This is a genomic window from Kineococcus sp. R86509 (genome assembly GCF_042466365.1).
Taxonomy (GTDB): Bacteria; Actinomycetota; Actinomycetes; order Actinomycetales; family Kineococcaceae; genus Kineococcus.
The window spans coordinates 1,889,638-1,946,995 of record NZ_JAXHCE010000001.1 but is presented as its reverse complement, the minus strand read 5'-3'; the positions used below and the strand labels follow the sequence as shown (position 1 = coordinate 1,946,995).

General features: G+C 73.7%; 57 protein-coding genes (2 of these 57 running past the window's edge). 42 read left to right on the top strand and 15 right to left on the bottom strand.

Going from position 1 to position 57,358, the window contains the following annotated elements; all coding sequences use genetic code 11:
* Nucleotides 1–1,103, top strand: partial view of a gluconate:H+ symporter gene (locus SJY07_RS09360; protein ID WP_328294527.1) — the 3' portion only. The gene continues 319 nt to the left of window position 1, outside the view; only the last 1,103 of its 1,422 coding nucleotides appear in the window; its start codon lies off the left edge, out of view; it ends in the stop codon at nt 1,101–1,103.
* Between the two features lie 125 nt (nt 1,104–1,228).
* Complete coding sequence (gene arfB / locus SJY07_RS09355; protein ID WP_328294528.1) at nt 1,229–1,654, top strand: alternative ribosome rescue aminoacyl-tRNA hydrolase ArfB; 426 nt, start codon at nt 1,229–1,231, stop codon at nt 1,652–1,654.
* A 7-nt stretch (nt 1,655–1,661) separates the two neighbouring features.
* On the opposite strand, the gene SJY07_RS09350 is transcribed toward arfB, so the two are convergent.
* Nucleotides 1,662–2,558 carry an A/G-specific adenine glycosylase gene (locus tag SJY07_RS09350; protein WP_380158600.1) on the bottom strand — a complete coding sequence of 299 codons (897 nt, stop codon included), beginning with the start codon at nt 2,556–2,558 and terminating at the stop codon, nt 1,662–1,664.
* A gap of 64 nt (nt 2,559–2,622) precedes the next feature.
* Here SJY07_RS09350 and SJY07_RS09345 point away from each other — a divergent pair, with 64 nt between their 5' ends.
* Nucleotides 2,623–3,273: a hypothetical protein gene (locus tag SJY07_RS09345; RefSeq protein ID WP_380158598.1), complete on the top strand. Its 651-nt coding sequence runs from the start codon at nt 2,623–2,625 to the stop codon at nt 3,271–3,273.
* Between the two features lie 89 nt (nt 3,274–3,362).
* On the opposite strand, the gene disA is transcribed toward SJY07_RS09345, so the two are convergent.
* The 3 genes from disA to SJY07_RS09330 form a co-directional block, all read right to left on the bottom strand.
* The gene (gene disA / locus SJY07_RS09340; protein ID WP_328294531.1) at nt 3,363–4,442 is read right to left on the bottom strand and encodes a DNA integrity scanning diadenylate cyclase DisA; all 1,080 of its coding nucleotides are present in this window, start codon (nt 4,440–4,442) and stop codon (nt 3,363–3,365) included.
* Between the two features lie 100 nt (nt 4,443–4,542).
* Nucleotides 4,543–5,961, bottom strand: a complete 1,419-nt coding sequence (gene radA, locus SJY07_RS09335; RefSeq protein ID WP_328294532.1) for a DNA repair protein RadA — start codon at nt 5,959–5,961, stop codon at nt 4,543–4,545.
* Nucleotides 5,962–6,056: 95 nt separating this feature from the next.
* Nucleotides 6,057–6,422, bottom strand: coding sequence for a hypothetical protein (locus SJY07_RS09330; RefSeq protein WP_328294533.1), 366 nt, complete (start codon nt 6,420–6,422; stop codon nt 6,057–6,059).
* A 191-nt stretch (nt 6,423–6,613) separates the two neighbouring features.
* On the opposite strand from SJY07_RS09330, the gene SJY07_RS09325 reads away from it, so the two are divergent.
* On the top strand, nt 6,614–7,732 hold the full coding sequence (locus SJY07_RS09325; RefSeq protein ID WP_380158595.1) for a diguanylate cyclase domain-containing protein: 1,119 nt from the start codon (nt 6,614–6,616) through the stop codon (nt 7,730–7,732).
* Nucleotides 7,729–9,525 (top strand): EAL domain-containing protein, encoded by a 1,797-nt coding sequence (locus SJY07_RS09320; RefSeq protein WP_328294535.1) that lies wholly within the window; start codon nt 7,729–7,731, stop codon nt 9,523–9,525. The genes SJY07_RS09325 and SJY07_RS09320 overlap by 4 nt, the downstream gene beginning before the upstream one ends.
* Here the strand turns inward: SJY07_RS09320 and SJY07_RS09315 are convergent.
* Both SJY07_RS09315 and SJY07_RS09310 read right to left on the bottom strand, forming a co-directional pair.
* Nucleotides 9,492–10,181: a class I SAM-dependent methyltransferase gene (locus tag SJY07_RS09315; protein WP_328294536.1), complete on the bottom strand. Its 690-nt coding sequence runs from the start codon at nt 10,179–10,181 to the stop codon at nt 9,492–9,494. The genes SJY07_RS09320 and SJY07_RS09315 overlap by 34 nt on opposite strands.
* Nucleotides 10,178–10,996 carry a hypothetical protein gene (locus SJY07_RS09310; protein WP_328294537.1) on the bottom strand — a complete coding sequence of 273 codons (819 nt, stop codon included), beginning with the start codon at nt 10,994–10,996 and terminating at the stop codon, nt 10,178–10,180. The genes SJY07_RS09315 and SJY07_RS09310 overlap by 4 nt, the downstream gene beginning before the upstream one ends.
* A 54-nt stretch (nt 10,997–11,050) precedes the next feature.
* Here SJY07_RS09310 and SJY07_RS09305 point away from each other — a divergent pair, with 54 nt between their 5' ends.
* The 13 genes from SJY07_RS09305 to SJY07_RS09245 all read left to right on the top strand — a co-directional run bounded on the left by SJY07_RS09305 (nt 11,051) and on the right by SJY07_RS09245 (nt 26,086).
* Nucleotides 11,051–12,019 (top strand): Ppx/GppA phosphatase family protein, encoded by a 969-nt coding sequence (locus SJY07_RS09305; RefSeq protein WP_328294538.1) that lies wholly within the window; start codon nt 11,051–11,053, stop codon nt 12,017–12,019.
* A gap of 1 nt (nt 12,020) precedes the next feature.
* Entirely contained in the window at nt 12,021–12,848 is an 828-nt protein-coding gene (locus SJY07_RS09300; protein WP_380158591.1) for a sugar phosphate isomerase/epimerase family protein, read from the top strand.
* A gap of 26 nt (nt 12,849–12,874) precedes the next feature.
* Nucleotides 12,875–13,642 carry a pyrroline-5-carboxylate reductase gene (gene proC, locus SJY07_RS09295; RefSeq protein WP_380162249.1) on the top strand — a complete coding sequence of 256 codons (768 nt, stop codon included), beginning with the start codon at nt 12,875–12,877 and terminating at the stop codon, nt 13,640–13,642.
* Nucleotides 13,639–14,841 carry an acetoin utilization protein AcuC gene (locus SJY07_RS09290; RefSeq protein WP_380158589.1) on the top strand — a complete coding sequence of 401 codons (1,203 nt, stop codon included), beginning with the start codon at nt 13,639–13,641 and terminating at the stop codon, nt 14,839–14,841. The genes proC and SJY07_RS09290 overlap by 4 nt, the downstream gene beginning before the upstream one ends.
* Nucleotides 14,842–15,031: 190 nt before the next feature.
* Complete coding sequence (locus SJY07_RS09285; RefSeq protein WP_380158587.1) at nt 15,032–15,232, top strand: helix-turn-helix domain-containing protein; 201 nt, start codon at nt 15,032–15,034, stop codon at nt 15,230–15,232.
* A 175-nt stretch (nt 15,233–15,407) separates the two neighbouring features.
* Nucleotides 15,408–15,506, top strand: coding sequence for a 30S ribosomal protein bS22 (locus tag SJY07_RS09280; protein ID WP_012085056.1), 99 nt, complete (start codon nt 15,408–15,410; stop codon nt 15,504–15,506).
* A gap of 240 nt (nt 15,507–15,746) precedes the next feature.
* Nucleotides 15,747–19,037 carry a hypothetical protein gene (locus SJY07_RS09275; protein ID WP_380158585.1) on the top strand — a complete coding sequence of 1,097 codons (3,291 nt, stop codon included), beginning with the start codon at nt 15,747–15,749 and terminating at the stop codon, nt 19,035–19,037.
* Nucleotides 19,034–19,798, top strand: coding sequence for a hypothetical protein (locus tag SJY07_RS09270; RefSeq protein ID WP_380158583.1), 765 nt, complete (start codon nt 19,034–19,036; stop codon nt 19,796–19,798). Before SJY07_RS09275 ends, SJY07_RS09270 begins: the two co-directional genes overlap by 4 nt.
* On the top strand, nt 19,795–20,934 hold the full coding sequence (locus tag SJY07_RS09265; RefSeq protein WP_380158581.1) for a glycosyltransferase family 4 protein: 1,140 nt from the start codon (nt 19,795–19,797) through the stop codon (nt 20,932–20,934). The genes SJY07_RS09270 and SJY07_RS09265 overlap by 4 nt, the downstream gene beginning before the upstream one ends.
* Nucleotides 20,931–22,067 (top strand): glycosyltransferase, encoded by a 1,137-nt coding sequence (locus SJY07_RS09260; RefSeq protein ID WP_380158579.1) that lies wholly within the window; start codon nt 20,931–20,933, stop codon nt 22,065–22,067. Before SJY07_RS09265 ends, SJY07_RS09260 begins: the two co-directional genes overlap by 4 nt.
* A gap of 55 nt (nt 22,068–22,122) precedes the next feature.
* Entirely contained in the window at nt 22,123–23,622 is a 1,500-nt protein-coding gene (locus tag SJY07_RS09255; RefSeq protein WP_380158577.1) for a hypothetical protein, read from the top strand.
* 179 nt (nt 23,623–23,801) lie between these two features.
* A complete protein-coding gene (locus SJY07_RS09250; RefSeq protein ID WP_328294548.1) occupies nt 23,802–24,968 on the top strand; it encodes a glycosyltransferase family 4 protein in 1,167 nt (388 codons plus the stop codon).
* Nucleotides 24,878–26,086: a cellulase family glycosylhydrolase gene (locus SJY07_RS09245; RefSeq protein ID WP_380158574.1), complete on the top strand. Its 1,209-nt coding sequence runs from the start codon at nt 24,878–24,880 to the stop codon at nt 26,084–26,086. The genes SJY07_RS09250 and SJY07_RS09245 overlap by 91 nt, the downstream gene beginning before the upstream one ends.
* 98 nt (nt 26,087–26,184) lie before the next feature.
* Here SJY07_RS09245 and SJY07_RS09240 read toward each other — a convergent pair whose 3' ends face one another.
* On the bottom strand, nt 26,185–27,453 hold the full coding sequence (locus SJY07_RS09240; protein ID WP_328294550.1) for a glycosyltransferase: 1,269 nt from the start codon (nt 27,451–27,453) through the stop codon (nt 26,185–26,187).
* Entirely contained in the window at nt 27,450–28,406 is a 957-nt protein-coding gene (locus tag SJY07_RS09235) for a glycosyltransferase family 2 protein (protein WP_380158572.1), read from the bottom strand. Before SJY07_RS09235 ends, SJY07_RS09240 begins: the two co-directional genes overlap by 4 nt.
* A 391-nt stretch (nt 28,407–28,797) precedes the next feature.
* Here SJY07_RS09235 and SJY07_RS09230 point away from each other — a divergent pair, with 391 nt between their 5' ends.
* A complete protein-coding gene (locus SJY07_RS09230; protein WP_328294552.1) occupies nt 28,798–29,676 on the top strand; it encodes a DUF4397 domain-containing protein in 879 nt (292 codons plus the stop codon).
* Nucleotides 29,673–30,329: a class F sortase gene (locus SJY07_RS09225; protein WP_380158570.1), complete on the top strand. Its 657-nt coding sequence runs from the start codon at nt 29,673–29,675 to the stop codon at nt 30,327–30,329. Before SJY07_RS09230 ends, SJY07_RS09225 begins: the two co-directional genes overlap by 4 nt.
* Nucleotides 30,330–30,347: 18 nt before the next feature.
* On the opposite strand, the gene SJY07_RS09220 is transcribed toward SJY07_RS09225, so the two are convergent.
* Both SJY07_RS09220 and SJY07_RS09215 read right to left on the bottom strand, forming a co-directional pair.
* Nucleotides 30,348–31,529 (bottom strand): cellulose binding domain-containing protein, encoded by a 1,182-nt coding sequence (locus SJY07_RS09220; protein ID WP_380158568.1) that lies wholly within the window; start codon nt 31,527–31,529, stop codon nt 30,348–30,350.
* A 75-nt stretch (nt 31,530–31,604) separates the two neighbouring features.
* The gene (locus tag SJY07_RS09215; RefSeq protein ID WP_380158566.1) at nt 31,605–32,405 is read right to left on the bottom strand and encodes an HAD family hydrolase; all 801 of its coding nucleotides are present in this window, start codon (nt 32,403–32,405) and stop codon (nt 31,605–31,607) included.
* Nucleotides 32,406–32,494: 89 nt separating this feature from the next.
* Here SJY07_RS09215 and SJY07_RS09210 point away from each other — a divergent pair, with 89 nt between their 5' ends.
* From SJY07_RS09210 to SJY07_RS09115, 20 genes are all read left to right on the top strand, one after another.
* The gene (locus SJY07_RS09210; RefSeq protein ID WP_380158564.1) at nt 32,495–32,743 is read left to right on the top strand and encodes a glutaredoxin family protein; all 249 of its coding nucleotides are present in this window, start codon (nt 32,495–32,497) and stop codon (nt 32,741–32,743) included.
* 216 nt (nt 32,744–32,959) lie between these two features.
* Entirely contained in the window at nt 32,960–33,670 is a 711-nt protein-coding gene (locus SJY07_RS09205; RefSeq protein WP_328294557.1) for a redox-sensing transcriptional repressor Rex, read from the top strand.
* The gene (locus SJY07_RS09200) at nt 33,671–34,999 is read left to right on the top strand and encodes a glutamyl-tRNA reductase (RefSeq protein ID WP_380158562.1); all 1,329 of its coding nucleotides are present in this window, start codon (nt 33,671–33,673) and stop codon (nt 34,997–34,999) included. It abuts the gene before it with no gap.
* Complete coding sequence (hemC, locus tag SJY07_RS09195; RefSeq protein WP_328294558.1) at nt 34,996–35,991, top strand: hydroxymethylbilane synthase; 996 nt, start codon at nt 34,996–34,998, stop codon at nt 35,989–35,991. The genes SJY07_RS09200 and hemC overlap by 4 nt, the downstream gene beginning before the upstream one ends.
* Nucleotides 35,992–35,996: 5 nt before the next feature.
* Nucleotides 35,997–37,790, top strand: a complete 1,794-nt coding sequence (locus SJY07_RS09190) for a uroporphyrinogen-III synthase (RefSeq protein WP_380162247.1) — start codon at nt 35,997–35,999, stop codon at nt 37,788–37,790.
* Nucleotides 37,791–37,808: 18 nt separating this feature from the next.
* On the top strand, nt 37,809–38,786 hold the full coding sequence (gene hemB, locus SJY07_RS09185) for a porphobilinogen synthase (RefSeq protein WP_328294559.1): 978 nt from the start codon (nt 37,809–37,811) through the stop codon (nt 38,784–38,786).
* A 413-nt stretch (nt 38,787–39,199) separates the two neighbouring features.
* Entirely contained in the window at nt 39,200–39,427 is a 228-nt protein-coding gene (locus SJY07_RS09180) for a hypothetical protein (protein ID WP_380158559.1), read from the top strand.
* Complete coding sequence (locus tag SJY07_RS09175; protein ID WP_328294561.1) at nt 39,424–39,762, top strand: hypothetical protein; 339 nt, start codon at nt 39,424–39,426, stop codon at nt 39,760–39,762. Before SJY07_RS09180 ends, SJY07_RS09175 begins: the two co-directional genes overlap by 4 nt.
* A complete protein-coding gene (locus tag SJY07_RS09170) occupies nt 39,759–40,406 on the top strand; it encodes a nucleotidyl transferase AbiEii/AbiGii toxin family protein (protein ID WP_380158557.1) in 648 nt (215 codons plus the stop codon). The genes SJY07_RS09175 and SJY07_RS09170 overlap by 4 nt, the downstream gene beginning before the upstream one ends.
* Before the next feature lie 147 nt (nt 40,407–40,553).
* A complete protein-coding gene (locus SJY07_RS09165; protein WP_380158555.1) occupies nt 40,554–41,204 on the top strand; it encodes a restriction endonuclease in 651 nt (216 codons plus the stop codon).
* Between the two features lie 66 nt (nt 41,205–41,270).
* A complete protein-coding gene (locus tag SJY07_RS09160) occupies nt 41,271–41,681 on the top strand; it encodes a helix-turn-helix transcriptional regulator (RefSeq protein WP_328296258.1) in 411 nt (136 codons plus the stop codon).
* Nucleotides 41,682–41,701: 20 nt separating this feature from the next.
* Nucleotides 41,702–42,130, top strand: a complete 429-nt coding sequence (locus tag SJY07_RS09155; RefSeq protein WP_380158553.1) for a VOC family protein — start codon at nt 41,702–41,704, stop codon at nt 42,128–42,130.
* 95 nt (nt 42,131–42,225) lie between these two features.
* Nucleotides 42,226–42,822 (top strand): hypothetical protein, encoded by a 597-nt coding sequence (locus SJY07_RS09150; protein WP_380158551.1) that lies wholly within the window; start codon nt 42,226–42,228, stop codon nt 42,820–42,822.
* Nucleotides 42,823–42,964: 142 nt separating this feature from the next.
* The gene (hemL, locus tag SJY07_RS09145) at nt 42,965–44,311 is read left to right on the top strand and encodes a glutamate-1-semialdehyde 2,1-aminomutase (protein ID WP_328294566.1); all 1,347 of its coding nucleotides are present in this window, start codon (nt 42,965–42,967) and stop codon (nt 44,309–44,311) included.
* Nucleotides 44,308–44,958, top strand: coding sequence for a histidine phosphatase family protein (locus SJY07_RS09140; RefSeq protein ID WP_380158549.1), 651 nt, complete (start codon nt 44,308–44,310; stop codon nt 44,956–44,958). The genes hemL and SJY07_RS09140 overlap by 4 nt, the downstream gene beginning before the upstream one ends.
* Nucleotides 44,958–45,578: a TlpA family protein disulfide reductase gene (locus SJY07_RS09135; protein ID WP_380162244.1), complete on the top strand. Its 621-nt coding sequence runs from the start codon at nt 44,958–44,960 to the stop codon at nt 45,576–45,578. Before SJY07_RS09140 ends, SJY07_RS09135 begins: the two co-directional genes overlap by 1 nt.
* Nucleotides 45,575–46,324, top strand: a complete 750-nt coding sequence (locus SJY07_RS09130; RefSeq protein ID WP_380158547.1) for a cytochrome c biogenesis CcdA family protein — start codon at nt 45,575–45,577, stop codon at nt 46,322–46,324. Before SJY07_RS09135 ends, SJY07_RS09130 begins: the two co-directional genes overlap by 4 nt.
* Entirely contained in the window at nt 46,324–48,063 is a 1,740-nt protein-coding gene (locus tag SJY07_RS09125; protein WP_380158544.1) for a cytochrome c biogenesis protein ResB, read from the top strand. Before SJY07_RS09130 ends, SJY07_RS09125 begins: the two co-directional genes overlap by 1 nt.
* Entirely contained in the window at nt 48,060–49,061 is a 1,002-nt protein-coding gene (gene ccsB / locus SJY07_RS09120) for a c-type cytochrome biogenesis protein CcsB (protein WP_380158542.1), read from the top strand. Before SJY07_RS09125 ends, ccsB begins: the two co-directional genes overlap by 4 nt.
* A 3-nt stretch (nt 49,062–49,064) precedes the next feature.
* Nucleotides 49,065–49,346 carry a DUF4229 domain-containing protein gene (locus SJY07_RS09115; protein ID WP_328294571.1) on the top strand — a complete coding sequence of 94 codons (282 nt, stop codon included), beginning with the start codon at nt 49,065–49,067 and terminating at the stop codon, nt 49,344–49,346.
* 63 nt (nt 49,347–49,409) lie between these two features.
* Here the strand turns inward: SJY07_RS09115 and SJY07_RS09110 are convergent, their stop codons facing one another.
* From SJY07_RS09110 to menE, 5 genes are read right to left on the bottom strand one after another with little or no spacing between them, the layout of a single operon-like run.
* On the bottom strand, nt 49,410–50,516 hold the full coding sequence (locus SJY07_RS09110) for an alcohol dehydrogenase catalytic domain-containing protein (protein WP_380158540.1): 1,107 nt from the start codon (nt 50,514–50,516) through the stop codon (nt 49,410–49,412).
* 5 nt (nt 50,517–50,521) lie between these two features.
* Nucleotides 50,522–50,827, bottom strand: a complete 306-nt coding sequence (locus SJY07_RS09105; protein WP_328294573.1) for a hypothetical protein — start codon at nt 50,825–50,827, stop codon at nt 50,522–50,524.
* Nucleotides 50,828–50,851: 24 nt separating this feature from the next.
* Nucleotides 50,852–51,772 (bottom strand): 1,4-dihydroxy-2-naphthoate polyprenyltransferase, encoded by a 921-nt coding sequence (locus tag SJY07_RS09100; protein ID WP_380158537.1) that lies wholly within the window; start codon nt 51,770–51,772, stop codon nt 50,852–50,854.
* A gap of 58 nt (nt 51,773–51,830) precedes the next feature.
* Nucleotides 51,831–52,082 (bottom strand): PLD nuclease N-terminal domain-containing protein, encoded by a 252-nt coding sequence (locus SJY07_RS09095; RefSeq protein WP_380158535.1) that lies wholly within the window; start codon nt 52,080–52,082, stop codon nt 51,831–51,833.
* A gap of 48 nt (nt 52,083–52,130) precedes the next feature.
* Entirely contained in the window at nt 52,131–53,294 is a 1,164-nt protein-coding gene (menE, locus tag SJY07_RS09090) for an o-succinylbenzoate--CoA ligase (protein ID WP_380158533.1), read from the bottom strand.
* Nucleotides 53,295–53,500: 206 nt separating this feature from the next.
* On the opposite strand from menE, the gene SJY07_RS09085 reads away from it, so the two are divergent.
* Together SJY07_RS09085 and SJY07_RS09080 are read left to right on the top strand one after the other, a co-directional pair.
* Nucleotides 53,501–55,906 (top strand): putative bifunctional diguanylate cyclase/phosphodiesterase, encoded by a 2,406-nt coding sequence (locus tag SJY07_RS09085; protein ID WP_380158531.1) that lies wholly within the window; start codon nt 53,501–53,503, stop codon nt 55,904–55,906.
* Nucleotides 55,907–56,021: 115 nt separating this feature from the next.
* Nucleotides 56,022–57,358: the 5' portion of a putative bifunctional diguanylate cyclase/phosphodiesterase gene (locus tag SJY07_RS09080; protein ID WP_380158529.1), read on the top strand. The gene runs 175 nt beyond the window's last position; only the first 1,337 of its 1,512 coding nucleotides appear in the window; the start codon lies at nt 56,022–56,024; the stop codon falls past the right edge of the window.

Here is a 57,358-nt window from a genome sequence, read left to right as displayed (position 1 = left end):
CCGGCGGGGCCAACGAGCTCGTCGACCGCGTGGTGGACCGCGTCCACGGCAAGGCGCTGCCGTGGGCCCTGGCCGGTGCGGCCGTCGTCGTGGGTCTGCCGATGTTCTTCGAGATCGGGCTGGTGCTGCTCGTCCCGATCGTCGTGCTCGTCGCCAAGCGCACCGGCCGTCCGGTCCTGAGCCTCGGGATCCCCGCCGTGGCCGGGTTGTCCGTGCTGCACGGGTTCGTGCCACCGCACCCGGGACCGCTGGTCGCGATCGACAACCTGCACGCCGACCTCGGCCGGACCCTCGCCTTCGGTCTGGTTCTCGCGATCCCGACCGTGGTGATCGCCGGTCCGCTGCTCGCGCCGCTGGTCTCGCGCTTCGGCCCCCAGGACGCCGAGCACCTGCCCACGACGGGCGGTGATCTCGGGGGTGCTGATCCGGACGCTCGCCGACCCTCCCTGCCGGGCATCCTCACCGTCGTCCTGCTCCCGGTCGCACTGATGCTCGCCCGCGCCGTCGCCGAGATCGCCCTGCCCGAGGAGAACGGCGCCCGGACGCTGCTGGTGGCTCTCGGCACCCCGCTGGTGGCCCTGCTCATCGGGGTCCTCGCCGCGATCCCGCTGCTGGGGCTCAGCGTCGGGATGGATCGGCGCAGGATCGGCTCGACCATCGACGCGTCCCTGCCGCCGATCGCCTCGACGCTGCTGATCATCGCCGCCGGCGGCGGGTTCAAGCAGGTCCTCATCGACGCCGGGGTCGGGAAGCTGGTGGGGGAGCAGGCGTCCGTGCTGAGCCTGTCGCCGCTGATCCTGGGTTGGATCGTCGCCGTGCTCATCCGGCTCGCGACGGGGTCCGCGACGGTGGCGACCATCACCGCGGCGAGCATCGTCGCCCCGTTGGCGGGTGACCTCTCCGCCAACCACCTCGCCCTGCTGGCCCTCTCGGTCGGGGCCGGCTCGCTGTTCTTCTCCCACGTCAACGACGTCGGGTTCTGGCTGGTCAAGCAGTACTTCGGCCTCACCGTGGGGCAGACGCTGAAGAGCTGGTCGGTCATGGAGACCGTCATCTCGGTGTGCGGTCTCGGCGGTGTCCTGCTCCTCAGCCTGGCCTTCTGACCCGCGGAAACAACACTTTCCGCCCCCACGAGCGCGCCGTCGGGGCGGAAAGTGTTGTTTCCGCCGGGAAGGGGCGGGGTGGCAGGGCGGAAAGTGTTGTTTCCGCGAGGTGGGAGGGTGGGGGTGTGGACGGCGACCTCGTGGTGAACCGCCGGGTGACGATCCCGGAGGCGGAACTCCGCGAACGGTTCTCCCGCTCCAGCGGGCCCGGCGGGCAGGGCGTCAACACCACCGATTCCCGCGTCGAGCTGACCTTCGACCTCGAGCGGTCACCGTCGGTGCCCGAGGACCTGCGCGAACGTGCGCTGGGGCGCCTCGAGGGCAGGCTCGTCGACGGCACCCTCACCGTCGCGGCCCAGGAGCACCGCGCTCAGCTGCGCAACCGGGCGGCCGCCGCGGAACGGCTGCGCAGCCAGCTCGCGGCGGCGTTCGCCCCCGAGCCGGCGAAGCGGCGGCCCACGAAGCCCACCCGGGGTTCGCAGCGTCGCCGGCTGGAGACGAAGCGTCAGCGCAGCGACACCAAACGCCTCCGCCGCTCCACCGACGACTGACCCGTGCTCAGGAGCGGGGGAGGGTGAAGCGGCCGTCGGGGAGGGGTTCGACGAGACCGTCGGACACCAGCCCGTCGAGACAGCGCTCGCGTTGGGCCGCGTCCAACCAGCAGGCAGCGAGCTCCTCCGCGGTGACCGGCTCCGAGGACGCGCGGAGGACCGCGAGCAGCTTCCCGCGCACCTGGCGGTCGGTCCCGGCCCAGGCCTGCCCGCGGCGGGGCGGGCCGGTGGGGGCGGGGCGACCCGCCAGCACCCACGCGCACCGCGACACCAACGGGCACCGTCCGCACGAGGGGGAGCGCGCCGTGCAGACCAGCGCCCCCAGCTCCATGACGGCGACGGCCCAGCGGGCGGCGGTGGCCGCGTCGTCGGGCAGCAGGTCCACGGCCAGCCGGTTCTCGGCCGCGGTGAGCGAGGCGGCCGGTTCCGCCGTCCCGGTCACCGCGCGGGCGTGCACCCGGCGGACGTTGGTGTCGACGACGGCGTGCCGCTGCCCGAACGCGAACGAGGCCACGGCCGCCGCGGTGTAGGCGCCGATCCCCGGCAGCGACAGCAGCTGCGCGTGCTCGGAGGGGACGAGACCACCGTGCTCGTCGCGGATCGCGACGGCCGCCGCGTGCAGGCGCAGCGCCCGGCGCGGGTAGCCGAGCCGGTTCCACATCCGCACGGCCTCGCCGGGCGGGTCGGCGGCCAGGTCGGTGGGCGTCGGCCAGCGCTGCATCCACGCCTCCCACTGCGGCAGCACCCGGGCGACGGGGGTCTGCTGCAGCATCACCTCGCTGACCAGGACCCCCCAGGGCGAGCGGTCGGGCGCGCGCCACGGCAGGTTGCGGGCGTGGTCGGCGTACCAGCCCAGGACCGTGTCGTGCAGGTCCAGGACGTGGTCCGGCGTGGTGGGAGTCATCGCGGGGGATCGTCGCACGGCGCGCCTCCCGGCGCCCGACACGCCGGACACCTACCTTTCCCCGGTGAGCAGCGTCCTGCACCCCGTCGGACCTGAGGACAAGGGCATCTACTGGCGACGACGCCTGGTGACCATCGTCGTACTGCTCGTGGTCATCGTGCTCGCCGTCGTCGGGATCCGCGCTCTCACCGCCACCGACGACGCCGCGGCCCAGGGCCAGAAGCTCGACCCCAGTCACGTCGCCTCCACCCTCACCGCCGCCCCCGGTCCCAGCACCTCGCCCGGTGCCACCCCCACAGACAGCCCCACGGACAGCCCGACGGACAGCCCCACGGGCAGCGCGACCGGGTCGCCGACGGCGACCGGCACCGGGGCGGTCGCCCCGTGCGAACCCGCCGCGCTGACCGTCGCCCTCACCTCCGACGCCACCACCTACGGCCCCGGCAAGGCCCCGCGGTTCGTGGTCACCGTCACCAACACCTCCCAGACCGCCTGCACCGCCGAGATCGGCAGCGGCGTGCGGGGCCTCGTGGCGACCGACGCGTCGGGGGCCCAGGTGTGGTCCACAGCCGACTGCGAGGCCTCCACGGCGTCGCAGGTCTACACGATCCAGCCGTCCAAGAACCGCGCGATGACGACGGTCTGGTCGCGGCTGCACTCCGCCGCCGGCTGCCCCCCGACCAGCAGGCCGTCGCCGACGGCAACTACACGGTGACGGCGACGTGGGACCAGATCGTCACCGCACCCCTGACGATCGCCCTCACGAGCTGACCGTCCCCGCGACCCACCCCGTGGGGCGCGGCCTCAGACGTAGCGTTCGAGGATCGAGCTCTCGGCCAGGCGCGAGAGCCCCTCGCGCACCGCGCGGGCACGCTGCTCGCCGACACCGTCGACGGTCATGAGGTCGTCGATGCTCGCCGCGAGCAGCTTCTGCAGGTCGCCGAACTGGTCGACGAGACGTTCCACGATGGCGCCGGGCAACCGCGGGACCCGGTTGAGCAGGCGGAAACCCTTGGGGCTCACCGCGGAATCGAGGGAGTCGCCGCCGACGGAGAACCCGAGGACGCGCGCGACCTGCGCGAGGTCCACGAGGTCGGACTGGTGCAACCCGGCGAGGTTCTCGAGGACCTGCTCCAGCGGACCCTCGTAGCGGCTCGCCTCGAGGTAGTCGCGGACGACGAGTTCACGGTCGGGACCGACCCCGCCGACGAGTTCGTCGAGCTGCAGCGAGAGCAGACGGCCGTCGACCCCGAGTTCGACGACGTAACCGGAGATCTCGTCGGCGATCCGGGAGACCATCTCGATGCGCTGCACGACCGAGCAGACGTCGCGGACGGTCACGAGGTCCTCGATCTCGAGGGCCGACAGCGTGCCCGTGACCTCGTCGAGGCGGGCGCGGTAGCGCTCGAGGGTCTGCAGCGCCTGGTTCGCGCGGCCGAGGATCGCGTCGGAACCCTCGAGGACGTAGCGGCGGTTCCCGGTGTAGACGGCGACGATCCGCATCGACTGCGACACGGAGATGACGGGGAAACCCGTCTGCTTCGCGACGCGTTCGGCGGTGCGGTGCCGAGTCCCGGACTCGCTGGTCTCGATCGCGGAGTCGGGGACGAGTTGCACTGCCGCGCGCACGATCCGGGACACGTCGCGGTCCAGGACGATCGCACCGTCCATCTTGGCCAGTTCCCGCAACCGGGTGGCCGAGAACTCGACGTCCAGGGTGAAACCCCCGGTGCACAACGAGTCCACGACGCGGTCCAGACCGAGCACGATGAGGGCGCCCGTCCGACCGCGCAGGATGCGCTCGAGACCGTCGCGCAGTTCCGTCCCGGGCGCGATGATCGCCAGGGTCTGCCGCAGGACCTCGTCCGGCGTCCGGTCGACCACGGGTCACCCTCCGAAAACGATCGTCTCGCGCACATCCGAACCTGGTCGGAGTCTAACCGCGGTGCGGGTGGGACGGGTGGGTCGCCCTCGCCGAACCGGCTCAGGCGTCCTCCGGGCGCAGCGCGCGGAGCGCTTCGAGGGCCTCGCGGATGGTCGCGACCTCGATGATCGCCGCCTTCACCTTGGTCGCGCTGACGGCCTCCTTGGCCCCCGGCGGCGCGAGGATCCTGCGGTGGCCGAGCCGCGCGGCCTCGGCGATGCGCGGCCCGAGCATCGTGACCCGGCGGATGTCGCCGGAGAGGGAGACCTCACCGATGGCCGCGACGTCCAGCGGCAGCGCGAACTCCTGGGCCGCGGAGGTGATCGCCAGGCAGATCGCCAGGTCGCTGCCCGGGTCGCTGGAGCGCATCCCGCCGACGGTCGCGGCGTAGACGTCCTTGTCGTAGAGGCGGACCTTCGCGATCCGGTCGGTGACGGCGATGAGCATCCCCACCCGGGAGACGTCGAGGCCGCTGACCCCGCGGCGGGGGTTGGGGGCGTTCGTCGGCGAGACCAGCGCCTGGATCTCGGCGATCAGCGGGCGCCGGCCCTCGACCGTCACCGTGATGCAGGTCCCCGGGACGGGCTGCTCGCGGGAGGCGCGGAACAGGCCGCTGGGGTCGGGCACCTCGACCATCCCGGCGTCGGTCTGCTCGAAGCAGGCGATCTCGTCGGCCGCGCCGTAGCGGTTCTTGACGGCCCGCAGCAGCCGCAGCGTGGTCTGGCGGTCGCCCTCCAGCGCCAGCGTCGTGTCGACGACGTGCTCGAGGGCCCGGGGCCCGGCGACCGTGGACTCCTTGGTCACCTGGCCGACGAGGCAGTGCGCGATGCCGCGGGACTTGGCGAGTCGCGTGAGGGTGCTCGCGACCTCCATCACCTGCGTCACCCCGCCGGCACGCCCCTCGACGTCACCCGAGGCCATCGTCTGCACGGAGTCCACGATGACCAGGGCGACGTCGGGGCCGAGGGCGTCGAGGTGGCCGATCGCCTCGGCGAGGTCGTTGGTGTCGGCCAGGTAGAGGTGCTCCGACGTCGCGCCGATGCGGCGGGCCCGCACCGCGATCTGCTCGACCGACTCCTCGCCCGAGACGTAGAGGACGGGACGTCCCGTCGACTTCGCCACGCTGTCCGCCGTGGTCAGCAGCAGGGTGCTCTTGCCGGCCCCCGGCTCACCCGAGAGCAGCAGCACCTGCCCCGGGACGAGCCCGCCCCCGAGGACCCGGTCGAACTCCGTCAGCCCCGTGCTGAGCCGGTTCTTCACCTCGGCGCTGCTGATCTCGGAGATGCGCCGCGCGGGCCGGACCGGTGCGCTGCCCGTGGCGGAGGCCCGCAGACCCACGACCCGCGTCGACCCGACCTCCTCGACGGTGCTCCAGGCCTGGCACTCCCCGCAGCGCCCGACCCACTTCGCCGTGCTCCAGCCGCACTCGGTGCAGCGGTAGGAGGGTCGGGCGGTCTTGCTGGTGGTCTTCACGGGCACGTCAGGAACCGTAGACGGCGGCTCCGACAGAGGGGACACGACACGGCCCGCCCTCCCCGGGGGGAGGGCGGGCCGTGTCGGAGCGGAGTGGCGGGTCAGACCCCGTAGAGGACCTTCATCGTGGTCATCAGGATGCCCAGCGTGGCGAAGACGAAGCTCGGCACGAACGCGAGGATCGCGGCGCCGATGCTGCCGCTCTTGCGGTAGAGCAGGTAGGCCGAGAAGACCATGACGAGCGCACCGGCGAGGGTGAAGGCCAACCCGACGACGATCCGGGCGCCCGGCGCCGCCTCGTAGGGGTTCGCCCCCAGCAGGAGCAGCGGGACGACCCCCGCCAGGACCAGACCCACGACCCAGATGCCCAGGGCCAGGACCGTCCCGGGCGTGGGCCTGGTCCACTTCATGGGGGCCAGCGCCCGCTGTTCCTCGTGCTGGACCGGCGGGGTGGCGTGCGCGCTCATGCCTCCATCATCCACCGTCGGGACCCTCCGTGACGACCCAGGTCGGCAACGGCTTCCCCCCGACTCCTGCGCCGACTCCTGCGCCGACTCCTGCACCGACTCCTGCACCGACTCCTACGCCGCGTGGGTGAGACCCCCTGCTGCCACCGCCCGCAGCGGTCGACACCCACTGGGTGCCGGGGGAACGCGTCGTGAGGTGGCAACTGTTCGAGGGAGACCTCGAGCGGGACTTCCAGCGTGCCCGCAACCGGGCCCGCTCGCGGTACTTCGTCCCGACGGCCCTGCTGGGGCTGCTCATGTTCGACGCCTACGTCCTCGTCGACCTCGCCCTCGCCCCGCAGGTCCTGGCCTTCTCGTTGCTGCTGCGACTGGGGGTCGTGACCCCCCTGGTGCTGGGCGGTCTGGTCCTCCGCCGCCGGCGGCTCCGCGCGAAACCGGCCTCGGGCATCGACGGCCCGCTCGTCGCCGCGGCCGCCGTGCTCGTGGTGCTCGCGATCGCCGCGATCCAGTACAGCGCCCCGGCGGCCCTGGGGGGCGCCTACTTCGGGGGCTCCTTCATCGTCGTCGTGTTCTTCGTGACGTTGCTGCGCTCCGACGTCCGGCGCGCCGCCGCCTCCCTCGTCGCCATGCTCGCCGCCGTCGCCTGGGGGCAGGCCCTCATCGGGGCCGACGCCGCGGCGACCCAGGTCGCGGCGCTGCTCGCGGTCGCCGTCAGCGGGATGTTCGGCCTCGTGATGGCCGGCAGCGTGGAGAGCAGCGAACGGGCCCGCTTCCTCGCCGAGCGTCGTGAGCGCGCGCTGGGCGCGGAGCGCGAGGACCTCATCGCGGCGCTCGACGAGGCCGCCCACCGCGACGAGATGACGGGCCTGCTGAACCGGCGCGGGCTGCAGCAGCGGCTGCCCGCCGAGGGCACCCCCGTCGGGGTCCTCGTGGTCGACGTCGACCACTTCAAGGCCTACAACGACGCGTTCGGACACCTCGAGGGCGACCGGTGCCTCACGCTGGTGGCGGAGACCCTCGCCGCCCACTCGCGGCCGGGTGACGTCGTGGCCCGCTTCGGTGGGGAGGAGTTCGCCGTGCTGCTCGAAGGCGCCGACCGTGAGGACGTCCTCGCCGCGGGTGAGCGGCTGTGCGCCGCCGTGCGCGACCTCGCCCGCCCGCACCCCTCCCGCCCCGACGGCGGCGACGTCGTGACCATCAGCGTCGGGGTGGCCGTGGGGACCTGGGAGAGCGCGCTGGCCGCCGCGGACGGCGCCGTGTACGCGGCGAAGTCCGCCGGCCGCGACCGCGTGCTGGCGGCGACCCGGTGAGGCGCGCCCCGTTCCTGCGGCTGGGGGAGACGCTGCGCGCGCTCGGCCTGCCCGCCGTCTCACCCAGCTACGAGGCGCTCGCCCGGGAGGCCAGCGACGAGGTCCTGGTCACCGACCCGACCGGGTGGGTGTCCTTCACCTCGCCCACCTTCAGCCGGCGCTGGAACCTCGAGCGGTGGGCGCTGGTCGGCAGCGACGCCTTCGACTGGGTCGTGCCGGAGGACCGTGAGGCAGCTCGCGCGCGCCTGCTCGCCGCGTGCGTCCCGGGGGCCGGGCCCGTCGACAGCGAGCACCGCTTCGTCGTGCGCGCCACGGGCGAGGTCCGCTGGTGCCGGGTCCGCTTCAGCGACGCCCGCCACGTCCGCGGGGTCGGCGGGGTCATCTGGAACGCCCAGGACATCACCGAGGACAAGCGCAACGTCGAGGCGCTGCGCCACCTCGCCGCCCACGACCCGCTGACCGGACTGCCCAACCGGCGTGAGCTCTTCGACGGGTTCCGCGCCGCCCTGCACGCCGGGGACGACACCGCGTTGCTGGTGCTGAGCCTCGACGGGCTGAAGCTCGTCAACGACCGGTACGGCCACGCCGTCGGCGACGAGGTCGTCTGCCGGATCGCCGAGCGCCTGACCGACGTCGTCGGGAACGCGAGCGGCGGGGGTGGGCGGCTCTGCCGCCTCGACGGCGACGAGTTCGCCGTGCTGCTGCGCGGGGCCGAACCCGAGGTCCACCGGGCCCTGCCCGTCCTGGCCGAGCGCGCCGTCGAGGCGGTCCGCGAGCCCCTGTCCGTCCTCGGCCGGACGGTGGCGATCACCACCAGCGTCGGGACGGCCGTGCTGTCGGTGGCCGACGCGCCCGCCGACGCGGACGAGGCCGGGCGGCAGGTGTTCCAGCAGGCCGGGGTCGCGGTGACGGCCGCGAAGTCCGGCGGCCGCGACCGCTGGATCCCGTTCTCGCGCAGCCTGCTCGACAGCGCCCACGACCGGGCCGAGCTGGCGGCGGACCTGCGGCGGGCGCTCGACGCCGACGGGGAGGGACTGCGGGTGCTCTACCAGCCGCTGGTCGACCTCGAGCGGTCCGCGACGGTCGGCTTCGAGGCCCTCGTGCGCTGGGACCACCCCACCCGCGGGTCCGTCCCGCCCTCGGTGTTCGTCGCGATCGCCGAGGAGTCGGACACGATCATCGCGCTCGGGGCGTTCGTCCTGGACACCGCGCTCGCCGCCGCGGTGGAGCTGCAGCGTTCCTCCGGACGCGACGACCTCGAGATCAGCGTCAACCTCTCCGGGCACCAGCTGCGCCGGCCGGGGATCGTCGACGACGTCGCGCAGGCGTTGCTGCGCCACGGGGTGGAACCCTCCAGCCTCTGCCTCGAGGTCACCGAGAGCGTCGCCGTCGCCGACCTCTCCGCGGCCGGGAACACGTTGCAGGAGCTGCGGGCCCTCGGCGTGCGCATCGCCCTCGACGACTTCGGGACGGGGTACTCCTCGCTGTCCTACCTGCGCCGGCTGCCCGTCGACATCCTCAAGATCGACAAGTCGTTCGTGGACGACGTGAGCGACTCGGCCGACGCCGTCGGGGCCGCGGTGCTCTCCGGCATCGTCACGCTGAGCTCGGCGCTGGGTCTGGTGACCGTGGCCGAGGGGATCGAGACCGACCAGTCCCACGCCGTCGTCCGGGGGGCGGGGTGCACGTGGGGACAGGGCTACCTCTTCGCCCGGCCGCTGGCGCTCGCGGACGCGCTGAAGCACCTCGCGGTGGAGGCTCAGAACTCCCGGGACCGCAGCACGACGGCGTAGTCCACGCGGGTCCCGGCGTGCTCGGCGAGGATCTCCTGCGCCTGGCGCGGGGTGAACTCGATGCCGACGACCGCCTCGAGGTCCTCGCGGCGCTCGAACTCCCAGGCGACGTCGAGGCGTTGCACGGACCACCCGCGCCGCGCGAAGAACCGGTCCACCGCGACGGCGTCGTAGCGCGGCAGCGACCGCTGGAACCAGCGCCCGAAGGTGGAGCGGGTCGCGTCGTTGTCGACGACGAACGCCGTCCCGCCGCGGCGCACGACCCGGTCGAGCTCGGCGAGGCCGGGTTCGCAGCCCGGGCCGAAGAAGTAGGCCCAGCGCGCGTGCACGACGTCGACGCTCGCGTCCGGCAGCGGCAGCGCGCCGGCCTCGCCGTGCAGGACGCGGACCCCGTCGATCCCGCGGACCCGGTGCAGCGCACGGCGCAGCAGCGGGGGGTGGGGTTCGACGCCGGTGACCGAGCGGGCCCGCTCCGCGAACCGCGGGAGGTGGAACCCCGTGCCGCAGCCGACGTCGAGGACGTCGGCCCCCGACCAGTCGTGCGTGCGGCGCACGGCCGCCTCGAGGAGCCCGCCGCGGTCGAACGCCAGGTTCTCCAGCTCGTAGACGTCGGGGGAGTTCCAGACGTTCGGGCTGGGGATGACCGAACCGCTCACCGGCCGGCGCGGCCCGGGTCGGCGGGGTGGACGGTGAGGGGGAGCAGGCGCCGGTGCGCGGAACCGTCGCGCGAGCGCGACACGAGGGCCTCGCAGTGCCTCGCGAGTTCCTCGTAGGGCCGGTCGCCGATCATCTCGCGCAGTTCGTTCTCGCAGCTGCGGAACACCGGCCGGGTGCCGATGTGGGCGGCGGGGTTGCCGGTGCAGTACCAGTCGAGGTCGTGGCCGCCCTCGCCCCAGCCGCGCCGGTCGTACTCGGCGATGCTGACCTCGAGGTAGGTGGTCCCGTCACCGCGGGTGACCGTGCGGTAGGAGCGCTTCAGCGGCAGCTGCCAGCAGACGTCGGGTTTGTACTCCAGCGGGTCGACGCCGTCGCGCAGGGCCTGCTGGTGCAGGGCGCAGCCGGCCCCGGCGGCGAAACCGGGCCGGTTGGCGAGGATGCAGCCGCCCTGGTGGACGCGGGTCTTGCGGGCGCCGTCCTCGACCTCGGTCCAGCCGCCGTTCTCCTTGCGGCCCTCCTCGAAGAACTGCCAGGTCTGCGGGGTGAGCTTCTTGACGACCTTCGCGACGCGCTTCTCGTCGGCCTTCTCGGTGAAGTGGGCGCCGAGCGCGCAGCAGCCGACGTCGGGGCGGTCGGCGTAGATCCCGGGACAGCCGTTGCCGAAGATGCAGGTGTAGTCGCTCGTCAGCCAGGTGAGGTCGATCCGGTAGACGGTGTCGGCGCCCTCCTCGGCGGAGAGACCGCGCTCGACGTCGTCGGGGTCGGGGAACTCCACCCACAGGCGGGCGGTGTCCAGCGGTGTCTCCTCGCTCACCGCTGCAGGGTAAGCGTGTTCTGGGGGTGGCGTGGCGTCCCATAGGGTCGCGGAATGCGTTTGGGCGTTCTCGACGTGGGCTCCAACACGGTCCACCTCCTCGTGGTCGACGCCCACCCGGGGGCACAGCCCCTGGCGGCGAACTCGATGCGTCGGCTGCTGCGGCTGGCCGAGCACCTGACCCCCGAGGGGGCGATCGACGACCCGGGGATCAGCGCGCTCACCGACGCCGTGGCGGCCGCCTCCGCCGCGGCCGAGGACGCCGGGGTGGAGGAGTTCCTGGCCTTCGCGACGAGCGCGGTGCGCGAGGCCGTCAACGGCGAGGCCGTCCTGGACCACGTCGAGGCAGTCACCGGGATCCGGCTGCAGGTCCTGCCGGGCACGGCCGAGGCCGACCTGACCTTCCTCGCCGTCCGCCGCTGGTTCGGCTGGTCGGCCGGGCGGCTGCTGGTGCTGGACATCGGCGGCGGCTCCCTGGAGATCGCCGCGGGCCTCGACGAGGCGCCCGACGTCTCCTTCTCGCTGCCGCTGGGAGCCGGGCGCCTCACCCGCGACCTCCTCGCCGGTGACCCGCCGGGCCCGTCGGAGGTCCGCGACGCCCGCCGGTACGTCCGTCGCCAGATCGCCTCCCGCGTGCGCGACGTCACCCGCGCCGGCGTCCCCGACCGCGTCGTCGTGACGAGCAAGACCTTCCGCAGCCTGGCCCGGCTGTGCGGGGCCGCCCCCAGCGGCGAGGGGCCGGTGGTGCGCCGGGAGCTGCGCCTGGCCGACCTGTCGCCGTGGATCCCGCGGCTGGCGGAGATGCGGGTGAAGCAGCGGGTCGAGCTGGCCGGCGTCAGCGCGGAACGGGCTCCGCAGGTCCTGGCCGGGGCGCTGGTCGCCGAGGCGGCCTTCGAGCTGCTCGGGGTCGAGCAGGCGCTGGTCTGCCCGTGGGCGCTGCGCGAGGGGATCATCCTGCGCCGCCTCGACGCGATCGCGGCCGCCGGCGGGGTGGGCGACCGTTCCACCGTGGCGGCGTTCTAGCGTGGCGCGCGTGAGCGATCCCGATCCCGGACACGTCCCCGTCGGCCTGTCGACGTCCTGCTCCTACCCGGAGTCCACGACGGCGGCCTTCGAGATCGCCTCCCGGCTGGGCTACGACGGCGTCGAGGTGATGGTCTGGACCGACCCGGTCAGCCAGGACGCGGCCGCGCTGCGCCGCCTCGTGGAGCACTACGAGGTGCCGGTGCTCTCGATCCACGCGCCGACGCTGCTGCTGACCCAGGGCATCTGGGGTGGTGGCGGTCCGTGGGGCAAGCTCGAGAAGAGCTGCGAACTGGCGGCCGAGCTGGGGGCCGGCACCGTCGTCGTGCACCCGCCGTTCCGCTGGCAGCGCGAGTACGCGACGGGGTTCGTCGCCGGGATCGAGGCGCTGGAGGACCGGACCGGGATCACCCTCGCCGTGGAGAACATGTTCCCCTGGCGGGCCCGGGGACGGGAGATCACCGCCTACGCCCCGAGCTGGGACCCCACCGCGATGGGTTACCGCAACCTCACCCTCGACTACAGCCACGCGGCGACGTCGGGCCAGGACTGCCTGGAGCTGACGAAGGACTTCGGCGAGCGCCTCGCCCACGTCCACCTCTGCGACGGGACGGGGTCGGCCAAGGACGAGCACCTGGTGCCCGGGGACGGGACGCAGCCCGTCGCGGCGGCCCTGGCCGAGCTGGCGCGCACCGGGTTCCGGGGACAGGTGGTGGCCGAGGTGAACACCCGCCGGGCGCGGGGACGGGCCGCGCGCGAACGTGCCCTGGCCCGCACGCTCGAGTTCGCCCGGACGAACCTGGCCCGCACCCCCGAGGTGACGGCGTGACGCTCGCACTGGTCGGGGCCGGGGTGATGGGGCAGACCCTGCTCGGGGGGCTGCTGCGCGCGGGCCGCGACCCGGGGAGCGTCCTGGTCGTGGACCGCCGGGCGGGCCGGGCGAAGGAGCTGCACGAACGGTTCGGGGTCCGCGTCGTGGACGACGTGAGCGCGGTCGCGGGCGCCTCGACGGTCCTGCTCGCGGTGAAGCCGCAGGACCTGCTGAGCCTGCTGGACTCCATCGCCGACCACCTCGCGCCGGACGCGCTGGTCGTCTCGCTCGCGGCCGGGGTGACGACGGCGGCCATCGAGGCGCGGCTGGCGGCGGGCACGGCGGTGGTGCGGGTCATGCCGAACACGCCGTCGCTGGTGGACGAGGGGATGGCCGGGATCGCGGGCGGGTCCGCCTGCGGTGACGAGCAGCTCGCCGAGGCCGAGGACCTGCTGCGCTCCTGCGGGCGGACCGTCGTGCTGGCCGAGAAGCACCTCGACGCCGTGACCGCGTTGAGCGGTTCGGGCCCCGCCTACGTGTTCTACGTCGTGGAGGCGATGGTCGAGGCCGGGGTGCTGCTCGGGCTGCCGCGCGCGACGGCGACGGAGCTCGTCGTGCAGACGGTCGTGGGTGCGGGCGCGATGCTGCGGGAGACGGGTCAGCACCCCACCGTCCTGCGCGAGCAGGTCACCTCGCCCGCGGGCACGACGGCCGCGGCCCTGCGGCAGCTGGACGACTCCGGGGTCCGGGCCGCGCTGGTCTCGGCCGTGGAGGCGGCCGCGGCCCGTTCGAGGCAGTTGTCGGGCCAGTGACCCCGGGGAACGAGGGGCCCGAGCGGGTCCAGGTCGTCTGGGACCCGGCCTTCAACCGCTACGACTTCGGCCGCTGGCACCCGATGGCGCCCGTCCGCCTGGACCTGACGGCGAGGTTGTGCCGCGAGTTCGGCCTCTTCGACCGGCCGGGGGTGCAGGTCGTGACCGCCGAACCGGCCGACGACGACCTCCTCACCAGCGTCCACGACCCGGCCTACGTCGCCGCGGTGAAGGCCGCCTCGGCGGACCCGCGGCAGGCGCAGGAGGTCTTCGGGCTCGGCACCGAGGACGACCCGGCCTTCCCCGGCATGCACGAGGCCGCGGCCCGGATCGTCGGGGGGTCCGTCGACCTCGGCCGGGCGCTCGTCGCCGGTCGCACGCTGCACGGCGTGAACTTCTGCGGGGGCATGCACCACGCGAAACCGGGCTGCGCCAGCGGGTTCTGCGTCTACAACGACGCGGCCGCCGCCATCGTGGCGATGCTGCGCGACGGGGCGGAGCGGGTGGTCTACGTCGACCTCGACTGCCACCACGGCGACGGCACCGAGCAGGTGTTCTGGGACGACCCGCGGGTCCTCACGATCAGCGTCCACGAGTCCGGCACGACGCTGTTCCCGGGGACGGGCTTCGCCGACGAGCTCGGTGGCCCGCAGGCCCTGGGCGGGGCGGTGAACCTGGCCCTGCCGGCCCGCACGGCCGACGCGGGGTGGTTGCGGGCCGTGCACGCGGTGGTCCCGCAGCTGGTCTCGGCCTTCGCGCCCGACGTGCTGGTGACCCAGCACGGCTGCGACACCCACAGCCTGGACCCGCTGGGGCACCTCGACGTCTCCCTCGACGCGCAGCGGGTCGCCGCCGCGTCGATGCACCGCCTCGCCCACGACGCCGCGGGCGGTCGCTGGCTGGCCCTGGGCGGGGGCGGCTACGAGGTCGTCGACGTCGTGCCGCGCACGTGGGCGCACCTGGTGGCGGAGGCCTCCGGGGAGCCGCTGGACCCGGCGGCGCAGGTGCCGGCGGGGTGGCTCGCGCACGTGCGCGAGGTGTTCGGCCGGGACGCCCCCACGGTGATGACGGACGGTGAGCCCGGGACGTTCACGGGGTGGGAGTCGGGGTACGACCCGGACGACCCGGTGGACCGCGCGATCCTCGCGACCCGCCGTGCGGCCTTCCCGTTGCACGGTCTGGACCCCGAGTTCGACTGAGGTCGAAGAATTTTTACGGAGCGTAATGCCTGATCACGGGCTGTTCAGGTCACGCTGAGTGACTCTCTGAGCACGCAGATCTTCCACCCACGTCACACCTGCCCCTACAGTGGTCACAGAACGCGCCCCCACCGGGCCGTCCGCGGGGGACAGCGCGCCGATGGCGCGCGAACTGAAGGGTGCTGTGGGGATGCCTGAGGATCGCCCGCTGTCCGAGGTCCGGTTCCTGACCGTCGCCGAGGTCGCGTCGATGATGCGCGTGTCGAAGATGACGGTGTACCGGTTGGTGCACCACGGAGAGCTGCCCGCGGTGCGGGTCGGCCGCTCCTTCCGGGTGCCCGAGGCCGCCGTCCACGAGTACCTGCGACAGTCCTACATCGACACCGCCTGACCCCCGGGGACGTCGGGGGTGACGCGCCGGGCGATCGCGGCCGGTTCGACCGCTAGACTCGACGACGGTCTGCTGCGCGAGCGGCACAGCTTTGTGATGGACCGTCGTCGGGGTCGGCACGCGCCTGCCCCGGGGACAATCAGCACCAGCCGACATCGAAGTGAGCGAGGACCCCTTGGGCTCTGTCATCAAGAAGCGTCGCAAGCGCATGGCGAAGAAGAAGCACCGCAAGTTGCTTCGCCGCACGCGTCACCAGCGTCGCAACAAGAAGTGATCCACGCGGAGGGCGGGTTCACCGGATTCCCCGGGAACCCGCCCTTCGTGCGTTCCGGGGCCGCTCCGTCGCTCCGGGTTACCGCTGGTCGCTCTGCGTGCTGTTCGTTCGGGCCGATCCAGTGAAGGCATCGCCCAGATGCCGACCGGGGCCCTCGTCCAGGGACGCCCGGGCGACCGCCCTCCTTAGACTTCGAGGGCCCGCCGGGCAGCGGCACCCGCCGCCGAGTCGAGGAGTCGGATGACCCCGGGAGTGACGAGCACGCCCAGCACCACGAGTTCTTCCGGGCGCGATGACGTTCCCAGCGGTCTCCAGCGCATCCTCCGCATCTCGGCCTCCCTGGTCGGGACCCAGGCGGTCACCAGCGTCCTCGGGCTCCTCTTCTGGGCCATCGCCTCCCGCGGGTTCACCCGGGACCAGTTCGGCGTCGCGAACGCCGCCATCTCGGCCATGGGACTGCTCGGCGCCCTCGGGACCCTGGGTCTGGGCACCCTGCTCATCTCGTTGCTCCCGCGGACCGAGCAGGGCGTCCGCCGTGTCACCGTGCGCACCGCGCTGGCCGTCTCCGCCGCGGCCGGGACGCTGCTGGCCGTCGTGGTCCCCGTCGTGGCCATCCACGTCCTGCGACTGGACAACCTCAGCCCCCTCGCCGGTTCCCCCGGGCACGCCACCCTCTTCGCCGTCGGGACCGGCCTCGCCGCCGTCGTCCTCGTGCTGGACCAGGCCGTCCTCGTCATCGGCTCGGGCAACCTCCAGCTCGAACGCAACGTGATCGCCAGCGCGACCAAGGTCGTCGTCCTGCTCGGCCTCGCCGCGGCCGGCGCCACCGACGGGATGGCGGTCTTCGCCGCCTGGGCCGTGGGAACGGTGGTCTCGCTGCCGTTCGTGGCGCACCGCACCCGCGGTGGCCGCGCGCTGCAGCAGCACCCCCGCCTGGTCGACCTGTCCTCGATGCGCGGGCTCGGCCGGCGCGCGCTGAGCCACCACGCGCTCAACACGACGCTGCAGAGCCCGTTGATGCTGCTGCCCGTCATCGTCACCGCCGCCGTCTCGGCCGACGCCAACGCCCCCTTCGGGGCCGCGCTCCAGCTCACCGGCTTCGTCTTCGCCCTGCCCTACGCCCTGTCCGTGGGGCTCTTCGCCGCCGCGGAGGGCGACGACGGCGAGGTCCTGCGACGGATGCGGGTCACCCTGCCGCTGGGCCTCGGGGTCAGCGTGGCCGCCAACCTCGCGCTCTTCCCGCTGGCGCCCTACGTGCTGCGGATCTTCGGGGACACCTACGCCGCGGACGGCTCGAACGTGCTCCGCATCCTCGTCCTCGCCGGTCTGCCGTTCGTGATCAAGGACCACTTCGTCGCCCTGCGCCGCGTGCAGGGCCGGACCGGGGACGCGACCCTGGTCCTGGTCGTCTTCACCGTCGCCGAGCTGGCCGCGGCCCTCGTCGGGGCGCACGTCGGCGGGGTGGTCGGCCTCAGCGCGGCGTGGGTCGGGGTGCTGGTCGTCGAGGCGCTGCTGCTCGCCGTCCCGCTGCTGGCGGCCCGGCGCCGCTTCGTGGCCCAGGAAGCAGCCCAGGAACGTGCGGGAGGAACAGCAGAGGAAGCAGTCGAGAAGGTGGACCCGGACGTGGTGCAGAACCAGACCCTGGAGCAGGACGCGGTGGACGAGCGGACGGCGCAGGCCCGGTCGGTCGCGGCCGTGGTCGAACCCGTCCCCGCCCGCCGCGGGTCCCGGGGGCTCGGCCCGGCCCTGCTCGCCACCGCTCTCGGGCTGCTCGCGATGTCCTTCGCCGCCGCCCGGGCCCGCAGCACCGGCGACGACGGGGGCGCGACCCAGCTGCTCTGGGAGGCCGGGCTGGTGCTCCTCGTCGGGCCGGCCGCCCTGCTGGCGATGTGGCCGCGCACCAGCGGCTCGGTGCGGGTCTGGACGGCCGTCACCGCCGCCGCCGCCCTGCAGCTGAGCCGGGTCGTGCTCTACCCCGACCGGTTCATGTTCCACGACGAGCTGCTGCACGCGAACCTGCTCCGCCAGATCTCCGACACCGGGCAGTTGTTCGGGCTGAACCCGCTGCTGCCCATCACGGCGTACTACCCCGGTCTGGAGGTCGCGACCGACGGCGTCGCCGACCTGACCGGCCTCTCTGCGCACACCAGCTCCGTCGTGCTGCTGATCGCCGCCAGGGTCGTGCTCAGCCTGGGCATCGCGGCCGTCGTCGTCCGCCTCACCCGTTCGCACCGGGCCGGGGCCGTCGCCGTCGTGGTCTACGCCTGCAACCCGCAGATGCTGTTCTTCAACTCCCAGTTCAGCTACCAGACCCTCGCGCTGCCGCTCGCCGTCCTCACCGTCGCCCTGTTCGCCTCCCGGCACCGCGGGTCGTGGCGCGGGCTGGTGCTGCCGCTGGCCGCGTTCGCCGCGGTCACCGCCACCCACCACGTCACCGCGGCCCTGCTGCTGGCGGCCTTCGCCGTCTGGACGCTGGTCGAGCTCCTCGTGGCGCGCTCCGCCCGTCGCGGCGGGGACACCGCGCGGCGCAGCGAGGCCGGCGCGCTGGCCGTGACCACGGTCTTCGGCCTCGCCTGCTTCACCGCCACCCTGCTGAACCCGGGCAACACCCTCGGCAGCTACCTGGGCTCCATCGTCACCAGTTCCTCCACCGACCTCGGTGCCCTCTTCGAGGGGAAGCAGACCAAGGCCCTCTTCGCCAACACCGCGGGCGTGGGTCCCGCCTGGTGGGAGCAGCTGCTGCTCATCGGGGGCCTGGGGATCACGCTGCTGGCGCTGCTGCCCTCGCTGTGGGCCGCGCGGGCGTGGGTCCGGACCCGGGTCTCGCTGGCCGTCGTCCTCGTCCTCACGGCCGTGCTCTGGCCCGTCGTCCCCGGCGGCCACGTGGCCCGGGCCACCTCCGAGGTCGGCGACCGCGCCGCGGGCTTCGTCTTCCTCGGCGTCGCCTTCGTGGTGGCCTGGTGGCTCGTGCGGCGCCCCGCGACCCGACGCGTCGCCGGGATCTTCGGCGTCGCGGCGACGGTGACGTTCCTCGGTGGCGTGGTGCTGGGGTCGGGGACGGTCAGCTCCCAGCTGCCCGGGCCGTTCCTCGTCTCCGCCGACGCCCGCAGCGCCGACGCCGACAACCTCGCCGCGGCGCAGTGGCTGGGGCGGACGCTGCCACCGGAGACCCGGGTCTACGCCGACCGGGTGTCCGGTCTGCTCGCGGCCGCCGACGGCGGCATGTTCACCGTGCGCCACATCAGCACCGACATCGACGCCTCCCGCCTCCTCCTCGACCCGCAGTTCAGCCAGAAGGACGTCGACCTCGTCCGCGAGGCCGGCATCCGCTACCTCGTGGTCGACCGGCGCGACGCCAACGGGCTGCCCAACCAGGGCGTCTACGTCGAGAGCGGCGAGTTCGGCGGCGACGGGCGCACCACGCCCGTCCCGCTGGCCGCGCTGGAGAAGTTCGACGACGTCCCCGGCGTCGACCGCATCTACGACAACGGCTCCATCGCCGTCTACGACCTCTCGGAGCTGGGAAAGTGAGCACCACGTCCCCGCGGACGCGCCCGGTCGGGGCCACCCCCCTGCTCGTGGGCGCGGTCGTCCTCGTCGTCGCGGCCGTCGTCGCCGTCCTCCTCGACGGCCCGACCTGGCTGCGCAGCGCCCTCGTCCTGGCCGCCACCGTCGCGACCGCGACGCAGCTCGTCCGCCGGGGGTGGCGCCGTTCCACCCTCGACCGCGTCCTCACCGCGGTGGGCGGGGTCCTCGTCGTCCTCGTGCTCGTGGGGATGGTGCTGGGCGTGAGCGGGATCGGCCTGCGGGCCGGCACCTGGGCCGTGGGCCTGGGGGCGCTCGCGCTCCTCGGCCTCCTCGGCAGCGCGCTCGCCCCGGTGCGGGAGCGCGAAGCCTCCGTCGAGGCGGCCCCGGTGGCCGAGGGCTCCCTGCGCCGGGCGGTCCTGCGCACCTCGCCGTGGGTGCTCGCCGCCGTCGCCGTCACCGTCGTGGCCCTCGTCGTCGCCGTGCGCAGCGTGGACGAGAACTCGACGTCGCCCGTCCAGATGTCCCTCGTGTCGCTGGACGGCGCCCAGGCCGTGGTCGAGGTCTCCTCCGAGGAGGCCGCGGGCCCGCTGGAACTGCGCACGGACCCGGGTGACGGTTCCGCCGTCACCTACCCGCTGTTCTCCGTCCCCGAAGGAGGAACCGTGCGGACCACCGTCGTCGTGCCGGTCCAGGGCAAGGTCGTCGTCACCGTCAGCAACCCCGGACAGGTGCAGCCGCTGCGCACCCTGGTCGTGAACCGGTGACCGCGCGGAACGGGCGACCCCGGGTCCTGCACGTCGTCCAGCGCTACTTCCCCGAGATGGGTGGGCTGGAGACCCACGTCGCCGAGATCACCCGCGGGCTCGCGGCGACGGGGGAGTTCGACCTGACCGTCCTCGCCACCGACCGCAGCGGCGGGCTGGCCCGCCACGACGTCGTCAACGGCATCCCCGTGCTCCGGCGCCGGTCCTGGCCGCGGGAGGGCGACCTCTACCTCTCGCCCGGGCTGGCGCTGCCCGTCCTGCGGGGGCACTGGGACCTCGTGCACGTGCAGGGCGTCAACACCCTCGCACCGCCCGTGGGCATGCTCTCGGCGATCGCGGCCCGGACCCCCTTCGTCCTCACCTTCCACAGCGGCGGGCACTCCTCCTCCGTGCGGACCGCCGGCCGCGGCGTGCAGTACCGGGTCCTGGCCCCGCTGCTGCGGCGGGCCGCGCGGCTCATCGCCGTCAGCCGGTTCGAGCGCTCGGCCTTCGCCGCGGTGACCGGTCTCCCCGAGTCCCGCTTCAGCGTCATCCCCAACGGGGGCGCGCTGCCGCCGTCGCCCGTCGCGGTCGCGCCGGTCGAGGGCCGCATCGTGACCAGCGGGCGCCTGGAGCGCTACAAGGGTCACCAGCGGGTCATCGAGGCCCTGCCGCTGGTCCGCGCGCAGGTCCCGCAGGCCCACGTGGTCGTCCTCGGCAGCGGTCCCTACGAGCAGGAGCTGCGGCGCGGGGCCGAACGCGCCGGCGTCGCGGACCACGTGGAGTTCCGGGCGCTGCCGCCCGCGGACCGGACCGCGATGGCGGGCGAGCTCGCCCGCGCCGGGGTGATGGCGGCGATGTCGGACTACGAGGCGCACCCGGTGGGGGTCATGGAGGCGGTGACCCTCGGGCTGCCGGTCGTGGGCAGCGACGTGGCCGGCATCGGGGACCTCGTCGAGGACGGCCTGGTCGTCGGGGTCGCACCCGACGCCGACGCGGCGACCCTGGCCGCGGCGCTCAGCACCCAACTGCTGGCCACCCGGGCCCGCGGGGCGGTCCCGCACGTCCCCCGGCCGGTGGAGCTGCCGACGTGGGAGACGAGCGTCGCGGCGACCGCCGAGGTCTACCGCACGGTGCTGGGCGGGGGTTCCTGGTGAGCCGCCCGACCCGGGTCGTCCACGTCATCACGACCCTCACCACCGGCGGCGCCGAACGGCAGCTGGAGCTGCTGGTCGAGCGTTCGGGCGCGCAGTCCCGGACGCTCTGCCTCTACGAGGGCGGCCCCGTGGCGGACGCGATGCGCCGGCGGGGACACCACGTCGACGTCCTCGGCATGGCGGGCTGGCGCAAACCGCTCGCGATCGCGCGGCTGGCCCGCGAGCTGCGCCGGCTGCGCCCCGACGTCGTGCACGTCCACCTGCTCGCCGCGCAGCTCTGGGGCATCCCGGCGGCCCGCCTGGCCGGGGTCCCCGTCGTGGTCTCCAGCGAGCACTCGCTGATGGCGGACTCGATCGAGGGCCGCCCGCTCACCGCCTGGCTGCGGCGCGTCTACACCGGCCTCGAGGCCCTCACCGACCACACCGTCGCGGTCTCCGCCACCACCGCGGACCGCCTGGTCGCGTGGGGCGTGGCGCGGAGCCGCATCTCCGTGATCGACAACGGGATCGACCTCGACGCCGTCCGCCCCCGGGCGGGCGACCGCGAGCGCGTGCGGGCCGAGCTGGGAGTGCCGGAGGGCAGCACGGCGGTCGTCGTCGTCGGCCGCCTGGACCCCGTCAAGCGCGTCGACGAGGTCCTGCGGGCGCTCGCGCCCCGGCTGCTCGCCGGCGGGCACGTCCTGCTGGTCGCCGGGGCGGGGTCGTTGCGTCCGGGGCTGGAGTCCCTCGCGGGGGAGCTGGGGATCGCCCCCGCGGTCCGCTGGCTGGGCGCGCGGGACGACGTCCCGGCCGTGCTCGCCGCCGCGGACGTCCTGCTCAGCGCCTCGCGCGACGAGACCTTCGGCCTCGCCGTCCTGGAGGCCGTCGCGGGCGGACTGCCCTCGGTCTTCGTGCAGTGCCCGGCGCTCGAGGAGCTCGGGACGCTGCCCGAGGGGGTGGCCCGCGCCGACGGCGGCGGCCCCGAGGCGCTCAGCGCGGCGCTGGACGACCTGACCGCCCGTGGGCTGCACCGCCGCCCCGCCCCGGCCGCGGTGGTCGAGCGCTACGACGCCCGGCGCACGGCGGCCGCGGTGGACGCGCTGTACGCCGACCAGCTGGTCCACGACCGGCGCTCCTCCCGTCGCGCTCACTGACCGCACGGGCTGACCGGGCCGTACAGATCGGCGCTCCCCCCGCCGATGGGGAGGGGTGCGCCGACTCCGACCGACGACCCCGCGACCCCCGCTGCTGCGCGGTCTCGTCCTGGCGGCCCTCGCGGCCCTGCTCACGGTCGGGTCGGCGGCGGTGGGCCTGCCCGGGAGCAGCCCCGCGGCCGCTGCCGCTCAGACGACGGGCTTCGTCCAGCGCGACGGGTCCCGGCTGACGCTGAACGGCGCGACGTTCCGCTTCTCCGGGACCAACGTCTACTGGCTCGGCCTCGACGACAACGTCCGCGACGCCACGGGACAGCCGACCGTCCCGTCCCGCTTCCGCATCGACGACGCCTTCCGGGCGGCCCAGGCCACCGGCGGCACCGTCGTGCGCACCTGGGGCGGGCTCGTCGGCTGCGCGCGCTGCATCGAACCCCGTCCGGGCGTTTTCCAGGACTCCGCCTTCGACTCCATCGACTACGCCGTGGCCTCGGCCGCCCGGCACGGGCAGCGCCTCGTGGTCACCCTGGTGGACAACTGGGACTACTACCACGGCAGCAAGCTCACCTACACGGGATGGCGCGGGCTGCCCGAGTCCGCCTTCTTCTCCGACCCCGGGGTCATCGCCGACTACCAGGCCTACATCTCGCACTTCGTGCAGCACGTGAACCCCTACACGGGGCTCGCCTACCGCGACGACCCGACGATCATGGCCTGGGAGACCGGCAACGAGATGTGGTGCCAGACCTGTTCGGGCAACTACTGGGACGGCTCCTGGACCCGGGCGATCGCCGACCACCTGAAGTCCGTGGCCCCGCGCCAGCTCGTCGTCGACGGGCACGGCACCGACCCCGGCTGCCGGACGGACTGCCTGCACGCCCCGAGCCTGGACATCGCCTCGGTCGACGTCGTCGACGACCACTTCTACCCGATGCAGCTGGACCGGGTGCGCTCGGCCGCTGCGACGGCCGCCGCCCACGGCAAGGCCTACCTCGTCGGTGAGTACGACTGGAACAACCACCGCGGCGGTTCCGGCCTGCAGGACTTCCTCGACACCGTCCGCCTCTCCGGAGCGGTCGGCGCGCTGACCTGGTCGGTCGTGCCGCACGCCGACACCGCCGGGTTCGTCGACCACGACGACGGGTTCCAGTACTTCTTCCCCGGTCGCGACGACGACGAGCGGGCGCGGACGGGCACGCTGCGCGCGTTCGCCGCGAAGGTGTCCGGTGCGGCGGCCTCCGACGTGGCCCCCCCGGCGCCGTGCGGGCTGGCCCAGGTGGCGACGGGGACCGGCACGGGGCTGCGCTGGCGGGGTGCGGCGCCCGCCGTGCGCTACGTCGTGCAGCGGCGCGCGGCCGGGTCCACCGCCGGCTGGCAGAACCTCACCTGGCAGGTGCGCGACCAGGCGGTCCTCCCCGCGAGCGGTGCGCTGTGGGTGGACACCACGGCCGCCGGGAGGCGTTCGGAGTACCGCGTCGCCGGGATCTCGCTGCGGGGGACGCGGGGTCCCTGGTCCGCGGCCGTGCCACCGGGGGTCACGACCGCCTGCGGTTCCTGAGCGGTGCCACCCGCGTCCGCACGACCCCCGCGGATGCAGGACGATGGAGCGTCCCGCCCGCGAGCGGTTCACCTGATCAGGTCTTGCCCCGGACCCGTGCGGGGCCCGAACCTTGGGGTGGGGCCCGGACCGTTCGCCGATCGGTCCGCCCTCGACCTCGAGAGGCAGAAGTTCCCCGAATGCTCCTGGAACCATCCCGGACTCCGGCCCGTCCGTCCGGTTCCGGAGGGTTGCTGCTCGCCTCGCGGGGGGACGCGTTGACGCCCTTCCTCTTCGAGGAACTCCAGCGGCGCTACCCCGTGGCCGGGGTCCTCGACACCGACCTGTCCCGGTGGCAACGGGTGGCCGTCGCGGCGACGACGTTCCGCCCCTCCCGCGTGCGATGGGCCGAGCACTTCTTCAAGAGCGGCCTCGGCTACGCGCTGCGCTCGCGCAACGCGGAACTCCTGCGCCGGCGCTCGCCGGATCCGCAGGCCCCCGTCTTCCAGGTGCACGCCCTCTTCGACGTCACCGGGGGTGGCGGCAGCCTGCTCTACGTCGACTGCACGCACCGGCAGTCGGCGGCCTCGTGGCCGGCGTGGAACCCCCTGCGGGGGAGGGCGCTGGAACGCTGGTACGCCCAGGAGACCGCCGCCTACCGCGCCGCCCGGCACGTCTTCTCGTTCAGCACCGCGACGAGGGACTCGCTGGTCGACGAGTACGGCGTGGATCCCGCCCGGGTCAGCGTCGTGGGGGCCGGGGCGAACGGGGGTCTGCCCGAGCACGTCGCCCACCGCGGAACCTCGCCGGGCCACGCCCCGAACCTGCTGTTCATCGGCAACGACTTCGCCCGCAAGGGGGGTCACGACCTGCTGACCGCCTTCGCGCAGGTCCGCGCACGTTTCCCCGGCGCGACGCTGCGCCTGGTCGGGACGCGCCCGGAGGTTCCCGCCCAGCCGGGTGTGGAGGTCCTGGGGAGGGTTCACGACCGGGAGCACATCGCCCGCCTCTACGCCCAGGCCGACGTGTTCGTGCTGCCCTCCGTCTTCGACCCGTTCCCGTTGGTGCTGCTGGAGGCGATGGCCCGCGGAGTTCCGCTGGTCACCACCGCGTCGTGCGGGATCCCCGACGTCGTGCGGGACCAGGTCGAGGGACACGTGGTCGCCGCGAACGACCCGGCGGGTCTGGCGGCCGCACTCGTGCGATCCTTGGCCGATCCCGCGCACAGCTCGTCGATGGCTGCCACGGCGCGTCTGCGGGTTCGGGAGGAGTTCACGTGGCAACGCGTCGTCGACCGCATGGCCCCCGTTCTCGACGAGCTGGTCCGCACCGGAACCGGTCGTGGACCGGACCGCTCGCCGCGCTGACCCTGCTGACGCTGGTCGGGGCGGGGCTGACGTCCTGTTCCGGTGCGGCCGACGACTTCGTGGAACGCGACGGGCGGCAGTTCACCGTCGACGGGAAACCCTTCCGGTTCGTGGGTTTCAACCTCTACGACGCGGCCGCCAGCGACCGGTACTCCTGCCGCCCGGCGTCGCGCATCCCCCCCGAGGACCTCGAGGACCACTTCCGCTGGCTGCACGACCACGCGGGGGTCACCGTCGTCCGGTTCTGGGCGTACCAGACCTACACCGACGGTGGTCGTGACTTCAGCGCCGTCGACCGCGTCGTGGACGCCGCGCGGGCGACCGGGATCCGGTTGATCCCGGTCCTCGAGGACGGGCCGGGGGACTGCAGCACAGGCGAACCGGGCGTCTCCCTCGCGGAGGCCGACGGCGGGACCTGGTTCAGCCAGGGGTACCGGAAACCCTACGGCAGCGCGCGGATCTCCTACCGGGACTACGTCAGAGCCATCACGGAGCACTACAGCGACGAACCCGTGGTGATGGCCTGGATGCTGGTCAACGAGGCCGAGACCCCGGCCCGCGACGACCAGGGACGGTCGGTCCTCGTGAGTTTCGCCGGTGACGTCGCGGGCCTGGTCCACTCCGTCGACCCGAACCACCTCGTCACCCTGGGAACCCAGGGCAACGGTGCCCCGGGGGGCAGCGGCGCGGACTTCCTCGCGGTCTACAACCAGACCGACCTGGACTTCGTGGAGGTGCACGACTGGGCCCGCTACGGGTCCGACACCGAGGCCATGCCGGGGGCCGAGGCCGACGGCAGCCTGCCGGCGGTCGGTTCGCAGACCTGCCGTTCCACGACCGCGCCGATCGCGTGCTCGTTCGCCATCGCCGCCCAGATCCAGAAACCCCTCGTCGTCGGCGAGGTGGGGATCTCCGCCTCGGACGCGGCCGGGCGGGGTCGACGGGCGGAACTGGTCCGGGCGAAGGCGCAGGCCGCGTTCGACGCCGGTGCGTCCGGGTACCTGGTGTGGCACTACGGCACCGGTCAGACCGACGGTTACGACGTCGTGCGTTCCGACGACGACCTGTTGTTCGACGTCACCCGGCGACTGGGTTCGCAGGTGTCGGGGACGTCCTGAGGGTTTCTCCCCGGGAACGCGGAAGAACCCGTCGGCCCCGAGTTCTCGGGGGCGACGGGTCGTCGGCGGTTCCGGTGGGTCCTGGGCGGGAGGATCGCTCAGGCCACGACATCGCGGCGGGCGTCGTCGTGCCGCGGTGCCCGGGTTTCGGTCGACGCGGCGCGGGGGCCCGCGACGGAGCCGGGAACCCCGAGGCTCGCGAAGACCCGGGCGAAGCGGGTGACCGAGGTGTCCCAGGAGTGCGGGTCGGCGTAGCGCTCGCCCCGGCGTTCCAGGAGTCCCCGCAGCGCGGCGGCGAGTTCCGCGGGCGCGGCCGGGGGCACGAACACGGCACCCTCGTAGTCGCGGGCGGCCTCGACGAGACCGCCGACGGAGGTCACCACGGTCGGCAGTCCGGCGCTCATCGCCATCTGCAGCGGCCCGGAGGACGACGAACGGCGGTAGGGGAGCACCACGGCGTCGGCCGCGGCGAAGTGGGTGCGGACCTCGGCGTCGGTGACGTAGCGGTTGACGAGGTCGATGCGGTCGCCGTTCGGGCTGTCCCGCACGGCGTCCAGCGGTGCCGTCCACCCTTCCCACGTCTCCCCGACGATGGTCAGCCGGAACTTCTCCGCCAGTTCCCGGGGCAGCGAGGAGAACGCCTCGACGAGGTCTTCGAGCCCCTTGTACGGACGGATCGTCCCGAAGAACAACAGGCGGAGCGGGGCGTCGCCGGTGGCGTTCTCGCTGCGCACCGCGGTGGCGTCGAGGACGTGGTCGTACGGCCCGTGCGGGATGACCGTGATCTGACGCGGGTCGAGGCCGTAGGCCCCCTGCAGGAGTTCGGAGTCGTACTCGGAGTGGACGACGTGCGCGTCGACCCGGCGCAGCAGCGCCTTCATCGCCGACCGCACGTAGCGGACCACACCGGGGACCCGGGCTTCCCCGGTGTCCTGGACCTCGTGCCACTCGATGACGACCTTGGCCCCGCGGCGGTGCAACGCCCGCGCGAGGAGCAGGTAGGAGTGCAGCACCGCGCCGGTCCACCACTGCAGGACGACGACGTCGGGGCGGGTGCGGTCGAGGAAACCCGACACCCCCCGGGCGCTGCGTCCCCAGTACCAGTCGACGCCGTCGTAGACGTCGATGTCGGGGGAGTAGTCGACGTCGTTCACGACGGAACCCACCCGCGAGCGTCCGGGGTAGAGGAACCGCGGCACCAGGCGACGCATCAGGACGACGCTCGTCGTGGTGCGTTCGGCGAAGGCGTTCGCGAGGCGGCAGGTGTAGTAGCTGATCCCGGAGGTGAACCGCCAGCCCGAACCGACGACCAGGACACGGGTGGGACGGGACGTCCCGGAGGTGCGCGCCTCGGGGACGGACCTCATGCGTTCTCCCGCGCGTCCTGCTCGGTCGGGTGGAGTTCGCGACGACCCGGTTCGGTCCCCTGCTGGGGGACCGACGGCTGGCGGTCGGTCGGGCGCAGGTCGATGACCCGGGCCATGGGGGAGTCCAGCAGCGCCGCGTCCTGGGCCTCCTCGTTCGCGAGGGTGTGCTCCGCGTCGGCGTGGGCGTGGGTGAGGAGTTCCGCGCTGGGGGTGGGGGTGGTGGAGCGCCCGCGCTGGAAGCGTTCGGTGAGGATCGTGCGCAGCACCCGCAGGCCGTCGCGCACGGCGTGCAGGTTGCTCTCGCCGTGGATGCGACGCAGTTCCACGCTGGGCACCTCGTGGATCTGCAGGTCGGCGGCGGCGACCCGGCAGTTGATGAGGGTCTCGATCTCGAAGCCGTCACCCCACTGCGCGGTGTCGTAGCGCGAGGACGGGATGGCGAGGTGCTGGAGCACGTCGCGCCAGAAGGCGTTGTAGCCGTAGCAGAGGTCCGTGTACTTGGTGCGGAACAGCACGTTGGTGAACAGCGTCAGCATCCGGTTGCCGGTGTCGCGCACGAGGGTGATGTCGTCGCTGCCGCCGGCGGCGAGGACGCGGCTGCCCTTGGCGAAGTCGGCGCCGGCGACGAGCGCGGCCACGAAGTCGGAGATCTCGGCGGCGTCGGCGGAGCCGTCGGCGTCGAACATGACGATGACGTCACCGGTGGCGGCCTCGAAACCCACGGCCAGGGCGTTGCCCTTGCCGCGTCGGGTCTGCTGCAGGAACTTCGCCTCGGGCAGCACCCGGGCCACGACCTCGGCGGTCCCGTCGGTGGAGTGACCGTCGACGACGATCACCTCGTGGACCTTCGGCAGACCGGGCAGGACGATCTCGAGGTTGCGCGCTTCGTTCCACGCGGGCACCACGATCGTGACCTTCGGGTGCGCCGGACGTTCTACGGGCGTGGCAACCATCGGTGAGACCTCTCTCGTGCAGTTCAGTGGACCCGCGTCGTCGAGGTTCCCGGGCCGGGATCGGCCTTTCGACGAAACGTAGGTCCCGCGGCTGAGAGGTGTTCGGGTCCGTCACCCGAACAGATGGGTGTGCTCCGAAAGAACTTCTCTAGGTCATGTCTGATCGACAGGGAGTGAGGTTCGAGGCGTTTGCGCGCCGTTCGGTCCATCACGTAGTCACTACTGCTGTACTTACCGTGACATCGACGGCAGAAGGCGCCCGGTGCGTGCGCGAGGTCCGTCCCTGCCGCAGACTGAGGGCCCGGCGTGGTCCTCTGATCGCGTCTGCGGTGCGGGGTCAGGTGCAGTCGGCCTCTGCGACCGCCACCGTCCACGTCCCGAGGAGTCCCCCGTGCTGGTCCGTTCCCGCCGTGTCCACCCGCAAGGCCGCGTGTCGACGGTGATCGGCGTGGTGCTGGCCGTCCTCCTGGTGGTCCTGCTGTCCGCGCGGGGAGCCGCCGCGGCCGTCGTCCCCGGTGACGCCTGGGTGCGCGCCGCCCACCTGGTCCCGGGTCTCGAGGCGATGCAGGTCAGCGCCCGGCCCACCGCCGGGGGCGACACCGTGGTCCTGGCCGCCGACGCCGGCTACGGCGACGTCGCGCCCTACCAGCGGCTCGCACCCGGCGACTACACCGTGGAGCTGCGCCCGGCCGGCGCCGCGCCGACCTCGTCCCCGGTCCTCTCCAGCACCCTCACCGCCAAGGCCGGCGCCGCCTACACCCTCGCGGGCCTGGGCTCCCTCGCCTCGCCCCGGCTGGCGACCCTGCAGGACGACCTGACCCCGCCCGCGCCCGGGACGGTCAACGTCCGGCTGCTGCCGGCGGCCTCGACCGCGGCCCAGGTGACGGTGAGCGCCGTCGACGGGCCGGTCATCGCCCAGGACGCCGTGTTCGGTCAGCCGACCAGCTACACCAGCGTCCCCGCCGGGACCTGGACCCTGCAGGCGGTCGCGAACGGTGTCGCGCCGGCCACCACGAAGGTCGACCTGACCGCGGGCGGCGTCTACACCCTCGCGGTCGTCGACGGGACCGGCGGCCTCGGCGTGCAGGTCGTGACCGACGCCGCGGGCGCGGCGACGATGCCCGTGGGTGGCGCGCAGACCGGCGGCGGTGGCACGGCCGGTGGCCTCGACACCGAGTCCTCGCCCGGCCCGTGGATCCTCGCGATGACCGTGCTCGGGGGGCTCGGCGTGCTCGCCGTGCGTCGCGCGAGGACCACGCGCTCGTCGTGACCGGCCGCGTCCTGCGTCGACGGTCCCTCCTGCTGCTGCCCGTGACCCTCTGGGCTGCAGGCTGTTCCGGGGGGTCGGCTGCTCCCGTCCCGACGAGTCCCACGCGTCCGGCGGAGCCGTCCACGGAGCCGGCCCCGCCGACCCCTTCGACCGCCCCGTCCGCGGCCGCCGGGGGTCCCCTGCCCGCGGTCGGTGACCCCGGGCGCGCCGTCGTGGCCGGTGAGGTCCCGGTGCACCTCGAGGTCCCCGCCGTGGGGGTGGACGTCCCGCTGATCCGGCTGGGCGTGAACCCGGACGGTTCGCTGGAGGTCCCGGCCGACTACCAGCAGGTCGGGTGGTTCACGGGGAGCGCCGCCCCCGGGGCCACGGGCCCGGCGATCATCGCGGGGCACGTGGACAGCACCAGCGGTCCGGCGCCCTTCTTCCGGCTGCGTGACCTCGGTCCCGGCGACGAGGTCGTCGTCACCGGGACCGACGGGCAGCGGCGGTCGTTCTCCGTCGACGGGGTCGAGCAGTACCCGAAGGACCAGTTCCCCACGGCGGCCGTCTACGGCCCCGCCCCGGGCCCGGTCCTGCGGCTCATCACCTGCGGCGGGTCCTTCGACCGCAGCGTCGGTCACTACCGGGACAACGTGGTCGTCTTCGCCTCGTGAGCGCCTGGTCCGGACCGGTCAGCTGCAGCTGAGCGCGGTCGGCGTCGCGGGGCTGGTGGAGCTCGCCAGCTGGTAGCCGTAGCTCGTCGTGGCGCCCGCGGCGAGCGTCCCGTTCCAGCTCGCGTTGTGGACGCTCAGCGTGCGCCCGGACTGGGTCCAGGTGCCGTTCCAGAGGTTCGTGACGGTGGCGCCGGCGGGCAGCGTGACGGCCGTCGACCAGTCGGTGCGCCCGGTCGGGCCGTTGGCGACGGTGACCGTCTGCACGGCGCCGGAGTTCCAGGCGTTCTCGGTGCGCGCCGTGGCGCTGCAGACCGGGCGCCCGGAGACCGGACGGGTGGAGCGGGTCACCGCGGGCGTCGGGGTGGCGGAGGGCTTCGGCGTCACCGGGGTCGAGGCGGTGGGCGCGGGGGTGCTGCCCGCGGGTCCGGCGGAGAAGTCCGTGACGGCGAGCCCGGCGCCCCCGACCCACGGCTCGAAGCCGGCCTGGACGCTCGTGAGGTACCAGGAGCGCTGCGCGTAGCCGCGCTGCACGGCGTCGTCGTAGAAGGTGCTCAGCGCGAAGTCGAGGGAGGCCGTACCGGTCGTGCGGACGTAGGAGACGACGTTCCAGCCGGTGTTGCCGAACCAGACGTCCCAGGTGGTGCCGGCGAGCGCCACGGTGCCCACCTTGGCGCCGATGGGTTGCGGGCGACCGGCGTGGTTCGCCCAGACCATGACCTCGGCGCCGGTGTTCTGCCCGTCGCGGCGGGCGGTCGGGTCGAACCACAGGTCGTAGCCCGCGTCCCACTCGCCCGTCGTGGGGTAGGTCATCGAGACGTTCGTGCGCAGGGTCGAGAACGCCGGGCTGGAGGCCAGGACGGGGTCGAAACCGGGCGTGCAGACCGCGTAGTGGCATCCCCAGTAGATCGACGGGTAGCTCTTGGGGGCGCCCGAGGTCGAGGTGGAGCCGTCGGCGGTGGTGACCGCGAAGCCGGTGGCGCTGGGTTCGATGCACTGCTGGGCCGAGGTGCCCCAGCGGTTGTTCTGGATCGTGTAGCGCCCGTCGGCCGTCGTGGTCTTGGCGTAGGTGTCGCACAGGACGGTCGCGGCGGAGGCCGACGGGGTGTCGAGGGTGGCGACCAGGGCGGCGGAACCGGCGGCGAGGGCGGTCACGGCGGTCGCGACGGCGACCTTCACGGCGCGTGCGCGGAGTGGGGTCACGCGGACTCCTCGGTCCCCGACCGGGGGACCTTGAGCCCACCACGGCGTGACCTGCGTCACACTCCGAACCTCGGGTCAGCGGCGGCGGAGCAGGGAGACGACGGCGAGCGTGCCGACCCCGACGGCACCGACGCGGGCGCTCCAGCGCACGGCGTGGCGCCACTGGCGGAACTCGTGCACGGGCCACCCGTGCGTGGCGGCGTGCCGGCGCAGCGTCCGGTCCGGGTTGACGACGACGGGGGAGCCGACCAGGGAGAGCAGCGGCAGGTCGTTGGCGGAGTCGGAGTAGGCCGCGCAGCGGGCCAGGTCGAACCCGGCGGAGGCGGCCAGGGCGCGCACGGCGTCGGCCTTGGCCTGACCGTGCAGCGGTTCGCCGACGAGCCTGCCGGTGTAGACGCCCGCCACGGACTCGGCGACGGTGCCGAGCGCACCGGTCAGCCCCAGGCGGCGGGCGATCACCTCGGCCATCTCGACGGGGGCGGCCGTGACCAGCCACACCGGTGCTCCCGCGGCGAGGTGGCGGCGGGCGAGTTCCTGGGTGCCCAGGCGGACCTTGGACTCGACGTGCTCCTCGTAGACGTCCTCGCCGATCCGGCGGATGGTCGCGGTCTCGTGACCGGCGACGAAGGCCAGGGCGAGGTCGCGGATCTCGACGAGGTGGCCGAGGTTCTCGCCGCGCACCGCGTAGTGCAGCGCGCGGCGGGCGAAGCGCTGCACCTCGCGGCGGGAGAAGAACCCCCGCGCGGCGAGGCCGCGGGCGAAGTAGAACAGCGACGCGCCCCGCACCATGGTGTTGTCGAGGTCGAAGAAGGCCGCCTGCACCACGCGGGCGTCGACCAGCGGGGTGGACGCGTCGGCGGCAGGCACGTTCGGCATCGTAGGCCCGTCGTCGGCGCAGGAGCGGTCAGGAGTGAGTGGTGGGCAACCCGGAGTCACAGCAGCGGTCACAGCAGGAGGCGCGACTGGTGCTCGTCTCGCGGGTGGGCTGCCACCTGTGCGACGAGGGTCGCGGGGTCGTCGCGGCGGTGGCGGCGGCGACGGGGACGACCTGGACCGAGGTCGACGTCGACGCCGACGCGGAGCTGCTGCGGCGCTACTCGGACAAGGTGCCCGTCGTGCTGCTGGACGGGGTCGAACGCGACTTCGGCCGCCTCGACGAGCACCGTCTGCGCGAGGCGCTGGCGGGACGGCGGTGGTGGCGTCGCGGCCGCTGAGCGGCGACTGAGCGGCTCCCGAAGGAAGGCAACCCTTCCTGCGTCGTCCCAGCTCAGGAGCGACGTGGCGCTCGTCACGCCGGGCGGTTACGACTTTGTGCAAGGCTTCACAAGAGCCTAGTCTTCTGGCGCACGACCAGCGGTTCCGGGGTTCCTCCCGGGGCCGGGAGCTTCGCGTACGAGGGTGCGGGTCTGACCGCTGTGGACGAGGACGAGGTGGGGACGGTCGACGTTCCCGAAGCGACCGTGGCGCGCCTGCCGCAGTACCTGCGGGCACTGTCGACGCTCGCCGAGGCCGGTCTGCGGACGGTGTCCTCGGAGGCGCTGGCCGAGGCCGTCGGCGTCGGTTCGGCCAAGCTGCGCAAGGACCTCTCCCACCTCGGCAGCTACGGCACCCGCGGCGTCGGCTACGACGTCGAGCAGCTCCACGCCCAGATCGCCGACCACCTCGGGCAGACGACCAGCTGGAACGTCGTCATCGTCGGGATCGGCAACCTGGGCCACGCCCTCGCCGGTTACGGCGGTTTCGCCTCCCGCGGGTTCCGCGTCGTCGGACTCTTCGACGACGGGCCCCACGTCGTGGGCGAGGTCGTCAGCGGCCTCGCGGTCCGTCCGCTGGACGAGCTGCCCTCGGTGCTGCGCGCCGGGGAACCCACCATCGGAGTCCTCGCCGTCCCCGTCGAGCACGCGCAGGTCGTCTGCGACCGGCTCGTCGCCGCGGGTGTCACGAGCGTGCTGAACTTCGCCCCCACCGTGCTGCGCGTCCCCGCCGACGTCGACGTGCGCAAGGTCGACCTCGCCTCGGAGCTCCAGATCCTCGCCTTCCACGCCCAGCGGCGGGCCGCGCGCTTCGCCACCCCCGCTCCCAGTCCCGTCCCCACCCTCGAGATGACGCTCGCGGGCGAACGCGTCGGGGAGGTGGTCTGAGTGGCGCTGATGGTCGTGGGCCTCTCCCACCGCACCGCCTCGCTGGAGGTCCTCGAGCGCGCCGCCGCCGGGGCCGGCTCCGCCGAGCAGATCGTCGAGTCGCTGCTGGCGTCCCCGCACGTGGAGGAGGCCTTCGTCCTCTCCACCTGCAACCGCGTCGAGCTGTACTGCGACGTGACGCGCTTCCACGGCGGGGTCGCCGACGTCGGTGACGCCCTGTGCCGCCGCATCGGCCTCGGGTTCGAGGAGCTCGGCGAACAGCTCTACGTCCACTACGAGGACGCGGGCGTCGAGCACCTCTTCCGCGTCGCCTGCGGTCTGGACTCGATGGCCGTCGGCGAGAGCCAGATCCTCGGTCAGCTGCGTCTGGCCCTGCGCGACCTGCACCAGCGCGGGCTGGCCGGCGGGACGCTGGACCGGCTGCTGCAGAACGCGTTGCGGGTCGGCAAGCGGGCCCACTCCGAGACCGGGCTGGACGCCGCGGGCGCCTCGCTCGTCGACGCCACGACGACCCGCGCCGCCGGTGTCGTCGGGGACCTCCCCGGCAAGCGCGCCCTCGTCGTCGGCGCCGGTGCGATGAGCGCCCTCGTCGCGACGACGCTGGCCCGGGCCGGCCTCGACGTCGTCGTCGCCAACCGCACCCCGGACCGCGCCCAGCGCCTCGCCGCCGCGATCGGCGGGGTCGCCGTCGGGCTCGACGACCTGCGCGCGCAGGTGGCCGCGGCCGACCTCGTCGTCAGCTGCACGGGGGCCGTCGGGCACGTCCTGGACGTCGCGACCGTGGCCAGCGCCCTGCTCGACCGCCCGGAACGCCCGATCTTCCTGGCCGACCTGGCCCTGCCCCGCGACGTCGACCCGGAGGTCGCGACCCTGCGCGGGGCGCACCTCGTCGACCTCGAGGGCCTCGGCGCGGACCTCGCCAGCTCGGCCGTCGCCGAGGACCTGCGCTCGGTGCGGGCCATCGTCGCCGAGGAGGTCGCCGCCCACGCGGCCCACCTGCGGGCCGCCGACGTCGCCCCGACCGTCGTCGCGCTGCGGGCCCAGGCCCGCCACGTCGTCGAGGTCGAGATGCGCCGGCTCGGCAGCCGGGTCGAGCTCGACGCCACGACCCGCGCCGAGGTCGACCGCGCGGTGCACCGCATCGTGGAGAAGCTGCTGCACACCCCCACGGTGCGGGTGAAGGAGCTCGCCGAGGCCCCCGGCGGGGTCGGCTACGCCGCCGCGCTGCGGACGCTCTTCGACCTCGAGGTCGCCCAGGACCCGAGCGCCCTGCCCGGTGACGCGCCGCTGTCCGGGACGGTCGCCGACGCCGTGAGCCACGTCTCGTGACCCGCCGACTGCGCCTGGGCACCCGCCGCAGCGCCCTCGCCCGGACCCAGAGCACCTGGGTCGCCGACGCGCTGCGCCGCAACGGGTTCGAGGTCGAACTGGTGGAGATCACCACCCACGGCGACGTCAACCGCGCCCCGCTGGCCCAGATCGGCGGCACCGGTGTCTTCGTCTCGGCGCTGCGCGACGCGCTCCTCGCGGACGAGGTCGACCTGGCCGTGCACTCCCTCAAGGACCTGCCCACGGCCGACGCCGCCGGGCTCGCGCTGGGGGCCGTCCCCGAGCGCGAGGACCCCCGCGACGTCCTCGTCGCCGCCGGACGCACCCTCGCCGACCTCCCCGCCGGGGCCCGCGTCGGCACCGGCTCGCCGCGCCGGCGGGCCCTGCTGCTGGCGCTGCGCCCCGACCTCGACGTCGTCGCCGTGCGCGGCAACATCGACACCCGCATCGGCTACGCCACCAGCGGCGAGCTCGACGCCGTCGTGCTCGCCGCCGCAGGGCTGGCCCGCATCGGCCGCCTCGACGAGGCGAGCGAACTCTTCGCGCCCGACACCTTCGTCCCCGCGCCCGGGCAGGGCGCGTTGGCCGTGGAGTGCCGCGACGGGGACACCGAGGTGCTCGAGGCGCTCGCCGCCCTCGACGTGCCCGCGGTCCGCTTCGCCGTGGCCGCCGAGCGTCAGGTGCTCGCCACGCTGGAGGCCGGGTGCTCGGCCCCGGTCGGCGCCCACGCCGTCGCCGTCGGCGACGACCTCGTCCTGCAGGTGGCGGCGGAGGACCCTTCCGGGGTCCTCGTCCGCCGTCGCCGGGCGGTCCCCCTCTCGTCGGTGACCGATCTCCGGGCGGCTCGCCGCCTCGGGGCCGAGGTCGCCGCGGACCTGCTCGAGCGTGAGCTCGCACAGACCCCCGTCGCCGTGGGCGGCGGAGCCCAGGAGAACCACCCCCTGGACCGTCCGGTCGACGGTCCACGTCCCGATCCGGAGAGTGGCTCGTGAGCACGATGACGAACAGCCCCCTGGTCGCCGAGCCGGCGCAGGCACCGGAGGCGGCCCTCGAGGTCACCTCCGACGCGCCCGAGGTGAGCCTGCTCACCGAGGTGACCGTGGCCAAGAAGGGGCACGACGCCCCCGAGTCGACCAGCACCAGGAAGTCGGGCAGGTCGGGCCGGACCGGCCGGAGTGCGAGCTCCGACAAGGCCACCAAGGCCGAGAGGGTGCTCGGGCACGTCTCCTTCGTGGGCGCGGGTCCCGGCGACCCGGGTCTGCTCACCGTGCGGGCCGTCGACCTGCTCGCCGCGGCCGACGTGGTCGTGCTCGACCAGGCCAGCCGAGAGGACCTCGCGGCCCGCTACTGCCGCGACGGGGTCGAGGTGCTGGACGCCGGTTTCGGTGACGACGGTCAGCCGCTGACCCGCGCCGTGCGGGCCAAGCTCGTCGTGAAGGCCGCGAAGGCCGGTGGTCGCGTCGTGCGGCTGATGGACGGGGACCCGTCCACCTTCACGGGGCTGGCCGACGAGATCGTGGCCTGCCGCAAGAACGGGGTCTCCTTCGACGTCGTCCCGGGCGTCTCCGCCGTCAGCGCCGTCCCGGCCTACGCGGGGATGCCGATGACCACCAGCCACACCTCCAGCGTCAACGTGGTGCACCCGACGGGTCGCTCGCTCGACTGGTCGCGGCACGCCGACAAGGACGCCACGGTCATCGTGCTCGGCACCGGTGACGACATCGCCGCCGCCGCGGTGGGGCTGCTCGGTGCGGGTCGGTCGGCCTCGACGCCGGTCGCGCTGACCTCCCACGGCACGACGACGACCCAGTCGACGACCACGACGACGCTGGGCGACCTCCAGCGGGCCGCCGCGACCCTCGACGGCTCGCCGACCACGGCCGTCGTCGGTGACGTCGTCGCGCTGCGCGAGCAGGGCAGCTGGTACGAGACGAAGCCGCTCTTCGGCTGGCGGGTCCTGGTGCCGCGCACCAAGGAGCAGGCCGGCGGGGTCACCTCGAAGCTGTCCGAGCACGGCGCCACCGCCGAGGTCGTGCCGACCATCTCCGTCGAGCCGCCGCGCACCCCGCAGCAGATGGAGAAGGCGGTCAAGGGCCTGGTGACCGGGCGCTACGAGTGGATCGGCTTCACGTCCGTCAACGCCGTCAAGGCCGTGCGGGAGAAGTTCACCGAGTACGGCCTCGACGCCCGCGCGTTCTCCGGCCTCAAGGTCGCCGCCGTCGGTGGCGTCACGGCGGACGCGTTGCGCGAGTGGGGGATCGAACCCGACCTCATGCCCGAGAACGAGCAGTCCGCCTCCGGGCTGCTGGAGTCCTGGCCGCCCTACGACGACGTCCTCGACCCGATCAACCGGGTGTTCCTGCCGCGTGCGGACATCGCGACCGACACCCTGGTCGCGGGTCTGGTGGAGAACGGCTGGGAGGTCGACGACGTCACCGCCTACCGGACGGTGCGCGCCGCGCCGCCCGCCGCCCCGGTGCGCGACGCGATCAAGACCGGCGCGTTCGACGCCGTCGTGTTCACGTCGAGCTCGACGGTCCGCAACCTCGTCGGGATCGCCGGGAAGCCGCACCCGTCGACCATCGTCGCCTGCATCGGCCCGGCCACCGCGAAGACCGCCGAGGAGCACGGCCTGCGGGTCGACGTCCTCGCGCCGGAGCCCAGTGCGGAGGCTCTCGTCGAGGCGCTGGCCGGTTTCGGTCAGGGTCTGCGGGCGGCGGCCGCCGAGGCCGGCGAGCCGGTGCTGCGGCCCAGCCAGAAGAAGTCCTCCGCGCGCCGCCGGGCGCGCTGACCAGCTAGGAGTTCCCCCGTGGTGCAGTTGCCGATCAGGCCCCGCCGTCTCCGCTCCACCCCGGCGATGCGCCGGTTGGTGACGGACGTGCACCTGCACCCGGGGGACCTCGTGCTGCCGGTGTTCGTCCGCGAGGGCATCACCGAGGAGCAGTCGATCCGCACCCTGCCCGGGGTCGTGCAGCACACCCGTGAGTCCCTGGTGGCGGTGGCGAAGGAGGCCGTCGCGGCCGGTCTCGGCGGGATCATGCTGTTCGGGGTCCCGGAGGAGCTCGACGCGGTGGGGTCCGGGGCCGACGACCCCGACGGCATCCTCAACGTCGCCCTGCGCGACGTCCGCGACGCCGTCGGCGACGACCTCGTGGTCATGGCCGACCTCTGCCTCGACGAGTTCACCGACCACGGCCACTGCGGGGTCCTGGACGCCCGGGGACGGGTGGACAACGACGCGACGCTGGAGCGCTACGCGTCGATGGCGCTGGCCCAGTCCACCGCCGGGGCCCACGTGCTGGGGCCCAGCGGGATGATGGACGGCCAGATCGGGTACCTGCGCAACGCCCTGGACGGCAGCGGTTTCGAGGACGTCTCCCTGTTCGCCTACGCCGTGAAGTACGCCAGCGGTTTCTACGGCCCGTTCCGCGAGGCCGTGAACTCCCAGCTGAAGGGCGACCGCCGCACCTACCAGCAGGATCCGGCCGCCAACGTGAGCGAGGCGCTGCGCGAGGTGCGCCTCGACCTCGACGAGGGCGCCGACATGGTCATGGTGAAACCCGGCCTGCCCTACCTCGACGTGCTGCGCGCGGTGGCCGACGTCTCCGACGTCCCCGTCGCCAGCTACCAGGTGTCGGGGGAGTACGCGATGGTCGAGTTCGCCGCGCGGGCCGGTGCCCTGGACCGCGAGCGGGTGGCGCTGGAGTCGCTGCTGGCGCTGCGGCGGGCCGGGGCGTCGATCGTGCTGAGCTACTGGGCGCTCGAGGCGGCGCGGGAGTGGCTCTGAGTCGTCGGTAACGTCCGATGGGTCCGGTCTTCGTGCGAGTTCGAGGTTCCCACCTTGGACGGTGGACCTGAGCGTGCAAGGTTGTGCCTGTGGCCACCTACCTCGACGCGTCGTGGCCTCCGGGCGCGGAGACGGGCTCACCGACCCGTGACCGTCGCTCCGGCCCGTACCGCACGTACCTGCCGGATGAGCTCGGTCACCGCCCGCTCGTGGTGGGCCCGGTCTCGTCCGAGCGCGCGGCCGACGTCGAGAGGGCGATCCGCGGCGTCGCGGGAGGTCCGTCGCCGAGAAGTACCAGACCGGTTTCGACGAACCCCTGCTGCACACCACGTACGTCGACGAGGAGCGCCCTGAACTTCAAGTTCGGCCCGGACCTCGGAGAGGCGGACACCCTCCTCGTCGAGCAGTACGTGGTGCACAGCACCCAGGACCCGGAGATGCGTGCCGTGGCGCTGGAGAACGCCGAGGAGAACTTCGGGTACCGGTTCGACGAGCGGGTCGACGACTTCGTCATCGATCGGCAGAACGCGAACGAGGCCTCGTTCAGCCGGTACGTCGACGATCCCGACTTCCAGTCGGTGCTCGTCGAGTTCGTGCGCGAGGAGGCCTACCGGCGCATCAGGGGTGGTGAGGCGGCGTGAACGCGCCCCGGGTCCGCTACCAGGACGTCGTGCCCTACGACCTTCCACCGTCGTTGAACCTCCTGACCGGACCCTCCGGGGGCCTCCTCGAGCTGCCTCACTCCATCCACTGGGGGCCGAGCCGATCGGTGAACCTCGACGACCCCGCCGAGCTGGTCTGGGGCTACCAGGCCATCGTCCGCGAAGGGACCGCGCTCCAGCAGCGAGAGCTCCTCGACGCCGCCACCCTGAGCCGGGTGTGGCCTGACCTGATCCTCCCCGTGCGGTGCCGGACGCTCTGGGAGAACGCCTTCCCGGTGCTGGGACAGGACGTCTCGGCGGACGTGGCCGGTTGACGGACCTCCTCGCGCACCAGCGGCACGTCACGCGGTTGTTGCTCGCCACCACCGCCGATCGCGGTTTCGTCCTGGCGGGATCGGGCGCCATCCGCGAGCACAGGATGATCCAGCGGCCGACCGAGGACGTGGACCTCTTCACGGATTCCCTCGACGCCGGCGGGTTCGCCGAAGCCGTGGACGCGGGGACGGCGGCCCTGGGCGCGGTGGGCTACCGCGTCGAGGAGGTGCGCAGAGCGGACCTCTTCGCGCGGCTCCAGGTGTCCGCTGAGGACGGCGCCGTCCTGGAGGTCGACTTCGCCGTCGACTGGCGGGAACACCCCGCCACCACCCTCGAGGTGGGGCCGGTGCTGAGCCGGGACGATGCGGTCGCCAACAAGGTGGGCGCCCTGTTCTCCCGGGCCGAAGCCCGAGACTTCCTCGACGTCGACGCCATCCGCAGGACGGGCACGTACTCCGACGAGGAGCTCCTGGCCTTGGCGCAGAGCCACGACGACGGCTTCGACCGCCGTCTCTTCGCGGAGCAGCTGCGCCTGGTGGTGACCCTCACGCCCCGGCGCGTGCAGCAGTACGGCATCGGTGAGGAGGAGTTGTCCGGGGTTCAGGACAGGCTCGGAGCGTGGGCTCGTCAGCTCCACGGCTGACGATCCTGCCCGGATGCTGCGCTCCGCACCGCTCTGACTGCTGTGCGTCTCGATGCCGGGACGACGAACGCCGAGAGGACCCGGGCGCGCTGAGCCGATCAGGGGACGGGACGTTCAGCGACGACGCTGCTCCACCGATTCCGCACTGTGGCCCGCAACCGCTCGACCCGGGGACGATCGACCGGCAACGGCGACGACGCCGCCAAGCTCGCCCTCCTCACCCTCCTGGTGCTCGCCGGCACGGGGCGCGCGTTGTGCGCCTGGCTGGCGGTCTGGTGGCCCGTGCTCGCCCTGGCCGGGGCCGTCGTCGTCGTGCTGCTCACCTGGCGGGTGCTGGTGCTGCGGCGACGGGCTCGCTGGCGAGCCGCCCGGCAGGCGCGGCTGGACCAGCAGGTCGCCGCCACCGACGGGATGAGCGGAGCGGACTTCGAGCAGCTCGTCGCCCGGCTCCTGCGCCGTGACGGCTGGCGCCAGGTCACCGTCTCCGGTGGTTCCGGTGACCTGGGCGCCGACGTCACCGCCCGCCACCCCGGCGACGGGTCGCTGCTGGTGGTGCAGTGCAAGCGCTACACCGACCGGGCCGTCGGCTCTCCCGACCTGCAGCGGTTCCTGGGCACCGTCTTCCACCACCACCGCGCCGACCACGCCCTCTACGTCACCACCAGCACCTACTCCCGTCCGGCCCGCGCCCTGGCCGCCGGTAGCGGCGTGCAGCTGCTGGACCGCGAGGCCCTGGCGACGTGGATGACGGGGCTGTCCCTGGCGCTGGACGCTGCCGTGCGGGCCGTCGCGCGCTGACCACGCTGACCGGTCGGCGGGACGGTGGTCTTCCGTCGACCCGCGGGCCACACTGGCGAGGTGGCGATGCGGCGCGAGGACCTGGTGCGCCTGCGGCAGGTCCGCGACCGGATCGACCGCGACTTCGCGCAACCCCTCGACGTCGCGGTGCTGGCCCGGCAGGCGCTGATGTCGTCCGGGCACTTCTCCCGCTGCTTCCGGGCCGCCTTTGGCGAGACGCCCTACGACTACGTCATGACCCGCCGCATCGAGCGGGCCAAGGCGCTGCTGCGGCGCGGCGACGTGTCGGTCACCGACGCCTGCTTCGCGGTCGGCTGCTCCTCGCTCGGCTCGTTCAGCTCCCGGTTCACGCGACTCGTGGGGGAGACGCCCAGCGCGTACCGGGCCCGCGACCACTCCGCCGCGGCGTCGATCCCCAGCTGCGTGCTGCACCGGGCGGCCAGACCGGTCACGATCCGAGAAGCCGGCCGGGTCTGACCGCGCCTAGCGTCGTGGACATGGTGATCCTCTCCAGCGTCCTCCTGACCGTCCACGACCACGACGAGGCCCTGACCTTCTACCGCGACCTGCTCGGGTTCGCGGTGACCCAGGACGTCTCCTACGAGGGGATGCGCTGGGTCACCGTCACCCCCGCCGACCAGCCGGACGTGCACGTCGTCCTGGAGACCCCGCAGTCCTGGCCGGACGCGTCGCCCGCCGACCGCGAGGCCATCGCGGAGCTCCTCGTCAAGGGCCTCGTCTCGCGCCTCATCTTCACCACCGACGACGTCGACGCCCTGCACGACAGGCTCTCCGCCGCCGGCGCGGAGATCCTGCAGGAGCCCGTCGACCAGCAGTACGGGGTCCGCGACTTCGGCGTCCGCGACCCCTCCGGCAACCAGCTCCGCTTCAACCAGCCGCTGGCGGACGCGCCCAGCTGGTCCTGACGCCGTCGTCTCCACAGGGGCCAGGAGGCGGTCGGTCGTCCACAGCGCGGGCTCGCGGGCCCGAGCCGGTGCGTCGTCCGTCGCAGGCTCTGCGCATGACGATCCACCCGAGCCCACGCACGCTGACCGACCTCCCCTCCGGCCTCCCCTCCGCCCTCCCGCACGAGACGCTCGCGGACTGCTGGGTCCGGCTCGCCGACGGCAGGCCGAGCTGGACGCTGGACCTCCTCGACGTGCTCGAGCCCCACGTCCTCGGCCGGCCCGCCGACGGCCGCGACATCGTCCGCTACCGCGACCTGCCGTGGACGGCCGCCGCTCAGCTTCTGCAGCGGCTGCCGGCCGGGCAGCTGGCCGACAAGCAGAACGACGCCCCGTCGCTGGGGTCGGTGCTGGTGGCCGCGGTCGGGCACCCGCGCGAGGTCGAGGTGCACGGCTACCTCGTCCCGCCCTCGCGGGAGGACGAGCGCATCACCGCCGAGGGGATCGTGGTCTACGACCACCCCGAGCTCGACGAGTTCCGGCTGGTCGACGACGACTCGTGCTGCACGGAGAACGGCTGCGAGTGCCAGGCCTTCTGGGCCTCCGTGCAGGCCTCCTTCGGCCTCGACGACGCCACGCGCAGCCCGCACGTCGTCCGGCGCCGCACGTGCCGACGGACCGGCCGCGACGGCTGGTACCTGTGGTGGACCTGACCGTCCCCTCCGCGCGGGCGACGCGTCACCCACGTGGGTGCTGGGTGAGGGGACGTGAGGTCGGTCACCCTCGACCTCCGACACGCCGTCGTAGCCGCCCCTGGGGCGACCGCATCCCGCGAACCTTGCGACACTGGGGCCCGTGACCGCGCCGACGCCTGCCCCGACGAGCCCTGCCGCGCCCGTTTCCGCCGCCCTCTTCGAGCGGGCCTCCGCCGTCATCCCCGGCGGGGTGAACTCGCCCGTGCGGGCCTTCCGTGCCGTCGGCGGCACCCCGAGGTTCATCGCCTCGGCCCGGGGTCCCTACCTCACCGACGCCGACGGTCGCGAGTACGTGGACCTGCTCTGCTCGTGGGGGCCGATGATCCTCGGCCACGCGCACCCGGACGTGCTCGCGGCGGTCGACGCGGCGGCGCGCCAGGGGTTCTCCTTCGGGACCCCGACCGAGCGCGAGGTGATGCTCGCCGAGGCGATCGTCGCCCGCGTCGAGCCCGTCGAGCAGGTGCGCCTGGTCAGCTCCGGCACCGAGGCCACGATGAGCGCGATCCGCCTCGCCCGCGGGTTCACCGGACGCCCGGTGATCGTGAAGTTCGCCGGGCATTACCACGGTCACGTCGACGCCCTGCTGGCCTCGGCCGGGTCGGGGCTGGCGACCTTCGCGCTGCCCGACACCCCGGGGGTGACGGGGACCGCCGCCGGGGACACGATCGTGGTGCCCTACAACGACCCCGAGGCGCTCGCGGAGGTGTTCCGGCAGCACGGGGACCGCATCGCGTGCGTCATCACCGAGGCCGCCGCCGGGAACATGGGCGTCGTCCGCCCGCAGCCCGGCTTCACGGCCGAGCTGCGCCGGATCACCCGTGAGCACGGCGCGCTGCTCGTCTCCGACGAGGTCATGACGGGCTTCCGCGTCAGCGCGGCGGGCTGGTACGGCTTCGAGGGCCTCGGCCTCGAGCACGCCCCGGACCTGCTGACCTTCGGCAAGGTCATGGGCGGTGGCTTTCCCGCCGCCGCGTTCGGTGGCCGCGCCGACGTCATGGCCCACCTCGCTCCCGCCGGTCCCGTCTACCAGGCGGGCACGTTGTCCGGGAACCCCGTCGCGACCGCCGCCGGTCTCGCCACGCTGAGCGCGTGCACCCCCGCGGTCTACGCCGCGGTCGAGGCGAACGCGACGACGGTCCGCGAGGCCGCGAGCGCCGCCCTGTCCGCCGCGGGCGTCCCGCACCTGGTGAACACGGCGGGGTCGATGTTCAGCGTCTTCTTCACCGAGCGGGAGTCGGTCACGAACTACGACGAGGCCCGTCAGCAGGACCTGGGGGCCTTCCGCGGCTTCTTCCACTCGATGCTCGACCAGGGCGTCCACCTGCCGCCGAGCGCCTTCGAGGCGTGGTTCCTCTCGGCGAGCCACGACGAGACCGCCCTCGGGCGGATCGTCGAGGCGTTGCCGGCGGCGGCGCGCGCCGCGGCGGAGGGGGCGGGTTCGCTGTGACCGGCACGCAGGACAGGACGACCGTCCACCTCGTCCGCCACGGCGAGGTCTACAACCCCGACCGCGTCCTCTACGGCCGGTTGCCGCACTTCCGCCTCTCCGACCGCGGTCAGGCGATGGCGACGCGGCTGGGGGAGTTCTTCGCCGACCACGACGTCGCCTCGGTGACGGCCTCGCCGTTGCAGCGGGCCCAGGAGACCGCGACGCCGACGGCGCAGCGCCACGGCCTCGCGCTCGGTACCGACGCCCGGCTCATCGAGGCCGGGAACTCCTTCGAGGGCCACCGCGTCACCGACGGGCGCGGGTCGATCCGCGACCCGCGGGTGTGGCCGCGGCTGTGGAACCCGTTCCAGCCCAGCTGGGGTGAACCGTACGAGCAGCAGGTCGCGCGGATGAGCGCCGTCGTGCGCGATGTCCGGGACGCCTTCCCGGGCCGGGAGTCCGTGCTGGTCAGCCACCAGCTGCCGGTGTGGGTGACGCGGCTGCGGGCCGAGCAGCGTCCGCTGTTCCACGACCCGCGCAAGCGGCAGTGCAACCTGGCCTCGGTGACGTCGCTGGAGTTCTCCGGTCGCACGCTCGTCTCGGTCGCCTACACCGAACCCGCCGCCGACCTGCTGCTCGGCGCCGACCCGATCCCGGGGGCGTGATGACTCTCTCGCGCAGGGCGTTCGGGATGGCGGCGTTGTCGACGCTGGGCCTGGCCGCGTGCTCGGGCGGTGACGGCCTGCCGAAGTCCGAGGGGTCGAACTTCATCGAGGGCGACGGCTCCTACGTGCACTGGAAGGCCGACGAGCGCAAGGAGCCGGTCGAGTTCAGCGGGACGACGGTCGACGGCGACACCGTCGACCTCGCGGACTACCGCGGCAAGGTCGTCGTCCTGAACACCTGGTTCGCCGGGTGCGCGCCCTGCCGCTCCGAGGCACCCGACCTCGAGGCGGTCTGGCAGCAGTACTCGGGCCGCGACGTGCATTTCCTCGGCATCAACACCTACGACACCGCCGACGTCGCCGCCTCGTTCCAGCGGTCGCACTCGATCACGTTCCCCTCGATCCTGGACGCGAAGTCCGGCGCGGCGATGCTCGCGCTGCGGACGTACTCGCCGCAGGCGACGCCCACGACGCTCGTGCTCGACCCCGAGGGTCGCGTCGCGTCCCGTGTCTCGGGGATCGTGTCGACGTCGACGCTGACCGGGATGCTCGACGACGCCGGCGCGACCCCCGCCTCCACGGACGGGACGACGCCCACGGCGACGGGGGCACCTGCGTGAACCTTCCCCTGTACGTGCAGAACGGGCCGCTGCTGCTGGCGGTCCCGTTGGCGGCGCTGGCGGGACTGGTGTCGTTCCTGTCCCCGTGCGTCCTGCCGCTCGTACCGGGGTTCCTCGCCTACGTGACCGGGCTGTCCGGGGGAGACCTCGAGAAGCAGCGGCGGGGACGGATGTTCCTCGGGTCGCTGTTGTTCGTGCTCGGGTTCTCCGTGGTCTACGTCCTCATCAGCTTCACCGCCGGCAGCGCCGGCGGGTGGCTGATGGGGCTGCGCTACCAGGCGGCCTTCCAGCGCGTCTCCGGGATCCTGGTGATCTTCGCCGGCCTGGTCCTGCTCTTCGCCCCGCTCTGGGCGCAGCGGGAGTTCAAGGTGCGGTGGCGTCCACGGGCCGGCCTGGCGGGGGCACCCCTGCTGGGTGCGCTGTTCGGCCTCGGCTGGACCCCGTGCATCGGCCCGATCTTCTCGGCGATCCTGGCGATGGCCATGACCTCGGCGAACGGCGCCCGTGCGGCCGGCCTCGGGTTCGCGTACTGCCTCGGACTGGGGATCCCGTTCATCCTCGTGGCGCTCGCCTACGGGCGAGGCATGAAGGTCCTGGGCGTCCTGCGTCGTCACCGGCTGGCCTTCAACCGCTTCGGCGCGCTCCTGCTCCTGCTCATCGGTGCCCTGCTCGCCACGAACCAGTTCATCCCGCTGGTCAGCTGGCTGCAGAACACCTTCGTCTCGAACTTCCAGCCGGTGATCTGATGCCCCGTACCGACGAGACCCACCTCGACGACCTCCGCGACGCCTACCGCGACAACGACACCGCCGAGGGCGTCACCCCACCCCGGCGCCGCAAGCGCAGGGAACCGCAGCTCGCTGCCGAGCTGAAGCCGCTGGAGTTCCTGCGCTACTGCTGGCGGCAGCTGACGAGCATGCGCACGGCGCTGTTCCTGCTCATGCTGCTGGCCGTCGCGGCCGTCCCCGGCTCGACGTTCCCGCAGCAGAACAACAACCCCACCGCCGTGGCGCAGTGGGAGGTCGACCACCCCACGGCCTACCCGTGGGTGGAGCGGCTGCAGGGCTTCCACGTCTACTCCTCGGTCTGGTTCTCCGCGGTCTACCTGCTGCTGTTCATCTCCCTCGTCGGCTGCGTGCTGCCGCGGGCGGGGGTGCACCTCAGGGCGCTTCGGTCCCGGCCGCCGCGGACCCCGTCGCGGCTGGAACGCCTGCCCGAGCACCGCGGTTCGACGGTGGGCTCCACCCCCGAGGAGGTCCTCGACGCCGCCCGGACGGTGCTGGCGAAGCGGCACTTCCGCGTCGACCGCCGTGAGGGGTCGGTCGCGGCCGAGAAGGGCCACCACCGCGAGAGCGGGAACCTGCTCTTCCACCTGTCCCTGGTCGGCCTGCTGCTCTCGGTCGCGTCGAGCTCGTTGTTCTCCTACTCCGGCCAGCGCCTGGTCACCGTCGGCGGCACGATGGTCGGCACCACGTTCGACAGCTTCAGCGGCGGGGTCGGGACGAGCGAGGACGACGTCCCGCCGTTCACGCTGTCGCTGGACTCCATGGACGTGTCCTTCGAGGCGCAGCAGACGTCGCAGATCGGTGAACCGCGGACGTTCGCGGCGAACGTCACGCTGACCGACGAACCGGGGGCGACGGCGAAGAAGGAGACGATCAAGGTCAACCACCCGGCGAAGGTCGGGCAGACCCAGATCTCGCTGTCCGGCAACGGCTACGCCCCGGTCATCGTCGTCCGCGATGGGAAGGGCGACGTCGTCGCCGACGGCCCGACGCCGTTCCTGCCGCAGACCGCGAACTACGACTCGACCGGCGTCGTGAAGGTGCCGGACGCCGTCGACGCGAACGGGGCCCCGGTGCAGCTGGCGGTCCAGGGCGTGTTCCTGCCGACGGCCACCACCGACGCGGCCGGCACGCCGGTCTCGAAGTTCCCGGACACCGTCAACCCGGTCCTCATCGCGAAGGTCTGGACCGGCGACCTGGGGATCGACAGCGGGGTCGCGCAGAACGTCTACACCCTCGACACCAGCGCGATGACCCAGGTCGTCGGCGATGACGGCCAGGCCGTGGCGCTGCAGATGAGACCAGGCACGACGGTCCAGCTGCCGAACGGGCTCGGCTCCGTCGAGTTCCAGGGCATCGAGCGCTTCGCCTCCCTCGACGTCCGCTCCACCCCGGGTCAGAGCGCGGCGCTCGTCTTCGCCCTGCTGGCCACGCTCGGGCTGATCCTGTCGCTGTTCCTGCCCCGGCGTCGGGTGTGGGTCAAGGCCGTCCGCAGCGGTGAGTCAGGGGCGGCGGGCACCGTCGTCACCGTCGGTGGTCTGGCCCGCGGCAACGACGCGGGTCTGGCCGAGGAGGTCGACGGCGTCCTGGCGCGCCTGCGCGAGGTCCTCGGTGAGCCCGAGCCTCCCGGCGAATCGCCAGCAGACCCCCCGGTGGGGGACCATGAGCCTTCAGTGCACGCTCCCGAGGAGACCCCGTGACCGTCGACGAGAACGTCGCCCAGATCAGCAACGTGCTGCTCTACGGCGCGATGAGCGCCTACCTCTTCTCCTTCATCGCCTACGCCGCCGACCTCGCCGAGGGCGGCCAGGTCATCAAGGCGCGCGAGGCCCGGCGCACCGCCGCCACCGCCACGGCCGCCACGGCCGGCGGGGGTGGCACGACCACCCTGGAGAAGCCCGTCACGGCCCGGCGTCGTCGCGCGGCCGCGGTGGGGACCTCGCTGTTCACCGTCGCGACCCTGCTGCACCTGGGTGCGGTCGTCTCCCGCGGGGTCTCGGTGCACCGGGTGCCCTGGGGCAACATGTTCGAGTTCGCCCTCACCGGCACCCTCATCGTGGCCCTCGGCTACCTCGTCGCCGTCGGGCGCGCGCACCGCGCGGGCCTGGGCGGGGGCCGCGACGCCCGCTACCTGGGCACCTTCGTCACCGGACCGATCCTCGCGACCCTCGGGATCGCGTTGCGCTCGTTCTACGTCCAGGCCGCCCAGTTGGTCCCCGCGCTCGACAGCTACTGGCTGATCATCCACGTCTTCGTCGCGATCCTGGCGACCGCGCTCTCCACCCTCGGCTTCTCCGCGACGGTGCTGCAGCTGGTCCAGGAGAAGCGCGACCGCGTGAAGGCCGCCGGCAACCGCGCGGGCGGGGTGTTCATGGACGCCCTCCCCGGGTCGGTGGAGCTGGAGCGCACCGCGTTCCGCCTCAACGCCGTCGCGTTCGTGATGTGGACGTTCACCCTCATCGCCGGTGCGGTGTGGGCCCAGGTCGCCTGGAACCGCTACTGGAACTGGGACTCCAAGGAGGTGTGGACGTTCGTCATCTGGGTCGTCTACGCCACCTACCTGCACGCGCGCGCGACCCGGGGCTGGAACGGCCGCCGTGCCGCCTGGCTCTCGGTCCTCGGCTTCGCCTGCATGCTCTTCAACTACCTCGTGGTGAACATCTTCTTCCCCGGCCTGCACTCCTACGCGGGGGTCTGAGCCGTGGGTGGGGTGACGCTGCGCTACACCGCCCTGCGGCTCGGCATCTTCGCCGTCTGCCTCATCGTGGCGCGCGCCGTGGGGGCCGTGGGGTGGCTGGCGCTGCTCATCGCGGCCGTCGTCTCGGTCCTGCTGTCGCTGCTCCTGCTGCGCCGTCAGCGCGAGCAGATGGCCGAGGCGCTGCAGCGACGCATCGACGGCCGGATCGACTCCCGGCAGAACGGCACCGGGACGACGTCGCGGTTCCGCCGCGGCCTCGACGAGGACAACGCCGCCGAGGACTGAACCGCGGGGGCTGCCCGCCCCTCCGAGCGCCCCGCCGGGACTCCCGGCGGGGCGCTCGTGCGTCTAGTCGAAGACGATCACCTGCCGCACGGCCCGCCCCTCCGCGAGCTCGTCGAGGGCCTCGTTGACGTCGTCGAGGGCGATCCGGCGCGTCACCAGCTCCTCGACCGGCAGCGCCCCGTCCAGGTAGAGCTGCGCGTAGCGGGGGACGTCGCGCGCGGGGACGGCCGAGCCGAGGTAGCTGCCGACGATGCTGCGGGCCTGCGCGACCAGCCCCAGCGGGGAGATCGAGGAGCGGGCGGTGGGGCTGGGCAGGCCCACCGTCACCGTCCGCCCGCCCGGGGCGGTCAGCTCCACGGCGGTCTCGAAGGCCTTCGGGTGCCCCGCGGCCTCCACCACGACGTCGGCGCTGACCCCGGCCGCCAGCGCGTCGGCCGGTGACCACGCCGCCGCGGCCCCCAGCGCCAGCGCCCGCTCCAGCTTCGCCGGTACCGCGTCGACCCCCACGACGGGACCGTGGCCCAGCCCGACCGCGGTCAGCAGGGCGGCCATCCCGACCCCGCCGAGACCGACCACGGCGAGGGTCTGCCCCGGCGCCCAGGCCCCGGCGTTGACGACGGCACCCCCGCCGGTGAGGACGGCGCAGCCGAGCACGGCGGCGACCTCGGGCGGTACCTCGTCGGGCACCGCGACCACCGAGCGGCGGTCCACGACGGCGTGGGTGGCGAAGGCCGAGACGCCCAGGTGGTGGGCGACGGGCTCCCCGTCGCGGTGCAGGCGGGTGCCGCCGCCCAGCAGTTCCCCGGCGTTGTTGGCCGCCGTCCCCGGCGCGCAGGGCATCCGCCCGTCGGTGGCGCAGCCGGCGCACTCCTCGCAGCGGGGCAGGAAGACCATGACGACCCGCTGGCCGACGCGCAGGTCCTCGACGCCGGGGCCGAGGGCCTCGACGCGACCGGCGGCCTCGTGCCCCAGCAGCATCGGCACCGGGCGGACCCGGTTGCCGTCGACGACGCTCAGGTCGGAGTGGCAGACCCCCGCCGCCTCCATCCGCACCAGGACCTCGCCGGGCCCGGGGTCGGACAGCTCCAGCTCGCTGATGGTCAGCGGCCGGCTCGCGGCGTAGGGGCGCTCGCGCCCGATCTCCTCCAGCACCGCCCCGCGGATCCTCACGGCGCTCAGCGCAGCGGGATGCTCGCCAGCAGGTCGGGCCGCTCCGCGTCGAGCGCGGTCAGGTCGATGACGGTCGGCAGGGCCGGCAGGTGGCCCGCCTCCTCGGCGGCCTCCTCGGCCTGCAGCAGCACCTCGAGGACGCGGCGGACCAGGAAGGGCTCGTCCGCGCTGGTCGCCTGCAGCTTCTCGAGCAGGGCGGTGTCGGAGGTCACCAGGTGCTCGGTGCGGGTCCCGGCCGCCGTGGTGAGGACCGCGGCGTAGCGGTGCTCACCGTCGGCGCTGACGTCGATCACGCCGTGGTTGTCACTCATGGGCGCACTGTCGCGCGAACGGGCTCAGAGCGCCAGTCCGAGGGCCAGCAGGGCCCCCGTCAGCAGTTCGAGCAGGCCGGTGCCCTTGAGGACAGGGATGAGGTCGCGGCCGGTCGCGCCGCCCAGGACGGTCCGCAGCGGACGCTGGGCGAGGACCCCGGCGAGCAGGACGAGGAGGACCCACGGGTGCCAGGGCACGGTCAGCAGGGCCGCCACGAACGCCCCGACGACGAGCGCCGCGTAGAGGCGGCGGGAGTTCGCCTCGCCGATCCGGACGGCCAGGGTGTGCTTGCCGGCGACGGTGTCGGTCGGGACGTCGCGCAGGTTGTTGGCGACGAGGATCGCGCAGGCCAGGAAGCCGACGCAGAACGCGCCCGCGACGGAGGTCCCGTCGATGCGGCCGGCCTGGACGTAGGTCGTGCCCATCACGGCGACGAGGCCGAAGAAGACGAAGACGAAGACCTCGCCGAGGCCCGCGTAGCCGTAGGGGCGCTTGCCTCCGGTGTAGTACCAGGCGGCGGCGACGCTGGCCGCCCCCACGAGGAGCAGCCACCAGTGCCCGGAGACGGCGACGACGACGAGACCGGCGAGCGCGGCGAGCGCGAAGCAGAGGAAGGCCGCGTCCCGCACGTGGCGGGGTTCGGCGGACCCGGACCCGACGAGGCGGAAGGGGCCGACCCGGTCGGTGTCGGTGCCGCGGATCCCGTCGGAGTAGTCGTTGGCGTAGTTGACGCCGACCTGCAGGGCGAGGGAGACGAGCAGGGCCAGGACGGCGGTGAGCCAGTCCACCCCGTCCAGGGCGGCGGCGGACCCGGTGCCGACGAGCACGGGGGTGATGGCGGCGGGCAGCGTGCGCGGACGGGCCGCGGCGGCCCACTGCGCGGGGGTGGCGCGTCGGTGCGTCACGGGGGAGGAGGGGAGGGGCAGTTCAGCGGGGTCCGACACGAGGGTCCATCGTGCCAAGCGCGGCGGTGGAGGGGCGCGCCGGGTCACCCGCGTGCGGTCACAGCCTGCGCAGGAAGTCCTCGTCGTCGTCCGGGCCGCGCGGGGCCGGCCGGGGTCGGGCCCCGGCGGCGCCGATCGGCCGGCCGGCGAGGAGGTAGGCCAGTCCGCCCGCGAGGGGGAAGAAGAGCACCAGCAGCAGCCAGCCCCACTTCGGCAGGTTGCGGACCGCCCCGTCCGGGGCCTGCACGATGCTCACGACGCAGTAGACGGTCAACGCCAGGACGAGGAGGGCCGGCAGGACGGAGCGCATGCCCCAGGATCGCACCGATGACCAGCCACGCTCGTCGGTGCGCTCTCGTCAGGGGGCGCCGCCGGCGAGTTCGCGCAGCCGGGTGCGGTCGGGTTTGCCGGGCCCGCGCAGCGGGAGCTCCTCGAGCAGCAGCAGTTGCCGGGGGGCGGCGTGGCGGGCCACGACCGCGCTGACCCGGGCCCGGACCTGCTCCAGCGACGGTGCCGTCCCGCTCGCCACGATCACCGCGACGATTCGCTGACCCCACTCGGGGTCGGGGACGCCCACGACGACGACCTCGCCCACCCCGGCCAGCCCGGTGAGCGCCTCCTCGACCAGGACCGGGGCCACCTTCAGCCCGCCGGTGGTGATGAGGTCGTCGACCCGGCCGAGCACGCGGACCCGGCCGCCCTCGAGGACGGCGGTGTCGTCGGTGCGGAAGGCGCCCCCGGCGAAGGCGGGGTGCCCGGGCATCCCGCGGTACCCGCGGGCCAGCACCGGCCCGGTGAGGGTGAGCCGGCCGTCCTCGAGCGCGGGGACGACCCCGGCCAGCGGGACGCCGTCGTAGACGCACCCGCCGCTGGTCTCCGAGGAGCCGTACGTCGTCACGACCCGGATCCCCGCGGCCCGGGCCCGCTCGAGCAGCGCGGTCGGGGTGGCGGCCGAGCCGACGAGGACGGCGCGGTAGCGGGCGAGGGCGGCGCGGGCCTCCTCACCGGCGTCGAGCAGGCGCACGAGCTGGGTGGGGACGAGGGAGGTGAGGAGGTGGGCACCGGTGGTCGCGGCGGTCGCGGCGACGAAGGCTTCGGCCGTGAAGGGGCCCGGGGCGAGGACGACGGGCTCGGTGCCGGCCCGGACGGAGCGGAGCAGGACCTGCAGGCCGGCGACGTGGTGGGCGGGCAGGGCCAGGACCCACTGCTGACGACCGTCGCCGGGGGCGAGGCGCTGCGCGGTGGCGGCGGCGGAGGCCCGCAGCGCACCGGCCGGCAGCAGGGCGCCCTTGGGGGTCCCGGTGGAGCCGGACGTCGCGACGACGACGGCCGTGGGGTCGTCCGGGTCGTCCTCGCCGGGGGCCAGGGGGGTCCCGGTGCGCAGCGAGGGGTGCGGGTCGGTGCCGGCCGCGTGCGGGTGCAGGGCGTCGGGGAGCTCGCCGGCGAGAGCGGTGGCCAGCAGGGGCAGCAGCTCGAGGACGGCGTCCCCGGTGGGGACGGGCAGGGGACGCAGCGCACGCACGAGCGCAGGGTAGAGCCCGGGTCGGTGCTCACGAGAAACTACTCGGCGTACCGTAATCCTCGCTGTGTGTAAGTCTGTGCAGGTCGGGGGCGGTGTGGAGCTGCTCCGTTCAGGTGGAACGATCTACTGATTCTCCTTCGAGCGTGACCAAGCGGTCTCGGAGTGTCAGGATGTGGCCCGTCCTGGCGAGCTGGAGGAGGTGACGGATGAGCAGTGGCGTGCGTGACCGTCGCCCGGTGGCCAGCGTGGTCTACGACGGCGTCGTCACCCTGGCGGCGCTCGTCACGACCGTGGTCGCGGCCGTCCACTTCGGGCAGGCGGGCGGTGGGCCCGACTGGAAGGACCTCGTCCTCTGCGTGGTCATCGGGCTGCCCCTGATGCAGCTGCTGACCCGGTTCCCGTTCCAGATCAACACCCGTCACGCCGGCATCGAGGTCCAGTTCGACATCGGTGTGCTGATCTTCCTGCTCTGCTTCGCCGACCCCGCGACCGTGGCCCTCACGTGGTGCCTGTGCGTCATCCCCACGAACCTGCTGCAGAAGAAGAGCTGGGTCAGCCGCGTCTACAACGCGAGCATCGGCGTCCTCTTCCTGCCGACAGCCCTGCTCGTCCTGCAGCTGCTCCACGCCGGTGGAGCGGCCAACCGGCTCAGCAGCGACGCAGGTGAGCCCCGGGCCATCCGGCTCGACATGACCGTCGCCGAACTCCTGGCCGTCGCGGCGGCCGTCGTCGCCGTCTTCGTCCTCGACGTGGCCGTCTCCGCCGTGTCGGTCGCGATCCAGGAACGGACCTCGATCAAGGCCGAGCTGCTGCACACCGGGGCCTGGCTGGCCGTCGGCACCAGCGTCGCCGTCGGTGGGCTCGGCTACCTCGGCGGACTCGTCGAGTCCCGGCTCGAGCCGTGGGCGGCGGTGCTGCTGGTCATCCCGATGATCGTGACGATGGTGGCGACCCGCGCCATGCGCATGACCCGTGACGTCGCCCGGCGCAGCGAGGCGCTCTTCGAGGCCGCCACCGCCCTGCACACCCAGGGTCGGCGGGCCGACCTCGCCCGCGCGTTGCAGAAGCACGCCCGGATGGTCGCCGGCACCCCCGCCGCGATGGTGCGCTCGGTCGGACCGGGCGAGGACGAGATCGGTGTCCCCGTCGTCGCCGGCGACGGCGTCGTGCTCTACATCACCGCCCCCCGTCGCCGGGACTCCACCCAGCGCGCCTCCGACGAGAAGGCGCTGGAGGCCCTGGCCTCCGTCGGCGAGGCCGCGTTCTTCCGCGTCAGCGCCAGCGAGGAGATGCACGGGCTCGCCCGCCGCGACGTCGTCACCGGCCTGCCGAACCGGCTGCAGTTCTCCGAACGCCTCGCTCAGGAGCTCGAGCGCGCGCGGGCGGCCGAACGCCTCGACCGGCTCGTCGTCCTCTACCTCGACCTCGACGGCTTCAAGGGGGTCAACGACCGCTTCGGCCACGACGCCGGCGACGAACTCCTCCGCCTGGTCGGGTCCCGCCTGCGCGACACCCTGCGCGGGGGCAGCACCGTCGCCCGTCTCGGCGGCGACGAGTTCGCCGTCCTGCTGCCGGACTGCCTCGACGTCGAGGGACTGTGCCGCCGGGTCCTCGTGGCCCTGCGCGTCGAGGTCCGGATGCGCGGGCACGTCCTGCGCGTCCAGGGCAGCATCGGCCTCTCCCGCGCCCGTCCCGGCGACGACGTCGGCACCCTGCTGCGCAACGCCGACACCGCCATGTACCGGGCGAAGGCCACCGGCAAGAACCGCTGGGTGGAGTTCCGCCCGGAGCTGCTGGAGGAGGAGATCGCGCGTCTGCAGGTCATCGAGGACCTCCAGCAGGCGCCGGCCGAGGCCTTCGTCGTGCACTACCAGCCGATCGTGGACCTGCACAGCGTCGACCCCGCGAGCCGGATCGTCGGGCTCGAGGCGCTCGTCCGCTGGCGGCGCGACCGGGGTGGAGCGGTCGAGCCCCTCGTCGGCCCCGACGAGTTCATCGGCCTGGCCGAACGTTCCGGCACCGTCGTGGCCATCGGCGACTCGGTGCTGCGCCAGGTCGCCCGGGACTCCGCGGCGATCCAGCAGCACGCCGGGCGTCGTCTCGACCTGATGGTCAACGTCTCGCCCGTGCAGCTGCGTCACCCCGACTTCACCGAGCGGGTGGCCGCCGCGGTGCGCCAGACGGCGTCCAGCGGCTGTCGGCTGCACCTGGAGATGACCGAGAGCGTCATGATCGACGACGACACCGTCGGCCGGTTGCGCGACCTCGCCGAGACCGGCGCCCAGCTCACCATCGACGACTTCGGGACGGGTTTCTCCTCGCTCGGCTACCTGCGGCACCGGCCGTTCTCCTCGTTCAAGATCGACCGCAGCTTCGTCCGGGACATCGCGACCGAGCCCACCGCCCGCGCGCTGGTCGAGGGCATGGTCAAGATGGGTCAGGCGCTGGGTCTGACGATCGTGGCCGAGGGCGTCGAGCACGTGGAGCAGGCCGAGATCCTGCGCGAGATGGGCTGCCAGCTCGCCCAGGGTCACCTGTACTGCCGGCCACTGGCGCTGGAGGACATCCAGGACGTGCTGGCCGGTCCGGTGGCCCGCCCGCTCAGCGCGTGACGCCCACGGGTGTGGGTTCCGCCGTCCAGGGGTAGTTCCTCCAGGACAGCATCCGGCCGGTCGATCACCTCGGGGACGATGGACCGGGTACCGGAACGGCGAGGGGAGCGGCGACGTGGACACCTCCCTCAGCCTCGCCCTGCTGCTGTCCCTGCTCGTGGTCATCGCCGCGGTGACCGCCGCCGTCGTCCTCGCCCTCGTGTGCCTGCGCCAACGCCGTGCGCTGCAACGGTTCCGGGTCCGTGTGCGGGTCCTGGAACGGAGCTCCCAGGTGGCCGCGCCCGAGACCGACCCCGTGACGGGTCTGCTGACCGGCGCCGGGTTCGCTGTCTGCGTCGCCACCGCCCAGTGCGAGGCCGGACGCGGGGGACACCCCCGGGCCCTGCTGCACCTGGGCCTCGACGGGTTCCGCGCCTTCAACTCCGCCCACGGCCGGGCCGCCGGTGACGCGGTCCTCGTCGAGGTCGCCGACCGCCTGCGCGGCGCCGTCCGCGGCGGCGACGAGATCGGGCGCCTCGGGGGCGACGAGTTCGCCGTCCTCCTCGCCGACCCGACCGCCGCGCTCGACGTCTCCGTGCGGCTGCTGGCCGTCCTCGCCGCCCCCCACGAGGTCGGCGGGAACCGGGTCTCGCTCGGGGTCAGCATCGGGGTCGCGCACAGCCACGGCGGCCACGAGGAGGGCCTGCTGGGGGCCGCCGAACAGGCCGTCGCCGAGGCCAAGGTCGCCGGCGGCGGGTGCGTGCGGGTCTGGGACCCCTCCACGGCCCTGGCCCGGGGGGCGGAACTGGCCCGGGCGGAGTCCCTGCGGCGGGCGGTCGCGGGCGGCTCGCCCGCCGACGGCGCCCTCGAGGTCCACTACCAGCCCGTGGTCGACGTCGAGTCCCGCGTGGTGAGCGGGGTCGAGGCCCTGGTGCGCTGGCGCGTCGACGGTTGCCTGGTTCCGCCCGACGACTTCATCGGCCTCGCCGAGCGGTACGGGATCATCGCCGACCTCGGCCGCGCCGTCCTGGACCGGTGCGCGCAGGACGCCCCGCAGCTGTGCGAGGCCGCCGGGCGCGACCTGGTCGTGGCCGTCAACGTCTCCGCCCCGCAGCTCGCCGACCCGCTCCTGCCCGCGGCGGTGGCCGAGGCCGTCACCCGGCTCGGGTCGCGCCCGCTCGTGCTCGAGATGACCGAGAGCGTCCTGGTCGCCGAGGACGCCTGCACCCAGGACGCACTCGACGCCCTGGTCGGCGCCGGGGCCCACCTGACCGTCGACGACTTCGGCACCGGCTACGCCACGCTGGCCTACCTGCGCCGTCGCCCGTTCACGGCGTTCAAGATCGACCGCTCCTACGTCCGGGACATCGAGTCCGACCCCCGCACCCGGGCGCTGGTCGAGGGCCTCGTGCTGCTCGCCGCGACGATGGGCCTCGGCCTCGTGGCCGAGGGCGTGGAGACGGCGGGCCAGGC

Bases quoted from the DNA above. Each gene is read 5' to 3' on its own strand.
- SJY07_RS09160 (WP_328296258.1), top strand. From the start codon at position 41,271: ATGCGGCGCGAGGACCTGGTGCGCCTGCGGCAGGTCCGCGACCGGATC.
- SJY07_RS09155 (WP_380158553.1), top strand. From the start codon at position 41,702: ATGGTGATCCTCTCCAGCGTCCTCCTGACCGTCCACGACCACGACGAG.
- SJY07_RS09305 (WP_328294538.1), top strand. From the start codon at position 11,051: ATGCGTTTGGGCGTTCTCGACGTGGGCTCCAACACGGTCCACCTCCTC.
- SJY07_RS09240 (WP_328294550.1), bottom strand. From the start codon at position 27,453: ATGAGGTCCGTCCCCGAGGCGCGCACCTCCGGGACGTCCCGTCCCACC.
- proC (WP_380162249.1), top strand. From the start codon at position 12,875: ATGGGGCAGACCCTGCTCGGGGGGCTGCTGCGCGCGGGCCGCGACCCG.
- SJY07_RS09275 (WP_380158585.1), top strand. From the start codon at position 15,747: ATGACCCCGGGAGTGACGAGCACGCCCAGCACCACGAGTTCTTCCGGG.
- SJY07_RS09125 (WP_380158544.1), top strand. From the start codon at position 46,324: ATGCCCCGTACCGACGAGACCCACCTCGACGACCTCCGCGACGCCTAC.
- SJY07_RS09250 (WP_328294548.1), top strand. From the start codon at position 23,802: ATGCTCCTGGAACCATCCCGGACTCCGGCCCGTCCGTCCGGTTCCGGA.
- SJY07_RS09350 (WP_380158600.1), bottom strand. From the start codon at position 2,558: ATGACTCCCACCACGCCGGACCACGTCCTGGACCTGCACGACACGGTC.
- SJY07_RS09105 (WP_328294573.1), bottom strand. From the start codon at position 50,827: ATGAGTGACAACCACGGCGTGATCGACGTCAGCGCCGACGGTGAGCAC.
- SJY07_RS09135 (WP_380162244.1), top strand. From the start codon at position 44,958: ATGACTCTCTCGCGCAGGGCGTTCGGGATGGCGGCGTTGTCGACGCTG.
- SJY07_RS09285 (WP_380158587.1), top strand. From the start codon at position 15,032: ATGCCTGAGGATCGCCCGCTGTCCGAGGTCCGGTTCCTGACCGTCGCC.
- SJY07_RS09085 (WP_380158531.1), top strand. From the start codon at position 53,501: ATGAGCAGTGGCGTGCGTGACCGTCGCCCGGTGGCCAGCGTGGTCTAC.
- SJY07_RS09095 (WP_380158535.1), bottom strand. From the start codon at position 52,082: ATGCGCTCCGTCCTGCCGGCCCTCCTCGTCCTGGCGTTGACCGTCTAC.
- SJY07_RS09330 (WP_328294533.1), bottom strand. From the start codon at position 6,422: ATGAGCGCGCACGCCACCCCGCCGGTCCAGCACGAGGAACAGCGGGCG.
- SJY07_RS09190 (WP_380162247.1), top strand. From the start codon at position 35,997: ATGACGAACAGCCCCCTGGTCGCCGAGCCGGCGCAGGCACCGGAGGCG.
- SJY07_RS09150 (WP_380158551.1), top strand. From the start codon at position 42,226: ATGACGATCCACCCGAGCCCACGCACGCTGACCGACCTCCCCTCCGGC.
- SJY07_RS09235 (WP_380158572.1), bottom strand. From the start codon at position 28,406: ATGGTTGCCACGCCCGTAGAACGTCCGGCGCACCCGAAGGTCACGATC.
- SJY07_RS09215 (WP_380158566.1), bottom strand. From the start codon at position 32,405: ATGCCGAACGTGCCTGCCGCCGACGCGTCCACCCCGCTGGTCGACGCC.